Source organism: Roseateles sp. So40a (genome assembly GCF_048081605.1).
Classification (GTDB): Bacteria; Pseudomonadota; Gammaproteobacteria; order Burkholderiales; family Burkholderiaceae_C; genus Roseateles.
In genome coordinates, this window is record NZ_CP182288.1 from 5,585,405 (window position 1) to 5,639,216 (window position 53,812).

Consider the following 53,812-nt stretch of genomic DNA (forward strand, 5'->3'; position numbering starts at 1 on the left):
GACGCACTGCCTGCCGGCGTCCGATGAGGACATCGGCTGGATCGCCCGCAGCCTGTGCCTGACGTGCAACAGCCACGCCTGTCCGCTGATGGACAAGTTGATGGAGGTGCGCGAGCTGGTCGCCACCGAGTTCGACGCGTTGCTGCACGACGGCGTCGCGCCGGGCAAGGGCAGTTGCAAGAACGGCATGTGCGGCGGTCCGCCGCTGCCCATCGACAGCGAGGAGTTCCTGGACAAGCTCCAGCCCGAGCTGGCCGCCAACGTGCGCCGCTGGGCGCAGCAGGCGCGGGTGCATAACCTGCGCGAGGAGTCGCGGCTGCGGCTGGCCAAGCTGGTCGGCCGCGCGGGACTGGCGGTGCGCCAGGGCGAATGCACGTTGGACGCCGCCTTGCGTTTCGTGGACTGGATCGAGCCGCTGCTGCGCCGGGAGAGCTATCTCGCGCTGCTGGTCGAGCGACCGGCGGTGCAGGGCCGGCTGCTGCGGCTGCTGGGCCTGGCGCGCTGGCCGATGCGCTACCTGATGCAGCATCCGGGCGTGATCGACGAGCTGGCCGACGCGCGGCTGCTGCACGAGCGCTTCGATGGCGCGGCCTTCATCCAGGACCTGCAGGCGCGGCACGATGCCTGGGCCGAGCACGGCGAGGCGAGCGAGGACGCGCTGCTGGACAGCGTGCGTCGCGCCCATCACGCCGAGGTCTTCCGCACGCTGGTGCGCGACGTCGAGGGTCAGATCAGCGTGGAGCAGGTCGCCGACGAGCTGTCGCTGCTCGCGGACGCGACGCTGCAATGCGTGCTGGCCTGGGCCTGGGACCGGCTCAAGCAGAAGCACCGGGACACGCCGCGGCTGGCGGTGATCGCCTACGGCAAGCTCGGCGGCAAGGAGCTGGGCTACGGCAGCGACCTGGACCTGGTGTTCCTCTTCGACGACGAGGACGAGAACGCCGCGGAGATCTACGGCGCCTTCGTGCGCAAGCTGATCACCTGGCTGACGATCCGCACGGCCGCGGGCGAGCTCTTCGACATCGACACCGCGCTGCGGCCCAACGGCAACTCGGGGCTGCTGGTGACGTCGATCAGCTCCTTCGAGAACTACCAGGGCGGCCGGGGCAGCAACACGGCGTGGACCTGGGAACACCAGGCGATCACGCGGGCGCGCTTCTGCGCCGGCGATGCGTCGCTGGCGGAGCGCTTCGAGGCCACGCGCCGCGCGGTGCTGACCGCGCCGCGCGATCCGGCGGCGCTGCGCGAGGAAGTCGTCGCGATGCGCGAGAAGCTGCGCACGGCGCGGGCCGTGCGCGCCGGTTTCTTCGACGTGAAGCACAGCCCGGGCGGCATGGTCGACGCGGAATTCGCGCTGCAGTACCTGATCCTGGCGCACTCGGCGCAGTTGCCCGATCTGCTGGCCAACGCCGGCAACATCGCGCTGCTGCAGCGCGCCGAGGCCGCGGGGCTGCTGCCGGCGGACGTCGGTCGCGCGGCGGCCGATGCCTATCGCGAGCTTCGCCGGGTGCAGCACCGGGCGCGGCTCAACGAGCAGGCCACCGCGCTGGAGGGCGAAGCCGCCGAGGCGCTCGCGCCGCAGCGTGACGCGGTGCTGGCGCTGTGGCGGGCCGTTTTCGGCTGAACGCCGCATCCGCAGCCACCGCCGCTACATCCGCCGCATCAGCCGCATTCGTTGTATTCGCCGTAGTTGCTTCAAGGAGATCCTCGATGCCAGGACGCGCATGGTTGCTGGTGGCGATGGCGCTGGCGATCGGCGCGATGGTCGCGTGGATCCAGCCCGCGTCCGTGCAGGCGGCGCTCGAATGGCGGCCCGAGCGGGCCGCCGCCGAGCCCTGGCGCGCGCTGAGCGCCGCATGGCTGCATTGGAGCCCGCAGCACCTGATCGCCAACCTGGCGGGCTGCGCCGTCGTGGGCTTGCTGGGCGTCGCGGCCCGGCTGAGCGCGCGCGACGCGCTGGCGTGGCTGCTCGCGTGGCCGCTGACGCAACTGGGCCTGCTGATCGAGCCCTCGCTGACGCGATTCGGCGGCGCGTCCGGCGTGCTGCATGCGGGCGTGGCGGTGGCGGCGATCGGGATGATGCGGATGCGGGCCTCGCATGGCCGCGAGCGGGTCATCGGTCTGCTGATCGGATTGGGCCTGATCGCGAAGGTAGCGGCGGAGCGGCCCTTGTCCGGACCGCCGCTGCGGCACTGGGACGGCTGGAGCATCGCGATCGCGCCATTGGCGCATCTGACGGGGCTCGTGGCCGGCGTGGCGACGGCGCTGCTGTGTGCGTTGGCCGCGCGGGCCTGGACACGCCGCCGGGCATGATCCGGCGCCATGGAACGCAAGCAGCATCTCGACGGCGCGGCGGTGGTCATCCTGCTGGGATGCTGCGTGCTGTGGGGCTTGAATCAGGTCGCGGCCAAGGCCGCGCTGACGGAGATCGGCCCGCTGTGGCAGGCCGCGCTGCGCTCGGGCCTGGCCGGACTGCTGGTCTGGGCCTTCGCCGCGGTGCGCGGCATCGCGCTGTTCCGTCCTGACGGCAGCCTGCCGGGCGGGCTGCTCGCGGGTCTGCTGTTCGCCGCGGAGTTCGCCTGCATCTTCGTCGGGCTGCAGTACACGACGGCGTCGCGGATGGTGGTGTTCCTCTACCTTTCGCCGTTCGTGGTCGCGCTGGGCATGCCCTTGATCTCGCCGGCGGAGCGCCTGTCGCGGCGTCAGGCGATCGGGCTGCTGATCGCGTTCGCGGCGGTGGCTTTCGCTTTCGGCGAGGGGCTGCAGGGCAGTGGTCAGCGCCTGCAATGGCTGGGCGATGCGCTGGGTCTGCTGGCCGCGCTGCTCTGGGGCGGGACGACGCTGGCGATCCGGGCGACGAAGTTGTCTTTGGCGAGTGCGGAGAAGACGCTGCTGTATCAGCTGGCGGTGTCAGCGGTGGCGCTGGCGGCGGGCGCGGTGGCGACCGGCGAGGTGCTGCCGCTGGACTGGTCCTGGCGGCTGGCGGGGCTGTTCGGCTTCCAGGCGGTGATCGTGTCGTTCGCGAGTTACCTGCTGTGGTTCTGGCTGATCCGTCATTACCCCGCGACGAAGCTGTCGAGCTTCACGCTGAGCACGCCCCTGTTCGGTCTGCTGGCTGGAGCGCTGCTGCTCGGCGAGCCGATCGCGCCGCGGTTGATGCTCGCCCTCGCCGGGCTGGCGGCGGGGATCGTGATGGTCAATCGGTGAATCCCGACGCTTCGATGATCAGGGGATGAACGCGCCGAGGCCCGGTCGAGGCGCATCGACAGTGCTCTCTTGAAAGTGGCGCTTCGCCCAGAGCACCATCGGTGCTCGGTCGGGCCGGGCTTCCTCCTCACGCTGCGCCGCGGCAAAGCGCTGGTGGACCTCGACCCTGCTCATCTGTTCACAAGACAGGCTGCGAAGAGCTTCTTCGATTCGACTGAGCGGCGCCTCAACTGGCAAGGATTGCTTGATCGTGTTCATGTCTTCTCCATCAATTGAAGGACCGGTTCAAACGCTCGGCATAGCGCATGTTGAGCGCAGGGTCGAAGTAGTGTTTGCGACGGATCCAGACCAGACCTTCGCCCTTGGTGATCGCCGCAACATCTATCGGACCGCTGACTGATTCCGAGGAAGCCGTGACGCGCTCCTTCAAGGACTCGAGTCCCAGCAGGGACTCCGCAAGATGAGCCATTTCCTGCACGCTTAGGCTTTGGAGCACATCCACGAGCGGCGAGAAGTTGTTCTGCCAGTTCAGGCGTTTCCACGCGACCATGAAGTCCTCATGGCAGGCCTTGGACACCCCGTTCCGGATATCGTCTGGCACCGGCATGCCCGCGTCGCTCAAGCGCTCGAAGACCTGAGAGAACGCGATCCGGCTTTGCGTCTCGATGATGTCTTCCAACGATCGGCCAAACCCATCGGTGAAGGCGTCAATCATGGATGTTTGAGCCAGCGGTTGAATCATCGCGATACCGGAATGGGTCACCTCGAACTTGTTCTTTGAACGGTAGAAGAGTTCGTCGCCGACGTGGCCGAACACCTCGAGCTGCTCATAGGCCGGGAAGATCTGATCCTCTCCATAGCCCGCAACGACGAGGCCCGTTCGCGGCAACAAGATGTGCGGCACCGCGTATCGAAGCCTGTGGCCCAGCTCGGCAAGCTCCGCACCTTCAAATGCCGCAAACTCTGGCGTCTCCCGGATCTGGTCGTTCGCTCGCATCGTCCAGACCTCCAGATCTTCAAGAAGCGCCCCGAGCGCCGACTCCGAGAGGGGCGGCGAGACGCCGGTCGAGATGAGCTGTTCACGCAGACGGCCTGCTTGCGTGGACCATGCCGCCCGTCGCTCTTCGAAGTCCCGTTCGGGATCAAGGATGCTGGCGTCGACGCTGCGGATGTGCCGCGTGATCTCCTTGATGGCTGCGTCGAAGTGCGCGTCTTCGCGTTGATCGCGTAGTGCCTTCGGAAACAGTCGCTCATTGGTGTTGAGGAAAGAGACCAGCGCTTCCGCGTAGTCACTGGCCCGACTGAAGCTCCCGGCAGCCAGGTGCGAACGAAAGAGCTTGATGGCCAATTCCCAGGGAACACCGTCGATGCTCGCCGTGCCGTAGATCGCCGCGGCCATTGAGCCTTGCTGCGTGAGTTCGAAGATCTTGTTGGCGGACTTCGAGTAGCGCGGGTGATCCGCGCCGTGAGAAGTGGTCACGGCGCTGTCCGCGCCGATCACGACCGCCTTCTTGTTGAGGATGAGCACTTCGCTGGTCATGGTGAGGGTCCTGCTGGGAAGGGGCGATGAACGGCCTGGATGAGCAAGGCGCCGATTCTTCGGATCGCGCCCGACATTGCCAATTGCTCAATTGACTGGCTGCCTGCCTTGTTCAAGTCAGGCACTTGGCGCCCATCGTCCCTCCGGGGGAGCCGAAACCCGCGATCACCCGCCGTCCGATCGCCTCCACGCACGGACACCCCCTCCCAAACCCTCGAACTAACTCTTTAGAGGGAGGCCGCTACCGCATGTCGTCTTGCGGGTGTCGAGGTCGGCTCATATCATGGAAGTTCATGTAGTGTTCCCTACATTGAAACTCCCGATGAATGATCATGCCCGCCTCCCTTTCCTCGAGCTGACCCCGCGCGGGACCCGGCTGCACCGGGCTCATCCGCAGCGCGGTCCGTCCGTGCTGGTGGCGGGCCGCGGCAGCCAGGCGCCCGCCGCGCTCGCGCTGCTCCAGCGCGAATACGCCCTGCGCGCCACCCTCCACCCCGACTGGGCCGCCGTGCCCGAGGCCCTCCAGCCCAGCGGCGAGGGCGTCGTCCTCCTGCTGCGCGACCCCGGCGGCCGCCTGCTCGGCGAGGCCTGCCGCCAGCCGCTCGCGCCCGCGGCCTTCCTGCGCGTGGCGCGCGGGCTCGCGGCCGCCGTCGCCGGCATGCACGCCGCGCAGATCGTGCACCGCGCGCTGGCGCCCGACTGCTTCCTCGTCGACGAGGCCACCGGCGCCGCCGCGATCACCGGCTTCGGCTTCGCGCAGCGCCGGGGCGAGGTCCCGCCGCGCGGCGAGGAATCGCTCGCCTGGGACGACGCGCGCTTCGACTACATGGCGCCGGAGCTCGGCGCCCGCATGAATGTCGACGTCGACGCCCGCGCCGACCTCTACGCGCTGGGCTGCATCTTCCATGAGCTGCTCACCGGCGCGCCGCCATTCGACGGCCCCAATGCCGCCGCGCGCATCCATGCGCACGCGACGCGCCTGCCGATGCCGGTGCACGCGCTGCGGCCCGAGGTCCCCGCGCAGCTGTCGCGCATCGTGCTGCGGCTGCTGCAGAAATCCCCCGACCGCCGTTACGCCGAGGCCAGCGGGCTGCTCGCGGACCTGCGCAGCTGCGACGAACTGCTGCGCCGCCACGGCACCATCCCCGACTTCGCGCTCGACGCCGGCGCGGCGCTCGCCGCGGCGCGGGACGCCGGCCCCGTCGTCGGACGCGAGGACGAACTCGAGCGCATCGCCACGCTGTATCGCGCGGTGGCCGACGGCCAGGGCGCCCGCACCGCGTGGGTGTGGGGCGGCGCGGGGCTGGGCAAGTCCGCCCTGCTGCGCGAGGCCGTCGCCCGCATGCGTTTGCCGGTCGCGCCGCGCGTGGCCAGCGGCAAGTGCGACGCCGCGCGCAGCGGCGTGCCGTTCGACGCGCTGGCCCGGGCCCTGGAGCCCCTGCTGCAAGGCGTGCTCGGCAGTTCCGATCTCGAGTTCGAGGCCTGGCGCGATCGCCTGGGCCAGGCCACCGCGCCAGTGGGCGCGACACTCGCCGGCTGGGTGCCCGGCCTCGGCGCGGTGCTGGGGCTCGATGAAGCGCCCGCGGTGCCCGCGCCCGGCGACACCGCGTTGATCTTCGAACGCGAGATCGTGCTGCGCGCGATGGCGCGACTCTTCGCCGCCTTCGCCCGCCCTGAACAACCGCTGGTGCTGCTGCTGGACGACCTGCAGTGGGCCGACGTCGACACCTTGCGCGTGCTGGAGCGTCTGCTGATCGACTTCGAGGACGCGCCGCTGCTGCTGGCCGGCTCGATGCGGTCGAGCGACGCCCAATCACCGCATCCGCTGCGGGCCTCGGCGCTGTGCACGCGCCCGGGCGCGCTGCACGTGGACCTGCAGCCGCTGGACGGCGACGCCGTCCGCGCGCTCATCCGCCAGGTGCTGGGTCAGGAAGCCGATGAACTCGGTCCGCTGTTGACGATGGTCCGGGACCTCACCGGCCACAACCCGTTCTTCATCCGCCGGCTGCTCGCGCGGCTGGTCGGCAAGGGCCTGCTCGGTTACGACGCCGCCAGCTCGCGCTGGGCGTGGTTTGCCGAACGCATCGCCGCGTGTCCGGTGATCCACGATGTCGGGGAGCTGCTCGTGCGTGAACTCGATGAACTGCCCGCGGCGACCCTCGCGTTGCTGCGCACCCTGGCGAGCCTGGGCGACCGCGCCGCGCCCGCGCTGCTGGCGCTGGCCGCCGACCAGGACGAGCGCGCGCTCGCCGCGACGCTCGCCGAGGCGATCGCCGCCGGCTTCGTCGCGCTCGATCGCGGCGACTGGACCTTCACGCACGACCACGTCCGTGAAGCCGTGCACGCTGGCGTGCCCGCCGCGCAGCGCGCGGCGCGACACCTGGGCATCGCGCGGCGGCTGCGCGTCGCCGCGGCGTCCGAGGACGGACGCGTCGCGCCGTTCCTGGTCGCGACCCAGGCCAACCAGGCGCTGTCGGCGGTCGACACCGCGTCCGAGCGCCGCGCCTTCGCGCTGATCAACCTGGAAGCCGGCAAGCGCGCCAAGGCCGCCACCGCGCACCACGCCGCGCTGGACTTCTTCGGCTGGGCCCTGAGCTGGTTCGGCGACGAGCAGACCAGCCCGGAGGCGCTCGAGGCCAGCCTGCTGTGCGGCGAGGCGGAGTTCATGACCGGCGCGCTCGAAGCGGCCGAGATGCGTCTGTCCGCGTTGCAGGGACTGGGCGGCGACGCCAGCTTCGGCGCCGACGTCGCGCGGCTGCGCGTGGCGCTGTACACGACGCTGGGGCGCTTCGACCTGGCGCTGGACATCGGACTGGCCTTCCTCGCCAGCGCCGCGGCCATCGACATCCCGCGCCATCCGACCCCCGCGCAGGTCGACGCGGAATACGCGCTGCTGCGGGCGTGGCTCGATGAACACGGGGTGGCGGCGTTGCGCAACTGGCCCATCGATGCGGATCCGCGCCGCCGCGCCTGCGTGGACATCTTTGCCGACCTGCTGCCCCCGGCGATGTACTCGGACCAGCAGCTCGTGGACTTCATGCTGCTGCGCATGGTGCGGCTGGCCATCGCGCACGGCCACTGCGATGCGTCGGCCAACGGCTATGTCTGCCTGATCCAGGTGCTGGGCGCGCGCTACTTCGATTTCGCCGGCTCGCGCGCGTTCGGCGAGCTCGCTCTGCACTTGGTGGAGACGCGCGGCCTGCGCCGCTACCGGGCGCGCGTGCTGCACACCTACGCGACCTTCGTCGTGCCCTGGACCCAGCCCGCGCGCGCGGCCCGCGAGTATTTCGTGCGCGCCTTCGACATCGCCACCCGCGAGGGCGACCACACCTTCGCGCTGTACTGCGGACGCAACCAGGCCACCGGCATGCTGTTCGCCGGGGAGTTCCTCGAGGACGTGCGCCAGACCGTGGACGGCGCGCTCGCACGGGCCCGCGACGCCAACTTCCAGCTGGTGGTCAACGCCGTGCTGGCGCAGCGCTCGCTGCTGGCGGCGCTGCAGGACGGCGAGCCGCGCGGGGATCAGCGGATCGAGCAGATGGCCGAGCCCATCGAGGGCGCGCCGGTCACGCTCGTGGACCTCGCCTATTGGGTCCACCGGCTGCAGGTGGGGCTGCTCTTCGGCGATCTGCCCGAGGCGATCGAGGCGCGGCGCCGCGCCGAGGCCTGCGTGGCCGTCGCGCGCAAGTTCGCCGAATGTGGCGACCTCGCCTTCTACGGCGCGCTGGCGCTGCTGCAACTGCGCGAGCGCGACGTGGCGCAGGACGCCGCCCTGGAGCGGCATCTCTTCGCGCTCGGCGCCTGGGCCGCGGAGTGTCCGGAGAACTTCGGCGCGCGGCGCGACCTCGCCAATGCCGAGCTCGCCCGCGTGCGCGGCAAGCCAGCCGATGCCGCCGAGCTTTACGCCGCGGCGGTGGCGCAGGCGCGCCGCCACGGCTTCACGCAGGTGGAGGCGCTCGCGGCGGAACTCGCAGCGTCCTTCCACGCGGGACTGGGTCGCGAGATCGAACGCCGCGCCTACCTGCGCCATGCGCTCGCGGCGTGGCAGCGCTGGGGCGCGGCGGCCAAGGCGCGCCAGCTCCAGCAACGGCATCCCGAACTGCAGGACGTCGAGATCAGCGGACCGGCGAGCCGCCTGCATGAACTCGACGTGCAGGCCGTGCTGCGCATCACCCACGCGCTGGCCAGCGACATCGTGCCCGAGCGCATCGTCGAGACGACCATGCGCACCGCGCTCGAATCGGCGGGCGCGGACTACGGCGCGCTGGCGCTGTGGCGCGACGGCGAATGGACCGTGCGGGCGCGAGCGCGCATGGTCGGCGGCCAGATCGCGGTGACGCAGGATCCGGCGGCCTTCAGCGGCGAGGTGTTGCCCGTGTCCATCGCGCACGCGGTGGCGCGCACGCAGCACGCGGCGCAGTACGACGACGCGCGCGAGGCCGCGGCGCTGGGGCAGGACGAGTACGTCAAGCGCGCCCGTCCGCGCTCGCTGCTGTGCGTGCCGATGATGCGTTACGCGCGCCTGATCGGCGTGCTGTACCTGGAGAACAGCCTGGCGCCGCGCGTGTTCACGCCGGCCAAGGCCGAGCTGCTGGAGGTGATCGCGTCGCAGGCGGCGTTCTCGCTCGAGAACACGCGGCTGTACGAGGCGCTCGTCGATCAGAACCGCCAGCGCGCCGAGGCCGAGGAACGGCTGCGCGCCGCGCTGGCCGAGCTCGGACGCGCCAGCCGGCTCAAGGCGATGGGCGAGCTGGTGGCCTCGATCGTCCACGAGATCGGCCAGCCGCTGAGTTCCATCGACACGTCGGCCAGCGCCGCGTCGCGCTGGCTGGAGCGCGAGGAGCCCGACATCGTCGAGGCGCTGGCGATGGTCTCGCACGTGCGGCTCAGCGCCAAGCGGGCCAAGAGCATCATCCAGGGCCTGCGGGCGATGGCCCGCAAGGCCGAGCCGCAGTTCGCCGACATCGACCTGTGCGACGCGCTGCGCGAATGCGTGTCGCTGGTGGGCGGCTCGATGGTGGAGCTCGGCGTCACGCTGCGCGTCATCGGCCCGGCGCGCCCGTGCCGCGTGCGCGGCGATCGCGTGCAGCTGCAGCAGGTCGCGATCAACCTGCTCATGAACGGCGCCGAGGCGATGGTCGACACGTCGGTGGGCCAGCGTCTCCTCACGATGCGTTGGGGCGTCGCGCGGCCCGACCTGATCCGCGTCGAGATCGAGGACCACGGCACCGGCATCGCGCCCGACGCGGCCGGGCAGCTCACCGAGCCCTTCTTCACGACCAAGTCCGAGGGCATGGGCATGGGCCTGGCGATCTGCAAGTCCATCGTCGATGCGCATGGCGGCACGCTCGAATTCGCCCCCGGCAGCGAGGGCGGCACGCGGGTCACGCTGCATCTGCCGAGCTTCGGCGCCTGCGGCGACGGCCCGGAGCCGCCCTCGGCGGGTGAACCGTCGGATGAGCAGGCCCTGGCGGACGCATGAGGACGGCGGCCTGCGCGCGTCGGACGCGCCGCCACGAGGATGAGGCGGGGGAAACCGAGGTATGGCCGGCACCACCGGCGGGGAGGATGGGCCCCACGGGCGCGCTCTGGTCCGATCGATCCCATCGCGGAAGACGGCGCCCCCGGGCCCGCATCGCGATCCGCCGTCCCGACGGCGGGCCGCCGCACAGGGTGGCGGGCCCGTGCCGCCGGGCGTCACGATCCAAGGAGTTGAAGATGAACCCGTCCCCATTGATCACCCGTTCGCGCCCCACATCGCAACAGACCTCGCGCCTCACCGCGCGCCTGCCCTCGCAACGCTTCGTCCTGGCCGTGACGCTGGGCGGCGCGTTGCTGGCCGGGCTGATGTCGGTGACCTTCGCCGGCGACGCCGCGGCCGCCACCGAGGACAGCGCCCCGGCGCATGCCCCGGCGCAGCTCACGCGCGCCCAGGTCGAGCAGGACCTCGCCGCGTACAACGCGTCGGGCCTGGCCGCGCTGGAGCGCGACGACTCGCAGTCCCAGGTCGGCACGCCCGCCTGGCGCGAGGCGCGTCGGCGCTACCTCGCGCTGCGCGGCCTGCCCGTGGCGCAGATGCAGGCGCTGAGCCGCTCCGACGTGCTCAAGGACCTGAAGGCGTATCGTGACTCCGGCCTGGCCGACGCGGAACGCCGCGACGGCGAGGAATCCAACCAGTCCGCCGCGTTGCTCGCCGCGCAGGCGCGTTACGACCACCTGACCATGATGGACATGATGGACAAGCCCCTGACCCGCGCCCAGGTGCTGGCCGACCTGCAGATCTATCGCGAGTCGGGCCTGGCCGCGTTCGACCGCAGCGAGGGTGAGCCCTCCGCCAACACCGAAGCGCACCAGGCCGCGCGCGCCCGGTATGAGGAGCTCAAGCGCGACGGCCGTTACCAGACGCTGGTGATGGCGCTGGGCGGACAGGGCTGAACGCGATGCAGACGCTGGCCCTGCTCGCCCTCGGTGCCTGCGCGCTGGCGCTCGGACTCGCGGCCGGCGCCTGCGCCGCCGCCAGTCCGCGGCGCTCGTTCGCGGCGGTCGCGATGCTGATCGGTCTTGGGGCCGGCGTGCCCGCCGCGGCGCAGAACGCGCCGGGCGTGCCAGGCGCATCAGTCGCGCCAGTCGCGTCAGGGGCCCCGCCCGTCGAGGGCGTGGCGCCCGGCTTCACCGGCGCCACCGGCTGGCTCAACACCCCGCCGCTGAGCCTGCCCGGGCTGCGCGGCAAGGTGGTGGTGGTCAGCTTCTGGACCTACTCCTGCATCAACTGCCTGCGCACGCTGCCGCATGTGCGCGCCTGGGCCCGGCGTTACGCGGGGCAGGGGCTGGTGGTCGTGGGCGTGCACACGCCGGAATTCGCCTTTGAGAAAGACCCGGCCAATGTCACCCGCGCGATCAAGGACCTGAAGCTCAGCTACCCCATCGCGCTGGACGACGGTTATCAGGTCTGGCGGGCCTGGCGCAATCGCTTCTGGCCGGCGATCTACATCGTCGACGCGCAGGGGCGCGTACGTCACCACCAGTTCGGCGAGGACGGCGCGGCACAGACCGAGCAGGTCATCCAGGCGCTGCTGCGCGAGGCCAAGGCACCGATGCCCGCGGGCACCGTGGCCACGGACCTCGGCGGCATCGGCATGCCGGCGGACCTGGACAACCTGCGCTCGCCCGAGAGCTACCTCGGTTACGCGCAGGCGAGCGCGATGGCGTCGCCCGAGGCGCTGGCGCGCGATCAGCCGCGGCGCTACTCGGTGGGCCGCCTGGGCATGAACGAATGGGCGCTGTCGGGCGTGTGGACGGTGGGGCCGGAGTTCGCGCAGGCACGGGATGCCGACGGGGCGATCGCGTTGAAGTTCCACGCGCGGGACGCGCACCTGGTCATGGCCGGTCCGCCGGACGGCGCGCGTTTCGTGCTGACCCTCGATGGCCAGCCGCCGGGCGACGAGCACGGGCTGGACGTGGACGCGCAGGGCAACGGGCGCGTCGACGCGAGCCGGCTCTACCAGCTGGTGCGGCAGCGCGGCACGGTGCGCGACCGCCGCATCGAGATCCGTTTCCTCGACCCGGGCGTGCGGGCCTATGCCTTCACCTTCGGCTGAGATCGCTGCCATCGCCGTCATTGCGGCAGGAGGCGGTGCGACGCGCGCGCACCGCCTCATCCATGCGTATAGGGACGCCCTTCGGGGCGTCCCTGTCGCCGTTTGTTCTGCTACCTTGCGCGCCAGCGCATCGAGGTGTCCGTCATGCAGTCCCTGATTTCCCCACCGGCCCGGACCGGTCATGCCGTCGTGCCGACGCCGGACGTCGCCGCGCGTCGCACCGTCTACATCGTCGATGACGAGGACCTGATCCGCACCTCGCTGGCCAGCCTGCTGCGCTCGATGGGGCTGGAGACGCGCGACTTCGCGACGACCTCGGCCTTCCTCGCCGCGCCCAAGAACCCGGGTGCGGCCTGCCTGGTGCTGGACGTGCGCCTGCGCGGCGAGAGCGGCCTGGCGTTCCAGCAGACGCTGGCCAGCCGCGGGCTGGGCGCGATGCCGGTGATCTTCATGAGCGGCCATGGCGACGTGCCGATGACGGTGCGCGCGATGAAGGCCGGCGCGCGGGATTTCCTCGAGAAGCCGTTCCGCGACCAGGACATGATCGACGCCGTCGTCGCCGCGCTGGAGGCGGATGCGCGGCGTCTGGCCGTGGACCGCGCGCTGGACGATGTGCGCGGCTGCTGGGCCTCGCTCACGCCGCGCGAGCGCGAGGTGCTGGGCCATGTCGCCACGGGCCGCATGAACAAGCAGATCGCCGGCGAGATGGGCATCGCGGAGATCACCGCCAAGATCCATCGCGGGCAGGCGATGCGCAAGATGCGCTCGCGCTCGGTGGCGGAGCTGGTCCGCAAGATGCAGGCCATCGGCGTCATCCGCGAGGCCGCCTGATGGCCACGCCGGGCCACCACGCGGCGCCGTCGCGCGAGCTCGTGGCCATCGTCGACGACGACCCCTTCGTCCGCGCGGCCACCTGCAGTCTGCTGCGCGCGGTGGGCTGGGAGGCGCGCGCGTTCGCCTCGGGCATCGAGTTCCTGGAGGCGCAGTCCGGCCGTGAGGCGCCGCCCCCGATCGCCTGCCTGGTCTGCGACATCCACATGCCGCGCCTGAACGGCATCGAGCTGCTCGCGCGGCTGCAGCAGGACGGGATCGCGGTGCCCACGGTGTTCATCACCGCGCTGACCTCCGAGGCGGTGCGCCGCCGCGCGCTGGATCAGGGCGCGTTGTGCGTCATCGAGAAGCCGGTCGACGCGGGAGAACTCGAAGCCTGGGTGCGGCGCGCATTGACAGCGTGACCGCGGCCATCACCACCAGGTTCAAGGCCAGGCCGACCAGGCCGACGTTGAGGTCATGCACCCAGCCCGGCGCGCCCGGCAGCAGCGAGCGCGTGGTCGCGCCGGTCAGCACGGTCCACGCGACGAAGCCCACGCCGGTGGCGATGCCCAGCATCGCGCCCGCGCGATGGGCGCGGCCCGGCACGATCAGCGCCACGAACAGCGCCGGCGCCAGCTGCGTGACGATGCCGAAGCCCATCAGCAGCAGCGCGACGATGCTGGCGCCGCCGCCCAGCGTGAGCAGCACCGCCACGAGCGTCAGCACCGGCGCGGCCAGGCGCGAGACCTGCGTGAGCCGCGCGTCGCTGCTGCCCGGGAACAGCGGCCGATAGAGATTGCGCGCCAGCAGCGTCGAGGCCGAGATCAGCATGATCGAGCCCGGCACCAGCGCGGTGAGCATGCCCGCCGCGCCGATGACGCCGACGAACCAGGGATCGAAGGTCTGCAGCGACAGCTTCAGCAGCGCCAGGTCGATCTGCCCGCCGCTGAGTCCCGGCACCTGCATCACCGCGGCGTAGCCGGCGAACATCGAGAACAGCATCACCAGCGCGTAGAGCGGCATGACCACGGCGTTCTTGCGGAAGGTGCGCTCGGACCGGGCGGTGAAGACCGCGCTGAACGCATGCGGCCACAGGTACATGCCGAGCGCCGACAGCGCGACCGTCGACGCGAACCAGACGGCGTTGCGGCCCTCGCCGGGCAGCGCGAGGAAGCCCGGCTTGAGCGCCTCGATGCGCTCGAACATCGGCCCCAGTCCGCCGTGGTGGTGCCAGGGCAGGTACAGGCCGAGGAACACGCACACCGCGAGCACCAGCACGTCCTTGACGACGGCCGTCAGCGCGGAGCCGTGCATGCCCGAGAGCATCACGTAGACCGTCATCACGCTCGCGCCGATCCAGACCGCCGCCGCGGGCGACAGCGCGCCGTAGGAGGTCAGCTCCACGATCAGCCCCAGCCCCTTCATCTGCACGATCAGATACGGCACCAGCGCCAGCAGCGCCACCGCGGCGACGAGCAGGCCCAGCGCGGGGCTGTCATAGAGCCGGGCGAAGACCTCGGGCTGGGTCATCGCGCCGTGCTGCCGCGCGAAGCGCCAGATCGGCGGCAGCAGCCAGTACGACATCACGAAGGCCAGCGTCGTGTAGACGAGGATATAGAGCGCGGCGCCGCCGTGACCGTAGGCGTAGCCGCTGGCGCCGAGGAAGGTGAAGGTCGTGTAGAGCTCGCCGGCCATCAGCACGAACACGAGCAGCGCCGAGAAACCGCGCCCGCCCACGCTCCATTGCGCGAGGTCCATCTTCACGCCGCGGCGCGCGCGCAGGCCGGTCCACAGCGCGATCGCCAGCACCAGCAGGATGACGAGCGGGGCCGCGTTCATCGGTGCGCCTTGCCGGTATCGGCATCGGCCTTGGCCGCGGCATCAACGTCGGCATCAGCGTCGGCACGATTGGCCGAGTCCAGCCGATAGACCAGCGCCATCACCATCGCGGTGAGGATGACGCCCGAGATGATCCAGGCCATGAAGAAGGGCAGTCCCGCCACGAAGGGATGGACGCGGTTGGCCGCGATCACGCCGATCAGCGCGTGGATCACAGGCAGCAGGGCCAGCCAGCGGTGCAGGCGCATCGGAGTTCCTCGGGGGCGGGCGCCGTGATCGGACGGCATCAGCGGGCGTCCTGGCGTGGGAAGCTGCGCCCGGCCGCGGCCAGCGCGCGCAGCACGACCTCGGGCGTGGCCGGCGCCTCGCGCACGCGCGCGCCGGTGGCGTGGTGGATGGCGTTCAGGATCGCTGCCGCGGTCGGTACGAGCGCGGGTTCGCCGATGCCCTTGGCGCCGTAGGGACCGATGGGCGTCGGCGCCTCGACGAACAGCGTCTCGACCTCGGGCACGTCGTGCACGGTCGGGATCAGGTAGTCGTGCAGGTTGTTGTTGCGTCCGGGCAGGTACTGCTCCATCAGCGCCAGGCCCACGCCCTGCGCGACCGCGCCCTCGATCTGCCCCTCGAGCAGCGTCGGATTGACGCGCCGGCCCACGTCGTGCGCGGCCACCACGCGGCGCACGCGCACGCGGCCGGTCTCCAGGTCGACCTCCACCTCGGCCATCTGCGCGCCGAAGGCGTAGGTGGCATAGGGGCGGCCCTGGCCGGTGATGTCCAGCGAGCGCGTCGGCGGATCGAAGCGTTCCTCGGCGCACAGCGCGTAGCCATGCGCGTCCAGTGGGAGCTCGCGCAGCGACAGCCGGGCGATGACCTCGTGGTCCTCGTCGATCGTGGTGCCCGTCGTGGCGTTCATCGCGATGCTCGCGTCGAGGACGGCGCCGGGCCGGCCCACGCCGACCCAGCCGGGGCCGAAGACGACCGGGGCGTCCTCGGGCGCGTCCAGCAGGCCGCGGATGCGGCGTCGCAGCGCGGTGCCTGCCAGGAAGGCCGCGCGGCCGGTGACGAAGGTCTGACGCGAGGCCGAGGTGCGGCCGCAGTCAGGTGTGAGGTGCGTGTCGGGGCCAACGATGTGCAGCCGGCCGATCGGCACGCCCAGCGCGTCGGCGGCGATCTGCGGGATCACCGTGTTGGAACCCTGGCCGGCATCGACCGCGCCCTGATGCAGCACCAGCGTGCCGTCGGGCCGCAGCCCGATGCGCACCGTCGACGGATTGGGTGTGCCGGTGTTGCCGCAGCCGTAGAAGAAGGCGGCCATGCCGACGCCATGGCGCAGGTGAAGCAGGTGCGCTGGCGCGGCGGCGTTGCGCTCCGCGGCGCGGGAACGTGCCTCGGCCCAGCGCGGGCGCAGCGCGTCCAGGCACTCGATCAGGCCGACGCTGTCGTCGAGCAGCTGGCCGGTGGGCAGCGTGTCGCCGGGACGCAGCGCGTTGACCGCGCGGAACTCCAGCGGGTCCCAGCCCGCCTTGAGCGCCAGCTCGTCGATGAGCTGCTCCTGCGACATCGTCGTCTGCGGCACGCCGAAACCGCGGAACGCGCCGGCCGGTGTGATGTGCGTGTGGATCGCGCGGGCGCGCGCCGCGTAATGCGCCAGCCGGTACGGCCCGCCCGCGTGCACCGGCACGCGATTGGCGACCGCGGTGCCCCAGGAGGCGAACGCACCGGTGTTGTAGTCGCCGTCGAATTCCACGGCGCGCAGCCGGCCATCGCTGTCCGCGGCCATCGTCGAGACGATGCGCGCCGGATGGCGCTTGGTCGACGAGGCCATCGACTCCTCGCGCGTGAACACGATCGCCACCGGCCGATCCAGGTGCCAGGCGGCGATCGCCAGCAGTGGCTGCACGGTCATGTCGAGCTTGCCGCCGAAGCCGCCGCCCACCGCCGTCGGCACGACGCGCACGCGCTCCTCGGCCACGCCGAGCACGCGGGCGAGGTCCTCGCGATGCGGATGCGGCGCCTGGGTCGGCGAATGCACCTCGATCGTGTCGCCCACGCGGCGGGCCCAGCCGGCCTCGGGCTCGAGATAGGCGTGCTCGACGAAGCTCGAGCTGAAGCGCCCGGTGACGACATGCGCCGCGTCGCGGATCGCGGCGGCCGCGTCGCCGCGCAGCACGCGGCCCTCGACCAGCAGGTTGCCCGCGCGCTGCGGATGCAGCAGCGGCGCACCGGCGCGGGCGGCGTCCTCGATCGAGAAGACGGCCGGCAGCGGTTCCCACTCGACCGGGAAGGCCGAGAGATCCAGCGCGGCGACGGCCTCGCGCTCACCCGCGATCAGCGCGATCGCCTCCAGGTGATGCCGGACCTCGCCCGCGGGCAACACCGGCTGATCGGCGTAGGCGGGCGCGATGCCATGCACGTTGCGGCCCGGAACGTCGGCATGCGTGAGCACGCGATGGAGACCCGGATGCGCGCGCACGTACGCGTCGAGATCGCCCAGCACGAAGCGGGCATGCGGATGCGGACTGCGGACCGCGCGCAGGTACAGGCTGTCCGGGGGAATGCCGTCAGCGCCGAACTGCTGGCTGCCATCGACCTTCTCCACGCCGTCGAGCCGCGTCAACGGGCGGCCCACGGCGATGCCCTCGCCGGCGCGCGGCGGAGGCGTCAGCGCGCGAGCGGGCGCGCCCGTGCCGACTTCCAGCACGGCGTCGACGATCTTGCGATAGCCGGTGCAGCGGCACAGCACGCCGTCGATCGCGGCGCAGGCGCTGGCCCGATCGCGGACCTCGCCCGCGTCGATCGCCGCGGAGGCCGCCATCAGCATGCCTGGGGTGCAGAACCCGCATTGCACGGCCTGATGCGCGAGCAAGGCCTGCTGCAAGCGCGCGCCGCAGGGGCTCGCGGCGGGCAGGCCCTCGACCGTCGTCACGCGGCGTCCGTCGAGCTGCGCGACCGGCGTGACGCAGGCGTAACGCGGCTCGCCGTCGACGACGATCGTGCAGCTGCCGCAATCGCCCTGGCCGCAGCCGACCTTGGTGCCGGTGAGGCGCAGGTCCTCGCGCAGGAAGTCGATCGCCGTGCGGGCGGGGTCCGCCGGCAGCGCATGGCGCCGGCCATTGACCTCGATCCAGCGCTCATCCATGGACGGCCTCCGGCAGGCAACGCGCGCAGGCACGCTCGACGGCGACGCGGGCCAGATGCCGGCGCAGGCCGGCGGAGCCGCGCACGTCGTCGATCGGCGTCAGCTCGGACCAGCGCGCCTCGTCGATCAGACGCGAGAGGAACTCCGGCCGCGCGCCTTCCAGGCGCTGCTCCAGCGCGCGCAGGCGCACCGGGACCTCGGAGGCCGCGCCGATCGCGATCGCGGCCTGCGCGATCACGCCGCGATCGCTCCAGCGCAGGCGCACGGCCGCGGACACCACGGCCAGCGCGGTGCCGTCGCGATTGGCGCATTTCTCGAAGGCCGAGCGCCCGGCGGTGTCGGCGGCGGGCAGCACGACGGCGGTGAGCAGTTCATCGGCGGCGCGCGCGGTGCGGCGTCGGGCGAGCAGGAATTCATCGAGCCGAAGCCGCCGCACGCCGCGTCGGCTGCTGAGCTCCACCCGGGCGTCCATCGTCAGCAGCGGCGGCACGCCGTCGGCCGCGGGCGAGGCCTGGCACAGGTTGCCGCCCACGCTGCCCGCGACGCGGATCTGCCGCGATCCCACCTGACGCGCGGCCTCGCGCAGCGCCTCGGGGATCAGCGTCGAGCGCGCGATCACGTCCCATCGCGTGGCCGCGCCGATGCGCAGGTCGCCATCGCGCGGCGCGATGCCTTGCAGTTCGGTCAGATGGCCGATGTCGATCCAACCCGCGGCCGGCGAGCGGTCGGCGGGATCGGCGTAGGCATCGGTGCCGCCGCAGATCACGCGCGGCGGCGGCGAGCCCCTGTCAGCGGGCGAGGCGAGCGCGGCAAGCGCGTCCGCCAGGGACGTGGGTCGGAAGTAGTTCATCGGGGCGCTGAGGCCGGACCAGATGAATTCATCCTACAAGTCGAGGACCGGACTGCCTCTCCCATGCGGGCGCATCACCGATGGCGACGGTGATCTGCTACCTCGAACGGGGTAGCGCGCAAGGGAAAACGCGAGGCCGTGGGCGAGCGATGAAGCGTTGCGCTAAACAGAGACCTTCCCGGGCTTGTCGGACTTCTCGGCCCGCACCACGCGCAGCACGCTGTCGGTGACGAATCGCTCCCAGTCGTCCACGGCACCGTCGGACTCCAGCGACTCGCCGAGGAAGGCTGACAGCGTGTGCCGGTTGGACGTGAAGAAATAGGCCGCCGAGACGATGAGCAGGTAAACGTCGCGCGGACGCAGGTCGTCGCGGAACAGGCCCTGCGCGGCACCGGCCTCGAGGATGTCGCGGATGAGGTCGACGGCGTGGGAGGAGTACTCGGTCGCCTTCTCCGACTTCGCGACGTGTTTGCCCTTGTGGAGGTTCTCCGTGTTGAGCAGCGTCACGAACTCGGGGTGACGGCGGTAGTAGGCGATCTTGAAGCGGATCACGGTCCGCAGCGCCTCCTCGGGCCGCTGGGGATCGGGCGCGCAAGTGGCTTCGGCCTCGTCCATGCGGTGATAGATGCCCTCCAGCACCGCGATGAACAGCCCCTCCTTGGAGCCGAAGTAGTAATAGATCATCCGGTCGTGCGTCTTGGCCGTGCTGGAGATCTTCTCGATGCTGCCGCCGTCGTAGCCGTAGCGCGCGAACACCTTGGTCGCCGCCTTGAGGATGCTGTCGCGGGTGGCCTGGGCGGCGGCCTCGCGCACGCCGGTGCCGCGCACGGCCGGAGTCTTCTTCTGAACCATGTCTGTCCTGATGCTTTTCATGTAGTGATCGCTACATGAATGGCCACATCATACGCACCGTCCCGCGCAGCGGCAACCGTGTTGTCCGCAGTCCCGCGGCACCGGCGCGGGCCCCCTACCAAGGTATGCCGCCGGGACCCCCCGGGTTCAATTTGCCGGGCGAGGGCGCTTTGCTCTGATGGCGGACAGGCGGCGGGAGAGCGTTCCCGCCGGCATCCACCCCGCATCCCGCAGAGGCGACCCATGACTTCATCTTCTTCCCGTCCCACGCGTGCCCCGCGCGCGTTTCCCTTGGCGGCGCTCGGCGCGTTCTCCGCGCTGACGCTTGCCGCCGCGCTGTCCGCGGCCGGTCCCGCGTTCGCGAAGGACGCCCAGCCCGCCGCGTCCAAGGCGGACGCCGCCAAGCCCACGATCGTGCTGGTGCACGGCGCCTTCGCCGACGCCTCGAGCTGGAACGGCGTGGCCGGCGAGCTCCGCGGCAAGGGCTATCCGGTCGTCGCGGTGGCCAACCCGCTGCGCAGCGTCTCCGGTGACGCGCGCTACACGGCCAGCTTGCTGGACAAGATCGCCGGTCCGGTGGTGCTGGTCGGGCACTCGTACGGTGGCTCGGTCATCAGCGCCGCCGCCGTGGGCAACACGCGCGTGAAGGCGCTGGTGTACGTGTCGGCCTTCGCGCCGGAGCAGGGCGAGTCCGTCGTCGAACTGGCCGGCAAGTTCCCCGGCGGCACGCTGGGCGAGGCGCTGGCCGCGCCGGTGCCGCTGCCCGAGGGCGGCGTGGACCTGTACATCGACCAGGACAAGTTCCGCAAGCAGTTCGCCGCCGATGTGAAGCCGGACGCCGCGCGCCTGATGGCCGTGGGCCAGCGCCCGGTGGCCGAGGCCGCGCTGAAGGAGCCCAGCCAGGGCACCGCGTGGAAGGACCACCCGGTGTACTTCGTCTACGGCAGCGCGGACAAGAACATCCCGCCCGCCGCGATGGCGTGGATGGCCGAACGCGCCCATGCGCGCCGCACCGTCGTGATTCCCAACGCGTCGCACGTCGCGATGGTGAGCCACGCGCACGAGGTCGCGGCGCTGATCGAGACCGCGGCCAAGTCCGCTGAATGAGGAGCCCGTCATGACCACCGATACCCACCGTCGCGACTTCCTGTCGCTGGCCGCCGCGTCCGGCGCCGGCCTGGCCCTGTCGGGCCTGAGCGCCCAGGCGTTTGCTGCCTCGCCGGCGACCTCTTCGGCGACCTCTTCGGCCGCTTCGCCCCTGCCCTCGTCGGCAGGACGCAGCGCCTTCGGCCCGCTGCGTCAGATCGACGCGGGCCCGCTCAACATCGGCTACATCGACATCGGCCCGCGCGACGGCACGCCGGTGCTGCTGTTCCACGGCTGGCCCTACGACATCCACGGCTACGAGGACGTCGCCCCGATCCTGGCGGCGCGAGGCTTCCGCGTGATCGTGCCGCACCTGCGCGGCTACGGCACGACGCGTTTCCTGTCGGCGGCCACGCCGCGCTCGGCGCAACAGACCGCGCTGGCGGCCGACGGCCTGGCGCTGATGGATGCGCTGGGCATCCGCAAGGCCATCTTCGCGGGCTGCGACTGGGGCGCGCGCAACGCCTGCGTGATGGCCGCGCTGTGGCCCGAGCGCTGCCAGGCGCTGGTGTCGGTGAGCGGCTTCCTGGTGCTGGATCCGAGCAGCGCGCTCAAGCCGCTGTCGCCGGCCGATGAGTTCTCGTGGTGGTACCAGTACTACTTCGCCACCGAGCGGGGCCGCATCGGCTACGAGAAGAACCTCAAGGCCTTCGCGAAATTCATCTGGCGTCAGGCCTCGCCGAAGTGGAACTTCGACGACGCCACCTTCGACCGCTGCGCCGAGAGCCTGGTGAACCCGGACCACGTCGCGCTGGTGGTGCACAACTATCGCCTGCGCATCGGCGCGGCCGAGCCCGATCCGCAGTACGCGGCGCTGGAGGCGCGACTGGCGAAGGTGCAGACGGTGGGCATGCCCACCATCACGCTGGAAGGCGACGCCAATGGTGCGCCGCATCCGCCCGCGGCGGCCTACAAGTCGCGCTTCACCGGCAAGTACGAGCACCGCGAGCTGACCGGCGGCATCGGCCACAACCTGCCGCAGGAAGCCCCGGTCGACTTCGCCAAGGCGGTCATCGACGTCGCCCAGTGGTGATCGGCACGCGCGCGGCCCAGGCCGCGCGCGGCTTGTTGCCCCTCCCGCATCTCACGCATTTCATTGAATCAGGAAGTTCTCCATGACCCGCACGATCGACAAGGTTCTCTACACCGGCTCCACGCTGACCACCGGCGGCCGCGACGGCACCGGCAAGTCCAGCGATGGCGCGCTGGACGTCAGGCTCAGCCTGCCGGGCTCCGGCGGCGCCGGCACCAATCCCGAGCAGCTGCTCGCCGTGGGCTGGTCTGCCTGCTTCATGGGCGCGATGCGCCGCGTGAAGACCGCCGAGCCGATTCGCGTGCCCGACGACGCCTCGATCCAGGCCGACATCTCACTGGGCACGACGGCCGACGGCGGCTTCGCGCTCGCGGCCAAGCTGCATGTGACGCTGCCCGGCCTGACCGAGGCGCAGAAGTGGGCGCTGGTCGACGGCGCGCATCAGATCTGCCCGTACTCGCTGGCCACGCGCGGCAACATCGAGGTCGCCTTCACGGTGGCGTGATCCGCAGCGCAGCGCGGTGATCGATGCGGGCCTCGTTCGCGAGGCCCGTGTCGCTCAGGGCTCGATGTCAGAGCTCGATGATTCCGCGCTTCAGCGCGATGGTCACCGCGTGCGTGCGGTCCTTGGCGGAGAGCTTGCCCAGGATCGTGCGCATGTGGACCTTCACCGTTTCCTCGGTGAGCGACAGGTTCTCGGCCACTTCCTTGTTGGCGTGACCCAGCGCGACGAGGCGCAGCACCTGCGTCTCGCGCAGCGACAGCGTCCGGCTGCCGGCGTGCTCGGCGATGGCGGCCTCGATGACGGGCGGCATCATGAGCAGTCCGGCGTGGACGTTGCGCACGGTCTCGACGAGCTCGGTGCGCAGCAGGCCCTTGAGCAGGTAGCCCGCCGCGCCGGCCTTCATCGCGCGCACGGCCTGGAAGTCTCCCGGGAAGGTCGTCAGGATGACGATGCGGGCCTGAGGGAACTCGCGCCGGATGGCAGTCATCGCCTCGATGCCGTCCATGTCGCGCATGCGCAGGTCCATCAAGGTGACGTCGGGCTGGTGCTGGCGGAAGCGCGACACGGCCTCCAGCCCGGTGGACGCCTCGGCGACCAGGCGCATGTCGGGCTCGGCGTCGATGACCGTGGCGATGCCGCTGCGCATCAGCGCATGGTCGTCGACGGCCATCACGGTGATGGGCGAAAGGGGCAGGGCGGGGTCGGTCACACAGGCTCGGGCAAGGAATGCCAGGGGCGAAGCGTAGCCCGACCCGCCAGTCCGGGTCGAGTGACCGGCCATCGGCTCCCTCGAAAGAGTTAGCTCCGCTCGTCGCGCGGTCGCCGCGTGCGCCTTCCAAAGTTCTGCTAGCGTCTCGCCCGGTCGGGTGGGGCGATGCCTCCCCGGCTCCCTCTTTCGAATGCCGACTCCCCGTGTGACTTCCGCCCTTCCTCCCGGACTCGATGCGGCCCGACCGCGTCCGCGACGTGCCTGGCGATCGCGGCTCGGGACGTCGCTGGCGGCTGCCATGGCGGCTGTGGCGACTGCGGCGGGCATGGCGCTGGCGCTGGTCGCGATGCCCGCGCGGGCGCTGGATCGGGACCTGCGCCTGGACCAGTTCCATCACCGCTCCTGGAATGCCGCCGACGGCGTGCCGATGGAGACCTGGGCGATGGCGCAGACGCCCGACGGCCTGCTCTGGATGGGCGGACCGAACGGTCTGACGTCCTTCGACGGCGTGCGCTTCGAGCGCTTCCGGCCGGTGTCGCCGGAGCTGTTCCCCTCGACCGCGGTCGGGCGCCTGGTGTCGATGTCCAACGGCGATCTCTGGGCAGCGTTCTTCCCGCGCGGACTGGTGCGCATCCGTGACGGCCAGGCGTGGCGCGTGCCCGCATCCGAACCGGCCGGCGCCGCGCGCATCCGCTACATCACCGAGGGCGCCGGCGGCACGGTGTGGGCCGGCGGGACGTCGGAGCTGTTCCGCTTCGACGGCCAGCGCTGGGACCGCATGGGTGCCGCGCAGGGACTGGCGTCGACGTCGATCTCGGGCATCCAGGCCGATGGCCGCGGCACGGTCTGGGTCTGCGACGACAACCGGCTCAAGGCGTTGCCGCAGGGCGAGACGCACTTCCGCGACGGCGGCGATTGCAGCGGCGCGCAAAGCCTGCAGGTCCTGCGCGGCGAGTTGTGGCTGGTCTATCCGAAAGAGATGCGCAAGGCGCCGGCGCTGTCGCAGGTGCCCGTCACGCGCAATCCGCTGCTGGCGACGCGGCGTGGGTCGTCGACGGTGGCGGACCGTGAAGGCAATCTGTGGACGGTGTTCTGCCCGGCCGGTCTGTGCCGGCGCAAGCTGCCGTGGCCGCCCGAGGGCGATCGGTTGCCGCTGGAGGCCGAGTCCGAGCGCATGGCGGCGCCCGAGGGGCTCTCGGGCGACTTCGGAATGATGATCCTGGAGGATGCCGAGGGCAGCCTGTGGGTGGCGACCAAGTCGGGGCTGGACCGCTTCCGGCGCGCGCCGCTGGTGCCGGCGCCGATGCCGCGCGCGACGAGCAACTACGCGCTGTCGGCCGAGCCCGACGGCGCGGTGACGGTGGCGGCGTTTTCGCCGGTGGGCTCGACAGTGTGGCGCGTGGCGGGAACGGCGTCGGTGCGCGAGCCGGTGGCCGGGCCGGGGGCGCAGATCAACGCGATGGGCCGCGATCGCGCGGGTCGCTTGTGGATGGGGGGTCCGGCCGGTCTGTGGCGGCGCGAGGGCGCGCGATGGGAGGAGATCCCCCGTCCGTCGGCCGTCGGTGAACGCTGGGTCAACGGCATCGCCCCGAAGGGTGACGGCGTGGTGGTGGCCTTCCAGCGCGCGGGAGTGCAGCGCTGGGATGGCGCGCGCTGGCAGCCGGTGGTGCTTCCGGGCGTGGAGGCCTCGGCGGAGGCGGCGGTGGCCGCGGGCGCCGACGACACGGTGTGGCTCGGCCTGAAGGACAACGTGCTGTGGCGCTGGCGCGGTGAGGAGACACGGCGCTTCGGACCCGCTGACGGCATCGACGTGGGTGACGTGCGGCTGGTCTTCGCGGGCCGATCACGGGTGCTGATCGCGGGCGATGGCGGTGTCAGCCTGCTGCGGGGCGATCGGTTCCTGCCGCTGAAGGCCGAGGGGCAGGAGACGCTGGCCGGGGTGTCGGGCATCGCCGAGACGGCCAATGGCGACCTGTGGTTCAACGCGCGCAAGGGCGCGGTGCATGTGCGCCGGGATGATCTCGAGCTCTACCTGGCGGACACGCGGCATCCGCTGCGGGCGGAGGTGCTGGATGCGCTGGACGGTTATCCGGGCAGCGCGACCTCGTTCTGGCCGCAGCCCAGCGTGGTGGAGGCGGCGGATGGGCGCTTGTGGTTCGCCGGCACGACGGGCGTGGCCTGGCTGGATCCGCAGCAGCCGCGTCGCAACGCGGTGGCGCCGGTGGTGCGGATCACTGGGCTGCGGGCCAACGGCGTCGATCACGCGCCGGGCGGCACGATCGAGTTGCCGCGGCATGCGGACATGATGGAGCTGCGTTTCTCCGCGGCGAGCCTGGCGATTCCGGAGCGGGTGCGTTTCCGGTATCGACTGGATGGGGTGGACACACGGTGGCGCGATGCGGGCACGCGGCGCGAGACCGTTTACAACAGCCTGGCGCCGGGGCGTTACCGCTTCCGGGTGCTGGCGATCAACAACGACGGGATCGCGGCGCGCGAGGAGGCGGTGCAGGACATCGTCATCCCGGCAGCCTGGTATCAGACGGCGGCATTCCGCGCCTTGTGCGTGGTCGCGGCGGCGGCGCTGATCTGGGCGCTGCATCGCTTGCGGCTGCGACAGGCGGCGCGGCGTGCGCGGGAGCAGGTCCGCACGCGCATGGCCGAGCGCGAGCGCATCGCGCGGGAGCTGCACGACACGTTGCTGCAGGGCGTGCAGGGATTGATCCTGCGGATCGAGGCGCACTCGGCGCAGCTGCCGCCGGACCATCCGGTGCGCGCGGCAATGCATGTGGACCTGGCGATGGCCGACGAGGTGCTGGACGAGAGCCGGCGCCGCGTGATGGCGCTGCGCGGGACAGGCGATGGCGGCGGCAGCCTGACGAGGGCGCTGGAGGACATCGCGTCGCAGCTGGCGCGCGATTACGACGGCGAGTTCCGGATGGAGGTCCGGGGGCGAGAGCGTCGGCTGGCGCCAGCGGTGCAGGACGAGCTGCGGTTGATCTTCAGTGAGGCCCTGCTGAACGCGTTCAGGCACGCGCATGCGCAGCGGATCACGATGCGCTGGCGGTTTGGCTGGTGGTGGCTGCGCGCGGAGCTGCGCGACGACGGCACGGGCATGAGCGCGGAGCTGGCCGCGCATGGAAGGCCGGGGCACCTGGGATTGGCGTCGATGCGCGAGCGCGCGCAGGCGCTGGGCGCGCGGCTGGTGATCGAGAGCGCGCCGGGGAAGGGGACGGTGGTGAGGGTGAGGATGAGGAGGCGGTGAGCCGCTGCGCGATGGACCGATCAGGGCATCGCTTGGATTCCATGGAGGCCTTGCACGAGCAATCCCGCCACGCCCGCGACGATCACCACAGCCATCACATTGACCTTGAACCTGAACAGCGCCACCGCGGCGAGCAGACCGATCGCGGCGGCGATCCATTCGAAGCGGCCCTGCAGGCCTTGCGGCCACAGCACGTGGATCGCGAAGAACACCGCCAGGTTCACGATCACGCCGACGACGGCGGCCGAGATCGCGACCAGCGGTGCGGTGAACTGGAGCTTGCCGTGCGTCGATTCGATGAAGGGGCCGCCCAGCAGGATGAAGAGGAACGACGGCAGGAAGGTGAAGAACGTGACCACGCAGGCCGCCACGGCGGCGGCCAGGAGCAACGCGTCGGCGCCGAAGAGGGCGTGATTCCATCCACCGGCGAATCCCACGAAGGCCACCACCATGATGAGCGGGCCGGGCGTGGTCTCGCCCAAGGCCAGGCCATCGATCATCTGCGGCGCGGTCAGCCAATGGAACTGCTCGACAGCGCCCTGGTAGACGTAGGGCAGCACCGCATAGGCGCCACCGAAGGTCAGGAACGCGGCCTTGGTGAAGAACCAGCCCATCTGCGCCAATGCGCCTGACCAGCCGAAGAGCGCGATCAAGGCGCCCATCGCCACTGCCCACAGTGTCAGGCAGGTGGCCAGCACGCGGAATGCGCGGGCCCAGCTGAAGCGCGCATGGGGTGGGGTCGGCGTGTCGTCGTCGATCAGCGCCGGTCCGTGCGCGGAAGCGTTGGCGCTGTGCGCGGTGCTTCCCCGGAAATGCGCCGGCGCGTAGCGGCCGCCCAGCCATCCGGTCAGGCCGGCCGCCAGCACGATCAGCGGGAAGGGGAGGTTCAACGCGAAGATCGCCAGGAAGGCCGCGGCTGCGATGCCCCACAGCCACGGGCTCCTGAGCGTGCGGGTGCCGATGCGCCATGCGGCATGGACCACGATGGCCGTGACCGCGGGCTTGATGCCGAAGAACACGCCGGCGATGGCGGGGACGTTGCCGTAGGCCATGTAGACCCAGGACAGGGCGATCAGGATGACCAGCGAGGGCAGCACGAAGAGCGCTCCCGCGACGATGCCGCCCCAGGTGCGATGCAGCAGCCAGCCGATGTAGGTGGCGAGCTGCTGCGCCTCGGGGCCGGGCAGGACCATGCAGTAGTTGAGCGCGTGCAGGAAGCGCTGCTCGGAGATCCAGCGGCGGCGCTCGACCAGCTCCTCATGCATGAGGGCGATCTGGCCGGCGGGGCCGCCGAAGCTGAGGAAGCCGAGCTTGAGCCAGAACCGGAAGGCTTCGGCGCGCGTGACCGGGCCGGGTGTCACGCCAATGCCCCCAGACGGTGATGGCGCAGCTTGAGTTCACTCATCCGTTCTCCTCCCTCGCCGAGCGCCTCGCGGCTCGCGATTGGGGCGGAGTAGACCACGGAGGGCAGTCAGCCTGCGTCGATCAATAGCCCTGGATCCACGGCTCGGATTCCAGCTGGGCGATGTCGCCCGCGGCGAGGCTGCGCCACAGCGCGATCACCTGGCTCGCGGGCACATCGCGCATGTGCCGCTCGCCGCCGTCTTCCAGATGCTCGAAGACGACGTAGCCGCCGCGCGAGACCGAGAGGCACCATTCCGATTCATGGGTGACGGCGACCGAGTTGTGTTCCTCATCCTCGGGGCGATCGTCGAGTTCCCGCAGCAAGGCGGAGAAGTCCGTGCGCTCGTTGCCCGGGGACATGTCGCCGTGGCGATGGGTCAGGTTGAAGGCCATCTCAAGCCGCGCCCTGAATCGCCGTCAGGTCAGATGCTCCGTCCGGACGCGCCCATCGGCGGTGCTGCAGGATGGCCAGCGCGGCGAACACGAGCTCGATGGCCGAGGCGAGGATGCCCGTGGCGCCGCTGTAATAGCCGCGTCGCATGTCCGCTTGGGCTGCATTGACCGTCATGTCCATGGGCGGGTTCCTGAAAGGCTGACTGTGGAAGTGGTCGGCATGCTCATCAGGCGACCGGGCCGCGCCGAGGCGGAGGAACCCCAATGGCCGCCTCGATGCATGTCCCCCGTTTGCAGGCGGGCTGCAATCGGTGATCCTCTGAGGGCTGGTCGAGCTGAGCGCGATGCGAAGATGCGCGGCATGAAAATCCTTGCCGCCTTCCTCCTCGGACTCGCGTCAGCCGCCGCTGTCGCCGCGCCACCCGCCACTGAATTCGCCGGCCTGGTGCCTGGTCAGAAAGCGAAGCTCGACGGCGTCCGAAAGGCCTGGCGGCTGGAGTGCAACGACAGTGGGCTGCGATGTACCGGGACCACGTCCGTGGAGGGCACGCCGGCCAAGGTGCTCGTGCTCGTCGGCGAGGACGGCACCCTGGACCTGCTCAAGCTGGAGTTCGCGCCCGGCGAGTACCAACGGATCGCGGCCGCGCTGGAGAGCAAGTACGGCGCTTCGAAGCGGATTCGCTCGATGCCGCAGAAGGATCTCGACGGCAAGCAGTACGTCACCGAATCGAGAGACTGGGCACGCCCGGATGGCGTGAACGTCTCCCTGTTCCAAGGCACCCCACGCGGAGTCAACGCCCTGAGGTTCTCATCGGCGCGGTATGACGCCGAGGGCAAGAAGTGGTTTCAGGACACGATGAAGAAGCGCTGAGCGCCGCTCCCCTTCACTCCACCACCGCAGGCTCGCCCTCACCCTCGACCTGCCGATCAGGCTCCGTCGTGCGGAGGATCTCGTTCAGCACGGACGTCGCGTAATTCCCGGCGGGCAGCGAGAACGAGAGCACCAACTGATCCGCCTGCGGCCATTCCCAAGTCAGGTCCGCGGGGCTCGCCACCAGCGCGCGGCGCTCCTGGTCCAGGCCGGCGTGTTCCATGCCGTCGCACAAGGTCGCGTGACGTCCCGCCACGCCGTTCTCCAGCGCCTGCGCCTCATCGGTGGTGCTCACGCGACCTCGGCCCCACATCGGTCCGGTCGGCCGGCCCGCTTCGTCCATCACGTCGCCCGTGAGGGCCTTGCCCCACAGCCCCTGCTGAATGCGCAGCGCCAGCACCTCATTGAAGATGAACGAGCGCACCGCCGACAGGTAGATGCCTTTCTTCTTCGGGTTGCGCACGCGGATCTCGCGCGCCAGCATCGCCCGTCCCTGCTCGACGTTCCCGCCGTCGTGGCCGAAACGCTGGGCGCCGAAGTAGTTGGGCACGCCCTGCGCCGCGATGGCCTTCAGGTTGGACTCGATGGCATCGCGGTCGCCGGTCACCTCGCGCAGCACGATGCGGAAGCGGTTGCCCAGCAGATCGCCCGGGCGCAGCTTCTTCACGTGACGGCTCTGGCTCAGCACCTTGAACTCGGGATGTTGAAGCTGGGTCAGGTCGGGCGTCTCGCCCTTGGGGAGGTAGATGCTGAACCACTGGCGCGTGATGGCGTAGCGGTCCTTGAGACCGGCATAGCCCACGTCCCGCTCCTGCACGCCGGTGGCGTCGGCCAGCTGCAGCGCGATGAAGGCGGTGTTGGCGCCGTTCTTCTCGATGTCCAGCCAGATGTGTTCGCCCTCACCGGAGGGCAACTGCAGCGGCAGTTCGGTCACGAGGAAGTCCTCGTTGAGCAGCTTCAGCGTGGCGCTGGCGCCGCTCACGGGATAGGCGTTGGGCCACTGCGGCAGGGTCGTGTATTGAGCGTCGGTCATGAAGGATCAGGCAGCACCCGCCGGTGAGCGGGACAGGCTGTCCAGCCGATCACGAGCGGGGCCGCACATCGTACGTCCGCTTCAACGCGGGCCGTTGGCGGCCCATTCGTCCAGCGCCTTGATCGCGGCGCGGACCTTCTCGATGCGACTGGCGCTCCAGAGCGGGAAGTCAGGATGCGGGAAGGAACGGCAGATCGTCGTCGCCTCCTCCGGCGTCCTGCCCAGGAAGATGATCTTCAGCAACTCGACCTTCACGCCGGCTCGCACCACGTCCGGCGGATAGGACGCCGGCAGCGTCAACGGCACCAGGCGACTGAATCGATCCTCGGCATCGGCGCGCAGGGCGGCCTGCTCGGATTGCCAGACAGCGATCCTGGCCTCGCGGTCAGCAACACCCTCCGGGTCCCGGCTTCGGCAATGGCGCGCCACGGTCTCCGGGGCCACACGCCAGGTCTCGATGGCGCCCAGGTGCGACTGCATCGCACGCAGGGTCTGCGGGTCGTTGGTGCTGGCGGCCGATGCGTGACTGGCGCCCATGACGAGGGCTGCAAGCGCAGGCAGGAAAGCGAAGAGCAGGGCGTGACGTCGCATGGGGGCCTCGGAGGTTTTCGTTCAAGCGTGAATCAGACCGAACGCCGGAACACGCGGTTCCCGAAGCGCTGGCCTTCGATGACGTGGAAGGTCTCGCCGACATCGGCATAGCCGCGAGCCGCGTAGAAATCGCGTGCGCGCTGATTGCCCTCCCAGGCAGTCAGCCACAGTGCGGGCGCCTTCGACGCCCTGGCCACGTCCTCCGCCGCCGCGAGCAGCATCGAGCCCACGCGCGCGCGTTGGAACGCCGGCTGTACATACAGACGGACCAGCTCGGCACCGTCAGTCCCGGTGTCGGGGCCGGGCTCGGCCGTCAGGTCCACTTCCGCGAAACCGACCAGCCCGGTGCCGATCTCCGCGAGGACAAAGCGGCTGCCGGCGCGTTGAAGCCGCGCCAGGTAGGCCTGGGGCGAATGGTCGCGAAGCGCCTCACGCGCGATGTCAGGCCGAATGCCCTCGATGGCGTAGGTGTCGAGATAGACCTGGATGGCCAGCGCGGCGATGGTCGTGTCGTCCTGTGGTGTTCCGGGGCGCAATTGAGGCGATGCGTGCATGCGCGGGAATATAGGTCCCCGGCGACGCTGTCGATTCCCCCGCCTCCCGATCGTCGTCATGATGTCCACGTCCTGCACACGCGGGATGCTCGTTTCCATCGACCACGGAGCCCACCATGGCCAAGAGCCTCTTCATCAGCCTGCCGGTCAGCGACCTCGCCGCCTCCACCGCCTTCTACAAGGCCCTGGGCTTCACGCCCAATCCTCAGCTCAGCGGCGAGGACGGCGCCGCGATGGTCTGGAGCGAGTCCATCCAGGTGATGCTCGTCACGCACGCCAAGTGGCGGACCTTCACCCAGCGCCCGTTCCCGCCGGCCGGCTCGTGCGCGCTGATGCTGTCCCTGTCGCTGGACAGCCGCGCCGAGGTCGACGCGATGAACGAGGCCGCCGCCGCGCACGGCGGGCAGGCGGACGTGAACCCGATGGAGGATCACGGCTTCATGTACACCCGCGACCTCGCCGATCCCGACGGGCACATGTGGGCGGCGCTGTGGATGGATCCTGCGGGCATGCCCGCCAGCGCCTGCTGACAGAAGAGGCGCTTCGAGCGCCCGCCCGGCCTCCCATCCCGGGAGGCCCGGACAGCGCGTTCAGGCGTCGACGATCTTCTCGAAGCCGCCGAAGATCATGCGCTGACCGTCGAATGGCATGTCCTTCGGATCGTGCTTCATGCGCGGGTCTTCCATCGACTTCTTCATCCCTTCGTCGCGCACCTGGCGCGACGGCCAGACGATCCACGAGAACACCACGGTCTCGTCTTCCTTGCGCTGCACCGACATCGGGAACGAGGTCACCTTGCCCTCGGGCACGTCGTCGCCCCAGCACTCCACGACGCTCAGCGCGCCGTGGTCCTTGAACACCGCCGACGCCTCTTGCGCGAGCTTGCGATATTCCTCGCGCTTGGCGTTCGGCACGGCGAGCACGAATCCATCCACGTAGTCCATTGCGGTTCTCCGGTTAATGGCGCGGCAAACCGCCGCACCTGTCACGACGAACGACCACCCGCGGGATCGACACGGACCCGTGCCGCGCTATCGCTGCTCAATCGCCGCTCATTCCCCGTTCTTCGCCAGCCGCGCCGCGAGCTTCATCAGCGTGGGCACGCGCTTGCGCCCGTGCATCGAGCGCAGGCGCACCTTGGCCGCGCCGATGTCGATGCCCGCGCTGGTCACCACCAGCGGCGGGGTCTCTTCCTCGCGCTCGATCTCGTATTGCGCCGACAGTCCCGGCAGTCGCTTCTTCGACACCCCGACGACGGCAACCTGCTCGCCCAGCGCCTGGAACAGGTGACGGCCCAGACCCGGCGTGTCATCGCCATCCAGATGGACGAAGCCCTCGATGACGATCAGCTCCGGCGTCAGCTGGTGCTCGCGCAGCAGCTGCATCACGCAGGGCAGCTCGCGCAGGTCCAGCGCGCCGCGTTCGGGTTTCTCGACCTGGGCGATGCGGGAGACGTAGGTCTTGGTCGCCTCCGCGGCGTCCCACGCCTCGAAAGCCACGGCGGCGGCCACAGCCTGCGCACCCTCGACATGAACAGCCACGACAATTTTCATGCGGGGATTATCTGCAGCAGGAGCTGCCGCGGTGCAATCAGCGATCCTTCATGGATCGCCGCGCCCGCCCGAGGCGCCGTACACCTGCCCGGTGGCGTAGCTGGATTCAGACGACGCGAGCAGCACGTAGACGGCCGCGAGTTCCGCCGGCTGACCCGCCCGGCCCATCGGCGTGTCGACGCCGAATTTCTGGAGCTTCTCCTGCGTCTGCCCGCCGCAGACCTGCAGCGGGGTCCAGAACGGCCCTGGCGCGACGGCGTTGACGCGGATGCCCTGCTTGGCGACCTGCTTGGCCAGGCCCTTGGTGAAGATCAGGATCGCGCCCTTGGTCGTCGCGTAATCGAGCAGGTTCTCGCCCGGGTCGTACGAGTTCACCGAGGCCGTGTTGATGATCGAGCTGCCCTCGCCGAGATGCGGCAGCGCCGCCTTGCACAACCAGAACGGGGCGTAGATGTTGGTCTTGAAGGTCCAGTCGAACTGCTCGGTGCTGATGTCCAGGATGGACGCGTGGCTCTGCTGCCGCGCGGCGTTGTTGACGAGGATGTCCAGCCCGCCCAGCTCGCGCACCGCGTCCGCGACGAGCTTCTCGCAGAACGCCTCCTCGCGCAGGTCGCCCGGCAGCGCGATGCCTTTCCGTCCGGTCTCGCGGATGAGCTCGATCACCTCGCGCGCATCGGGTTCCTCGTCGGGCAGGTAGTTGATCGCGACGTCCGCGCCCTCGCGCGCGAAGGCGATCGCGGCGGCGCGGCCGATGCCGCTGTCCCCGCCCGTGATCAGCGCGCGCCGCCCGGTGAGCCGGCCATGGCCCACGTACGTCTTCTCGCCGTGATCGGGCGGCGGGATCATGTCGCGGGCCAGGCCCGGCCATGGCTGGGACTGCTTGGGGAAGGCGATGGGATCGGATGAGGTCATGGATCGCTCCTAGGCGCACTTCAAGCGCGCCATGTGGGACGCGAAGCCCTCCGGCGCCCGACCGTCCTGCCGGGAACTTGTGACGACGCGCACAGTGTTTGTCCAGGCAATGCGCATGCCGAGCGCATGGAGCCGCTGTACGAGTTCCACGTCCTCGCGGCTGCGCAACCGAGCGAAGCCACCGGCCTCCTGATACGCGCGCACGCTCATGCCGAGGTTGGCGCCGTGAATATGCCGATGCCCTTCGGCATCCACATAGCCGCGTTCGTAGGCGGTGCGTTCTTCCGCGGAGAACCCGGTCCAGTCATCGACCTCGACCACACCGCAGACCGCTTCGGTCCGGCAGGCCAGTTGACGCGCGAACCAGCACGGCGCCACCACCGAGTCGGCATCCGTGAACGCGAGCCAGCGCGCGCCTTGCTCGATGAGCGCCTGCGCGCCCGCCGCTCGGGCGATGCCCACGTTGCGAGCGTCGACGCTCAGGCACTGCGCGCCGCCTCGGCTCGCGATCTCACCGGTGCGATCGCGACAGGCGTCGAGCACGACCAGGATGCGGACTTCCTCCCCAAGCAATTCGGGATGCGCGGCAGCGACGCGCAGCGCGCGCAACGCGCGGCCGATCAAGGCCTCTTCGTCATGGGCAGGAACGACGGCGCCGATCATGGCCGCAGGCCCTCGCGCCGCGCCACCGACCGGCCATCCGGACTCCACACCTCGACGAGGAAGTCCGCCTCCTCGTGACGCACCAGTCGCGTCCAGCCGCGTTGGGTCTGCAGCGCGTTGGCGAGGCGGAGATGGACCTCGTCACCGCTTCGCGTGTAGTCGCCTTCGGGATGGCGCCAGTGACTGGCGATCAGGGTGCCCCCCTCGTCCAGGCTGGCCGCTGCGCGATCAATCGTGTCGCCCAGCGCGTCGTCATCGAGGTAGTAGCCGATCTCGCTCAGGACGATGAGATCGAAGCCTCCCGCCGGCCAGTCCGTCGGCAGGCGCGCCTGCGTCACGTCGACGTGCGGCAGATCTGCCAGGCGCTGCCGGGCATGGGCCACCGCGGCCGCGCTGCCATCGCTGCAGGACAGTCGATCGCAGCGCTCCGCCAGCGCAGCGCTCAATTCGCCGTTGGCGCAGGCGGGCTCGAAGGCGCGTTCGTAGCGCTCCGAGGGCAGGCTCGCGAGGAGCTGCGCGCGCTTGCGCCGCTCGTACCAGCGTGTGCGATAGCGCCAGGGGTCGGGGTCCTGAATGAACAGGGACTCGAAGTGCGCGGCCCTCAAAGCGTCCATGGCATGTCCTTCTGCTGGAGGAGAGCGTGGCCCAGCGCGACGAGGTCCCGGTCGCCGTGGCACTGGCGGATGAACACGGGCAAGTCCGCGGCTTTGCGCGCGAAGCCCTCGTCATGGCACAGGGGACCGGCCCCCATCGCCCGCATCGTCGCGCGCAGCACCTGCTGGGCGCATTCATCGCTGGCGGCCCGGGTGCGCAGCGCCCAGGCCCGCGCATCGTCCTCGGGATGTCGGTCCACCCAGGCCGCGGCTTCGCGCAGCAACGCGGCATTGGCGCTGAGCAGCCGGTCGGCCTCGCCGAGCGCCAGCGCCCGATGCCAGGCCGCTTCCGAACCTGCGGCGCGAAGCTGCGTGCGCAGCGATTGCGCGATGGCGCAAGCCGCGCCATGCCAACACGCGGCCACGCCGATGCCGCCGTGCCAGAACCCCGGCCGCGACAGATAGAACCCTGCAGGGCCAATGAGGCGAGCGGACGCCGACTCGAACGTCACGGTCGCGCTGACGGTCTCCGCCATGCCCACCGCGCGCCATCGCGAATCGTCGATGACGACGCCCGGCTGCCGCAGGTCGACATCGGCGAGCCATGGACCCTCGCTGGCCTCGCCAGCGGCTGGCGCCTGCTCCGGCCAGACCGTCAGCAGCGCGTGATCCAGGGTGGCGGCGCCGGAACACCAGGCCTTGCTGCCGACCAGGGCGACGGTGTCCTGCGCCGTGGATCGGAAAAGCACGCGCGCGCCGGGGGCCTCCGCCGCCCACATGCCGTAGGCGGCGCCGTCGTCAATCTCATCGATCACGTCGGGCTGTCGCGCCTCCGCCAGGATGGCGATCGCGTCGGTGTGGCCCTCGAAGAGCTTCACGAGCGACAGGTCCTCCGCCGCGACGGCCGCGAGCGCCGACCAGCGCTCAAGCGTTCGTCCGCGGCCCGGCAGCGGCAAGTTCGAGTGGCCGTGCTGGATCAGCTCGCGCAGGCGTTGGCCGGGATCGTGGGACGACGTGGAGCCCGCGAGGATCGCGGAGGCGCGAGGCGTCGAGAGGGCCATTCGCTGATCACCTTGAAGGAAGGGCCTCGCAGGAATGCGCCGCCACCGCCCTCACAGCAAGCGCGGTGCCCGCAGCCCGCGCTCGCCCGACGTCATCAACAATCAGTCCGCGGTGCCCAGCATCTCGCGCGCGCCACGCTGCAGCTTCGACAGCACGGGTCGGTCCACCGCGCTTGGGTAGGCGAGCGCCGCCGGCACGCTGACGATGATCTCCGCGCCCTGGCCCGGCGCGCTGCGCAGCTCGAAGCTGCCCCCCAGGCGCAGGACGCGCTCGCGCATGCCGCTCAGCCCCCAATGTCCCGGGCGCTGACCTTCTTCCTGCACTTGCAGCGGCACGCCGACCCCGTCATCGACGATCCTCAGCGAGAACCCCGTCTCCGCGTAGTTCAGGTGCAGCGCGATGCAGCTCGCCTGCGCGTGCTGGAAGGCGTTGAACAGGCCCTCGCGCCCCACCAGCGCCAGCTCCGAGCGCACGCAGGTCTCCAGCGGACGGGAGGTCCCCTCGACCTCGATCGTGAAGCGCGCGTCGTGATACTCCGCCAGGTCTTTGCCCAGCGACTCCAGCGCGCTCTCCAGCGGGCCGGCGTCCGACGGCGCCTGGCGCAGGTCGGTGATGCGATGCCGGCCCTCGATGACGATCTCGTCGGCGCGATCCAGCACGCGTTCCATCTCGGCGCGCGCGGGCAGCTCGTTCGGGATGCCCCAGGCCACGCGCTGGAAGCGCAGCAGCAGACCCTGGAAGCCCTGCAGCAGCGTGTCGTGCAGGTCCTGCGCGATCCGGGTGCGTTCCTCCAGGCGGGCGCGATAGCGCTCCAGCGCGCGGCCCTCGAGCTGCCGCAGCCGCAGCCATGCCAGCAGCGCGATCAGCGCGAGCGCCGCCAGCACGCACAGCACGCGGAAGGTCTTCGACTGCGTGAAGGTCGGCGGGATGTCGATGGCCATCGCCGCGGGCGTCGCGCTCCAGGCGATGTCGTCGTGGGTCGCCTGGACCTCGAAGTCATATCGGCCGGGGCCGAGGTTGGTATAGAAGGCCTGGCGGCGCGCGCCGGCGTCATGCCATTCGGTCTCCAGTCCGCGCAGCCGGTATCGGAAGCGCGCGCGCTCGGGGACGGCCAGCGACATCGAGGCGTAGTCGATCTGGAGATCCCGCGTCCCCGCGTCAGCTTCCACGAAGTGCGCCTTCGTCGGCTGCAGCGCGATGCCGTTGACCATCACGCGCTGGACGTCGACGGCCGGGGGCGCGGTGTCGTTCTTCAGCGTTGCAGGGTCGATGGTGACGAGGGCGTTGGTCAGTGAGAACCACAGCCGGCCATCCGGCGTGCGCAGCGCGGTGTTCAGCGGGAACGAGGTTTCCGCGCGGCCCGGCAGGCCGTCCTGCGTGCCGAGTTGCAGCACCGGCACGCGGTAGGTGGGGTCGGACATCGCGCGGCGCACGTCGGCGGCCAGGACGCGGGTGATGCCGGCCTGGCCGTTGAGCCAGAGGTCGCCCTCGGGGGTCTCCACGATGCCGCTGACGTCGTTGAAGGCCTCGTCGGATTGCGCCTTCAGCGTGTGGAAGCTGCCGTTGTCATCGCGACGCTGCACGCCGTTGGAGCCGCCGATCCACAGGTGGCCCTTGCCCGGCGTGATGGCCATCAGGTCGCCGACGTTGACGCCTTCCTTCTCGGTGATGCGCGTCAGCTGATCGCCGGGCTCGACCCGGAACAGGCGGTTGGCGCCCGAGCCCAGCCAGATGCGTCCCTGGAGGTCGAGCGCCATGCAGTGGAAGGTGGCGTTGGGGAAGCCGCGCTGGCCGGCGAGCTTCTCCCATTTGCCGTCGGGCGAGCGGCGCATGGGGCCGAACATCTGCGCCATCAGCCAGATCGTGCCCGTCGAGTCCTCCATGAGGTCGGTGACGCCGCCGTTCCAGTCGGGGACGGCCGCCTTGAGCTCGTTGACATAGCGCCCGTCCGGGGTGAGGCGCGACAGGCCCGCCTGGTCACCGACCCACACCGTGCCCGCGTGGTCGACCAGTACCTTGCTCATCGAGATGCTCTCGCTGGGGAAGAGCTCGAGGTCGGAGCCCTGCCCAGCGGCGTTCAGGTGCAGCACGCCGAGGCGCGAGGTGAACCAGACGTCGCCCTTGGGGCCGGCGGCCATGGCCAGGGTCGAGGTCCTGACCGGGAACTGGAAGGTCGAGACGCGCGTGGAACGCAGCCGGTCGAGGCCGGCGTTGGTGCCGATCCAGATCGAGCCCTCGCGGTCCTGGAAGACCTTGAGCACGCGGTCGCCGGTCAGGCCCTGGCTGGGCGTGAGGCGCTGCAGCGCTGGCGCTTCGAAGTTGTAGGCCTGGGCGGCGCTGCCCGGCGTGACGCTGGACGCGGCGGTGAGCGGCACGAGCGGCATGGGGGGCGGAGCGCCGACGTTGGCGGGCAGTTCGTCGTCCGTGTCGATGGGCCGATCGGAGACGCGCTCGCGCACGATCCCGTCGAATGCGCCGTACCAGAGGTAGCCGTCGCGGTCGAAGATCGGCATGAACATGCTGGTGTGCACGGGGCGTCCGCTGCCCATGACGTCACTGGGCACGTTGGGTCGCGGCAGCCGGACGTAGTGGGGGCCGTTCATCCGGGCCCAGATGCGCCCTTGCGGGTCGACCGCGGCGTAGGAGGGGCGGCGGTTGGGGGTGGGCACGTCGACGAAGCGCGTCTGACCGGCGGGGCGGACCAGCATGCCCTTGGTGGTGAAGGCCCAGATGTTGCCGTCGCCATCGATCTGCAGGTCCATCGTGTACTGGCCGGGGCCGACGGCGGGGTAGTTCTCGGCCTTGCCCATTTCCTTCCAGCGCTCGCCCTCGCGGCGGAAGACACCGCGGCTGTTGGCGGCCCAGATCGTGCCGTCCTTCTCCCGGACGAAGGCACGGGTGGAGGCGCCGAAGCCTTCCTTCGCGGGCTCGCTCGAGAGGATGTGGCCATCGCGGACGAAGGCGGCACCGCCGGACATGAAGCCGACCCACAAGCCGTTGTCAGGCGTGGCGAAGAGGCTGAGCACGGCCTTGCTCTGCAGGGTCTCGCCGGCGAGGGTCTCGAAGCGCTCGAAGCGAACGCCGTCAAAGCGGAAGAGGCCTTGCGAGGTGCCGACCCAGAGGTAGCCGTCGGTGGTCTGGGCCAGGCCCATCACGGGGCCGTGGAAGCCTTCGCGGGCGCCCCAGCCGGTGTGGAAGAGCTGATCGAGCGGTTGCTCCTTGAGCAGCTGGGGGAGGGTGATCCGGCCGGTGGGAGCAGGGGGAGCGGGGGGCTCGGCGGCGAAGCTGGCGACTGCGAGCAGCAGTGCCAGACCGGCCATGACCATCGATCGGAATCGTCGAGCGCAGGGTGCTTGCATGGCACGGGCCGGAATTTTGGACGGCGGAACATATCACGGGGGTCCATGCGTCAGAGAGGGGTGTTTCTCTCGGGGCGCCGCGGGCGAAGGGGAAGACCCCCGACGCCCCATCGGCTGACGCCAATGGTGGCACCCCCAAACAGAACGCCCGGCTTGTGCCGGGCGTCTTGCGTTCGGGTCGGATTCAGCAGTACGCCGTCAGCGCACCGCCCGGCGATTGCCGTTGTCGTCGACCCAGTAGCGCCCGCCATTGCCGTCGGAGTAGACCTCGCGGTCCTTGCCGTCGACCATCAGCCGTCCGATGACGGCGCCCGCGACTGCACCGGCGACGGCGCCCGTCAGCGCACTGCCGCCGGCCACGGCGCCAACGACCGCGCCGCCCACCGCCCCCACGCCCGCGTGCTTCACGTCGCTGCTCGCGCAGCCAACCGACATCGCAGCGCAGACGCCCACAAGCGTCAAGTTCCTGATCAAGGTGTTGCTCATGATGGTCTCCAGGTATTGCTGATATCGAAGCTGGGCAAGCCCCGTGCCACGGGTCTGGCATCCCAACTGCCATGCAGGTTCATGGCCGCGATCAGCGCGGAAATGATCAAGACGGCCGATGGCCTTCACCTCTTCAATAGGAGCACGCCCATGGAATCGAATCAGCACGAGTTCCACGAACTGTTCGAGCAGCTCGGACTTCCCTCTTCAGAGGCGGACATCCGCGCATTCATCTCGGACCATCGACCGCTTCCAGGCGACGTCAAGGTCACCGAGGCGCCGTTCTGGACCGATGCTCAGGCGAGCCTCCTGAAGGAACTCCTGCTGCAGGACGCGGATTGGGCCGTGGTCGTCGACCACCTGAACGTGGCCCTTCATTGAGCGCAGCCCGCGCGCCTAGCGCGTGGCAGCGCGGGCCAGTTCCGCCAGCTTCCTGCTGCTGACCGGCTTGGTGATGAAGCGGTCGAAGCCCATGCAGGTGGCGAGCACCGGATCGAGGTCCGCCTCGCTGCCGGTCAGCGCCACCAGATAGGACCGTTCGCCGACTTCGGTCCCGCGGATGCAGGCCGCGGTCTCGAACCCATCCATGCCTGGCATCTGGATGTCCAGGATGACGAGGTTCGGCTGAATGAACTCAGCCAGGAGTACGGCTTCGCTCCCGTCATACGTCGCCCATGCCTGGAAGCCCAGCGACTTGAGCAGCAGGACCAGGGTGTCCGCCGCATCGACGTTGTCGTCGACGACCAGGATGCGGCAGGCTCGATTGACGTGCGCGTTCGACATGCCCGCTTTGGGCAATGCGCATGCCGGACAGGCGAGACCAGGAGTGGGCGGGCCGCTTGCCGCATCGCGGAGAGACATCGCGAAAGGCCGGTCATGTTCATCGTCATGGGTGCCCACGGGCACGTTGGCTCGGAGGTTGTGAAGGAGCTGCTCGAACTCGGTCAGCCCGTCACGGCTGTGACCCACAGCGAGGAGCGGGCCAAGCAGTGGAGGACCGCAGGTTGGAGCGTGGCCCTGGCCGATGTCACCTCGCCGCAATCGCTGCGCAGCGCCTTCAAGTCGGGCACGCGTGCGTTCATCCTGAACCCGCCGGCGCCCGTGGATGGCGACACCGATCGGGTCGAGCGCCACACGGTGGCCTGCATCCTGGAGGCCCTCGACGGCAGCGGCCTCGAGAAGGTGGTGGTCCAGTCCACGGGCGGCGCGCGTCCAGGAGAACGGCTGGGCGACCTGAATGTGTTGTGGGAGCTTGAGCAAGGGCTGTCCCGCCTGCCGATACCGGCAGCGATCAACCGAGCGGGCTTCTACATGAGCAACTGGGATGCGCAGCTGGAGCACGTGCGCCAGGCCGGCGAGCTGGTGTCCATGTTCCCAGCCGATCTGCGTCTGCCGATGGCCGCGCCCCGCGATCTCGGACGAGCCGCCGTGCAGCGGCTTCTGTCGTCAACGCAGGACGCGAGCATCCAGTACGTCGAGGGTCCCGCGCGTTACAGCGCCAACGACGTGGCACGAGCCTTCGGACAGGCGTTGCAACGGGAAGTCCACGTCGTCGTCATCCCTCGGACCGAGTGGGTCGCGACGTATCGCCAGCAAGGGTTCTCCGAGGCTGCAGCACAGTCCTACGCGCGCATGACCGCCGTGGCGATGGACGAGCTGGACATTCCGGATGACTCGCTACGCGGTGAGGTGACGCTGGAAGCGTATATCTCTGAGCTGGTTCAGAAGGCCGAGCGGCAATCGGGATCCTGACGCGCCAGGGCCTGGGCATCGACGATCGTGAATGGCGGAAATGCTCAGGGGGTTTTGGCAGCCGCACCCTCAACACGCCGCCCCGGCCGCGGCCGGCCATCGATGAAGGTCAGCGTGCGCACGGATCCCTCGTCGGACGGATCCAGCTGCAGTTGCGCGTCCTTCTCGCGGATGAAGAAGCGATGCTCGCCGCTGGGCAGCAGCTGCACCGGCCGGTCGCCCAGCGGCGGACCGGCGAGCATGAGTTTGTCTCCGTCCCGCGAGATCTCCAGGATCAGACCCGACACGCTGTAGCGCCCCACGTACCGGTCGTACCACGCCAGCGATGGCGCGGTGACCGCGCGCTCGAGCGGCTGCCGATCCGGCCAGCGGTACTCGGCGGCGATGGCGCGCACCAGCGCCTCGATCAAGGGCCAGCCGCCATCGCCATTCGTCAGCACCACCGCGCCTTGCCCGGTGCGCGGATGGATCAGCATCAGCGCCTTGTAGCCGACGTTGGAGCCGCTATGACCCACCGTCTCCGCTAGCCCCGACCCGTCGAGCTCGAAGCCCAGCCCGTAGCCTTCGCCGACCGGCATCAGCAGCGCGCGGGCGGACTCGGCGCGGAGGAATCCAGGCGACTCGCCGCGGGACGCGCGGTCCACGGCGATCAGCAGACGCGCCATGTCCTCGGACGTGCTCCACAGCCCGGCTGCTGCCAGTTCAGGATGCCGCTTGAAGCCACCTGGCAGCGGCGCGCCGGCCAGGTCGTGCCCACGGGCTACCGTGGCCGCCTGCCCGCCGACGGGTGCAGCTGCGAAGAACGATCGCGTCATCGACAAGGGCCGCAGCACCAGCCGTTGCGCCAACGTCGCGAAGTCGTCCGCCCCCGATGGCGCCAGGACCTGCTGGAGCGCCACGTAGCCGAGGCTGGAATAGCGGTAGACCGGCGAGCCAGTCACCGAGGCGGGCGGGTTCTGCGCGGGAGGTTCGCCGCGCAGGATCTGCGATGGCGTGGGCAGCGGTCCCTGCGCGTCATAGCCGGTGAAGCCGCCGCCGGGCAGCCCGGCGGTGTGGCTCAGCAGCGCGCGTGTCGTGATCGGGTGGTCGCTCTTGAGCGGCAGCACGCTCGCCACGTCCGCATCCAGGTCCAGTCGGCCGGTTTCCCGCAGCCGCATCGCCAGCACCGCGGCCACGGGTTTGGACAGCGACCCGGTCTGGAGCGCGGTCTCCGTCGTCAAAGGGCGACCCGTTTGGGCGTCAGCCAGGCCATAGCTGCGGGTCCAGGCGATCCGGCCTCCGTCGATCACGGTCACGCTGAGACCGGGCACATGCAGTTGCCGCATCCGGTCCGCCAAGGTCGCCGTCGGCCATGGCTGGCCGGCGACGACCACCGGATCCAGCAGACCGCGCTCCACGCGGGCAATGCGGGTCTGTGTCGTGGCGTCGGCGGAGGCGTCTTGGGCGGCGATTACCGGGGCAGCGGTCAGGGTGCCCAACAGGGCCAGGGTGGTCAGCAAACTCATGGCGGGCGGATTGTCTGTGGCTGCGCAAGGGGAACCAGAGGTGTTTCCCTCGGCGTTTCAGCCATCGCCAGCGATCTGGAGACAAGCGCCAAGCGGGCTCGATGGGGGTTCCGCTCATCCTGCGTGGATGCAGCTCACGCCATGCCGTCGCGACTTCATCGCTTGTCGCTGGAGGTAGATGCGGTCGATGACGACACTGCATTCATCGACGCAACCAACCCCTTCAGGAGAACGACATGACCCACCGCTTCAACCTCGAATCCGCCACCAGCCGCACCATCAAGGCGGTCGCGTTTGGCGCAGTCGCTGCGGTGGTGATGGGCCTGGGTATCGCTCACGCTGAGGGCCAGCGCGAGGCTCGCGCTCAGATCGTCACGCTGGATCCGGTGGTGGTCACCGTGAAGCGCCAGCAACTGCCGACCGTCTACATCACCGGCAAGCGCGATACGTCTGCCGACGGCGTCCAAGTCGCCTCGGCGCTGTGATCCCTGACGGTTGCGCTGCTTTGATGGGGATGTCCATCGGCTGACGCCCAAGGATCCTTCCCCAAACAGAACGCCTGGCTCGCCAGGCGTTTTGCTTTTCCGAGCGCCTCTCACTTGATGCCGCGGGCTGTTCCCCCTCGCCCGCTTGCGGGAGAGGGCGGGGTGAGGGCCGGGGCCCTGGGCAGTACGGGATTGTTGCTGCGATCTCAACGACGCGTTCCGAAGAGAGCCATTTATGCGAAGCAACTCGGCTTCTAACCTTCAGTCATCGGCAAACGCAGACGCCGGAACCGAAGCAAGACCCCTCCGAAACGCTCTCTCTAAAGGAAACCATCATGAACGCCAAGACCCTGATCGCCGCCGCCCTGATGGCCCTGTCGACCGCCGCCGTGCCGGCCTTCGCTCAGAGCTACAGCCACCTCGACCCGATCACACAATCTCAGAAGTCCCGCGCTGAAGTGCTGGCGGATCTCCAGATCTATCGTGAATCGGGCCTGGCTGCGGTTGACCGCACCGAGGACTTCGCGCTCATTGCCGGCCAACGCACCAAGGCCGAAGCCCGCTACGCCGAGCTGAAGGCCTCGCCCAAGTACGCGCAACTGGTCCAGCAATTCGCGGCCAAGGAAGCTGCGAAGGGCGCAGCGACTGAAGGTGTCGCGGCGCGCTGATCGGCTGTACTGCCACCGCCTCTGGCCCTCACCCCGACCCTCTCCCGCAAGCGGGCGAGGGGGCAACACCCAACGCCGACTGGCCAGTGCCCGGTCGGCGTTTTCGCTTCAGCAACGGGCGTGCAACGGCTTCCGCTCATCCGGCATGGATGCAGTTCACGCCCTGCCGGTGCAGCTTCATCGCTTGCCGCTAGAAGGCCTGCCGGTCGATGAAGAAACTACATCCATCGACGCAACCAACCCCTTCAGGAGACCGAAATGACCCACCGCTTCAACATCGAATCCGCCACGAGCCGCACCATCAAGGCGGTCGCTTTCGGCGCAGTCGCTGCGGTGGTGATGGGCCTGGGTATCGCTCATGCGGAAGGTCAGCGCGAAGCACGCGCGCAGGTCGTCACGCTGGATCCGGTGGTGATCACCGTGAAGCGTCAGCAACTGCCGACCGTCTACATCACCGGCAAGCGCGACACGTCGGCTGACGGCGTCCAAGTCGCTTCGGCGCTGTGATCCCCGACGGTTGCGCTGATTCGATGGGGGTGTCCATCGGCTGACGCCAAAGGACCACTCCCCAAACAGAACGCCTGGCTCGCGCCAGGCGTTTTGCATTCTGACGTCGGCTTCACGCTGGGAGCGGTCACTGCGGATGAGGTTGAAAGCTCCAACGTTCTGCTTCTATCCGAAGCAAATCGCCGGACTGGAGTTCGACCTCATAAACCTGTGCTTCGACCTGCCTTCCTGCATTGACGGATCGGGAACGGCCCCAGGGCTCCCGCCTCGGAAGTACCAAGCCTCGAAATCCTTCGAAGACCAGTTGACAAAGGGCTCCGCCCACAACGTTCAGCACGAATTCGCATCGCGCAGCTTCGTAGCTGACATGGATGGCGGACAACGTGGAGTCGTGAAGAGGAAGCGCGTCGAATTGCATAGGTGAAGTATGTCCGCTCCCGCTGCAAAGCCGTCCTTGCAACTCCCATTCATCCGTCTCGGATGCATTCCACGCCGCTGCGCCGCAGCTTCGTCTCCTGCCGCTGGAGGTCCAGGTCGTCGATGACGAAACTACATCAATCGACGCAACCAACCGACCCAGGAGAACACCATGACCCACCGCTTCAACCTCGAATCCGCCACCAGCCGCACCATCAAGGCGGTCGCTTTTGGCGCAGTCGCCGCGGTGGTGATGGGCTTGGGAATCGCGCACGCTGAAGGCCAGCGTGAAGCACGCGCTCAGATCGTCACGCTGGATCCGGTGGTGATCACCGTGAAGCGCCAGCAACTGCCGACGGTCTACATCACCGGCAAGCGCGATACGTCGGCCGACGGCGTCCAAGTCGCTTCGGCGCTGTGATCCCAGACGGTTGCGCTGCATCGATGGGGATATCCATCGGCTGACGTCAAAGGATCACTCCCCCAACAGAACGCCTGGCTAATGCCAGGCGTTTTGCTTTTCAGCCGAGGTCTGCTTCAGGTTGGAAACGGACGTCGTCCGTCCAAGGCAACTTCACCAGTCAATCACTCAGTGCACGTGCTGCAATGTGGGGAAGAGATCGTTCGCGATTCGCATAGTTCACCTTGGGCCGTACACCATGCAAGTTCACTCTCCTTCCTGGGCACTTCGCGGGGTTCGTTGCGAGTGCTGCTCTGGGCAAGGCGCTTTGTGCTTCTCAGCATGTCCAGATTGCCATGCGGTCGTACTGGTTTGCGACGAAGTTGGTACGGTCTTCCGGGACCCCAAGAATCTTGAATCCGCCATCTACGGCGGACTGGATGATCCGAGTTGCCGGTGCCCGCGCTGCGCCGGAAAGGCAGTCTCGAAGTTCCGAAATGCCTCTTCCGAAGAAATACAGGATGCGGGGTTCTCGGTCGGCTCGTATGAGTGAGCTCCTGCTGCCCAAACCCTTCGCTCCAGCGGACGCCTTCGCCGCCCGCTGAGCTTGCACGCTGAACGTCCGTTTTTCCTCCATGGAATTGGCGCAGCTACTGGCTGCGTCAGGCTGGAAGCGGTCATTCTGAAAAGTCAGCCGCGTCCTCAAGCCAAACCGTTTGTGGGCGTGAATCGCTTGATCCGGTCACGATCACGGAGGTCCACCCGAAGGCCGGTTTCGCGCTGGCCATCCAGGCGAGGCCCGAGCTTATGAATCGCATCGCAGATTTCGAGGCCGACCGACGTCAGCCGCTCATCAAGGGGGACACCGTAGGAGTGAATGGTCGCGGTACGACGATCAACCTCGGAGAATTCTGTCAGTCCGTCGGGTCCAAAGTGGTAGTACGAGGAACGAGTTTCCTTTGGGTGTGTGCCCAGGAAGAAGAGCAGTGAATGGCTCCGATAGTTGTGCGCGACCTGCACCGCCAAGCCATCGCTCATATCCCCGTCGATGAACCAGGTCCCATAACTGTTTCCCGCAGCCTCCATTGCCGCTTGAAATTCTTGCCATTCGGGCGCGAAGAGCTGACGAAGGATCCACATGATGGGAGGCTACCCCAACTGGCTGCTGGTTCCGCGAAAGATGTCCGCTTTCGCTGCAAAGGCGCCATCGAGCGCCCTCATTCATCCGCAGAAACTGCATTCCACGCCGCTGCGCCGCAGCTTCATCGCTTGTCGCTGGAGGACCAAAGGCTCGATGACGAAACTACATCCATCGACGCAACCAACCCCTTCAGGAGATCGAAATGACCCACCGCTTCAACCTCGAATCCGCCACGAGCCGCACCATCAAGGCGGTCGCATTTGGCGCAGTCGCTGCGGTGGTGATGGGCCTGGGAATCGCGCACGCTGAAGGTCAGCGCGAAGCACGCGCTCAGATCGTGACCCTGGATCCGGTGGTGATCACCGTCAAGCGTCAGCAACTGCCGACCGTCTACATCACCGGCAAGCGCGATACGTCGGCCGACGGCGTCCAAGTCGCCTCGGCGCTGTAATCCCTGACGGTTGCGCTGCTTCGATGGGGATGTCCATCGGCTGACGCCCAAGGATCACTCCCCCAACAGAACGCCTGGCTAATGCCAGGCGTCTTGCATTGGAAATCATCGACTGGCCACAGGATGCGGCGTTTTCCGGGCCGGTACCATGGGCGCGCTCATGAAACCAAAACCACCGGTCTTGCCCGTGTTCTTTCTATGGATGGCCGGCATTGCTTTCGCAAAGGCATACGAGATCGATCTGCGGCCAAAGGTCCTGCAAGTCGTCAGCGGCCCCATTGGCGAACGAACGCCGATCTACAGCAAAGGCACGATCTGGGGCGTCGAGTTTGAAATCGGCGAGCCGGCCGTCCAGTTCAAGTTCAGAGACAAGGGCCTCGACGCGAAACTCGTGTGGTCGGCGATCCAAACGGCGCGTACGTCGCGGATCACCTACGAGTCCAAGGACGACGGATACCCGGTGGTTTGGGAACTGGAGGCCGACGGCCAACCCGTTCTGACAAGGACCGCGATCGAGACCGCACGACGCAGGGCGTTCCAGTTCAACGCCGTGCTCTGCTCGATCTTCACTGCACTTGCCTCGGTCGCGATGGGCTGGTGGATGGTGTCCCGAGCCCGATGGCGACGTCATTCCGCCATGGAATCGATCTGAGAGACGGACCCGCTTTCAAGCAAGCCTCAACGCATCCTTGCGAGCGCGCTTCACCTTGTACATGTCCTCGTCCGCCCGCCTGACCAGGACCTCAGGCTGATCGCCATCTTCAGGAAAGCTGCTCGCTCCGATACTCACTTCCGGCACCAGAATCTCGCCCCCCACCAGACAGGGGCACCCCACGGCGCGAGCAATCTTGTCCACGAAGCGCGTCAGGCGCGGGCGTTGAACATCCTCGGCAACGATGACGAATTCGTCTCCGCCCATGCGGCACACGGTGTCGCTCGCCCGTAGCGTGGTCCTCAGCAGGCTGGCCACCTGGCGCAGCAGCTGATCACCGGCCTCGTGGCCCAATCGATCGTTGACGGACTTGAATCCGTCGATGTCCAGATACAGCACGGCGAGCGCGGTGCCGTGGCGCCTGGCCAGGTCCAGGTCGTGTGCCAGTCGATCCCAGAGCACGACGCGATTCGGCAGTTGGGTCAACGGATCCGTTTCGGAAACACGGATGGCGTCCTGCAATGCAGCGTGCGCTGAGTCCGCCTCTTCAGCCGCGCGGCAGTGCTGAGCCTCCAGTGCTGCGTACAGCCGCTCGTTCTCCAGGACCAGCCAATACATCGCCCCCAGACGCTCCTCGCTGCGCGCAGAAGCAAGCTCCGCCAGAAGCGCTTTCAGTGCCTGCTCGGCATGGCTGATCTCCCCGCGCAGCCGCGCAAGTTGTTCAGCGTTCTCGGCGTCAATGCTCATCTTTCGCGCTGCCATTCGGCGTGAAGGTTTGAGACTTGTCGTCCGCCTTGGACTGGGCTTCATGGCCGCTTTGCCAGGCGTCCTTGCGCTTCTGCCAGATGCCGCGGCTCTCCCCGGTGCTCGTGGGGAGGTTGGACGCCTGGGTCATCGGGTTCTCCGACGTCTCATCGCCTCGCGCTGCCGCCTTGGCGCCCTGGCGCTGGAGCTCTGCGCGCTCCGCGCAAGGCAACGCCTCACGTTCGACGGGAGGGCCAGACCTGGGCTGAGATCCTGGATCAGACTTCATCGCGATCTCCAACGCCGTTTCGAAGCACCATTAGGCGCTCTAACCCGCATGGCAAGCAATGATCCTTGGCCTGGGCCAGGAAATAAACACCCGCACCGGCGAGCTCGACGTGCTTCAATGCGCGTACTGACATTCGCGCCTCTCGGTCGTCCGATTTCCGCGTCAGCCAGCACGCCTGGCCGCCACAGCTGACGGACCAAGTCGCTCCCCCCTGCGGAGCACTACGGAAGGAAGCGACATGTTCGTCAAGACGAAGCTTTCTCGCCTCCGCGGATTGAAGCTCGCGTCGTTCGACGTGGTCTATGTCTGCCCCTACCGGTCCGAACTCGGCGTCCTGATCTTCAGGCGGCGCGACGCCCTTCCCCGAAGGGCGCTCTTCATCGATCTTCCCGTGAACCCTCAACAAGGGACCGTCGCGGGGATCCGAGATCAACTCGATCCAGAACGACTCGAGGACGACTGGCTGTCTTGACCCGCCAGCGCACCCTCGCTCCCCTTGGTCCGGATGCAGGAGCCCGTCATGTCCACCTCGAAGGCTGTTGATTTCCTTTATCGAGGCCGCAACGCGGGTGCGCTGCTCAAGGTCTGCGTTGACCTGACACCGCTGGGCGGCGTGTTGATCTGGTTCGCCACGATCAACTGCAGCCCGGAGTTCCTGGAGCTCGATGGCGACATTGATCGCGTCGACGACGAGTCAGAGCGCGCAGCGGTCGTTCGCACGGTCTCTTGCGCCATCGACGCTGCCCTTGGAGCAAGGTGACCGCCCGACTTGTGTCGAGGGTCTTGCGTTGGACGGCGCCCGGGGCTGATTGCTGCAGCTCAGGCCACGCAATGTGCAGCCTATCGGCGAATGGTGGGTTCCGGCCGGCGCATCGGGCACAGTGCGCGCACCTTTGATTCGCCACGCAGCCCCTGCGTCGCACCATGGACTTCCCCGCATGAGACAGACCGTCGCTGTGTCGCCAACGAGCCGTGCCCCGTGGATTCAGCGTGTCGGCGCATCGACCGCAGGGACCTGGCTCGCCGCCTTGCTGTTCATCGCGCTTCCCTTCATCGCCGCCAACATCGGCACGAAGCTCTTCATGCCCGATGCGGGCCTGCGGGAGTGGCGCAATCTGATCAAGGCGCTGGTCCTCATTGCCGGGTACTGGGCCTACGTCCGCTTCTGGGAACGACGTCCCGCACGGGAACTCTCCGTTTCAGGCGCTGGCGCTGAGCTGCTCGCCGGCTTGCTGCTCGGTGGCCTGCTCTTCTCGGGCGTCGTGGCCATCCTCACCCTCCTGGGCGCGTATTCGCTCAACTCCGTGGGAACGCTCGGCGATCTCGGCGCGGTGCTGGCGAGCATGGCGCCACGCATCGCGGCCGGGGCGCTGATCGAGGAACTGATCTTCCGGCTCGTGCTCCTGCGCTTGCTGGAGCGCTCCTTCGGCACCGCCTGGGCACTGGCGATCTCGAGCCTCCTCTTCGGCCTCGCCCACCTGGGCAACGCTGGAGCGACGCCGCTGATCGGCGTCCTGCTCGGCCTGGAGCTCGGTCTGCTGTTCGGCGCGGCCTACCTGCTGACCCGGCGGATCTGGCTGTGCGCCGCGCTGCACTTCGCCTGGAACTTCGTGCAGGGCGCCGTCTTCTCCATCGCGGTCTCAGGTCAGTCGGGAGAGTCCTGGCTCCACGGCACGCTGACCGGGCCCGCGTGGCTGTCGGGCGGGGCCTTCGGCGCCGAAGGCTCGCTCGTGTCCGTCGTGCTCTGCCTGGCCGCGGCGGGCGTCTTGCTCAGGCTCGCGTCGCGACGTGGTCGCTACATGGCAAGATCCGGCACCCTCGAAGCCTGACCTTCCCCATGATGACCGCATCGCTCCGCTCCGTCCTTGGAATCGCAGTCGTCGCAGCCCTGTCGATGGCCTGCGCCGGGCCCGCACACGACACCTTTGGATTCAAGGGCGTCGTCTACTCGACCGAGGCGCTGGCAGGCTCCCGGGGCACGATGGTGGCCGCCAAGGGCATGCTCATGGAGGTCGGCGGCAGCGGCCCGGCATCTCTCTACCGCCTCAAGCTCGACGACGACAGCATCTACGCGGTCCGCACCGCCACGATCTTCAAGATCGGCGATTGCGTCGCCGTCTACATGAGCGCCAAGCGCGCCGAGCAGAACGGCGGGTTCCTCTCCGCCAATGAAACAACCATCGTCCCTTCGACCGGCTGCAAGGCCAAGGTCGAGTAACGACACGGCTCCCTCAGATCGGTGACGCCGCCACCAGGTGTTCCGACAGGAACCACACCTGCAGCTCATTGGTCCGCACGACATCGCTGATCAGCAGGTCGTCCGTCCCGGCGTCGCCGGCGTCACTGGCCTTCTCGGCGTGCTCGCGCGCGTAGGTGAGGATCAAGGTGTGCGCCTCGATGAGCCGGCTGAGCTGCACCGTCGCCGGTTCACGTCCACGCGGCGGGCGGGCAATCCGCGTTTCCTCCGCGATGTCCGGCGCCATCGCCAGCGCGACGCCGCCCAGCACCTGGATCCGCTCGGCCAGCAGGTCGACGAGCTCCACCTGCGCCTCGAAGTGCTTGTCGAACAGCAGATGCAGCTGGTTGAAGGTCGGGCCGACGACCTGCCAGTGATGCTTCTTGTACATGTCGCGCAGGGTGATCGTATCGGCCAGCACCTGATTCAGCGAGGCCACGCTCTTCTTCACGACCGCCTCGGACAGGCCGTGCGGCATCTTGATCACCTCACCGTAGCGCTGCGTCTCCTGCGAGCCGGTCGCCCCGGCGCGGCTGATGGTGGGAGTGGTCGCGGCATGAGCGGCATCGACACGGCCCGGCTTCGCCTTGGCCGGAGACTTCTTCTTGGTAGCCATCTGAACTCCGTGAATCATTGAACGTCAGGTGGCCACACGGGCAATCCTCGATCCCGCCTTCACCCGCTCGATGCCCGCACGGCGAGGTGCGGCTCAGAGCTTGGTGATCTTCACCCAGTTCAGATTCCACCCGCCGGCTGGCGCGTAGATGCCCAGCGCGTAGGTGCCGGCGTTCACGGTCACCGTGTGCGAGACCGTCGTCCAGTTCTGCCAGCCCCCGGTGGCCGGAATCGTCACCTGACCGAGCTGGATGCTGCCCGCGTTCAGGTCCAGCGACAGGCGCGAGCCGCTCGGGCTGGCGACGCGGTACTCGACCCGATAGCTGCCGCTGCTCGGGAAGTTGATGTTGGCGTAGGCCATCCAGTCGCCGGTGTCGATCCAGCCGACGTTGCTGCCGCCTTCGCTGCAGGCCTCCGTCTGCACGCCGCCCTGGCTGGTGAAGCTCTCGGCCTCGATCAGGCGGCTGGTCGTGGGCGGCGGCGTGGTGCCGATCTCCGACCGGACCGCCGTGAGCAGGCTGTTGGCGCCGCTCGCGTCCTGCCCCAGCTCCCAGATCATCACGCCCGCGCCCTGCTGCACGGCCAGGCGCGTCTTGGCCTTGATCGTCGGGATGCCGTTGTAGGTGATGTAGCCGCAGCTGGCGCACAGCGTCCCGATCAGGTCCTTCTGCGCCGCCGCCGCGCCGAACTGGTTGACGATGTCGTTGAAGCCGTAGTCCGACGCATACCCGTTGAAGCCGTAGCCGTAGAAGGGCACGCCCAGCACCAGCTTGTCCTTGGGCAGGCCGCGCGACTGCCACGTCGCCACGTCGCGCTGCGCCATCGCGTAGGTCGAGTGCTCCTGCCCGACCTGACCCCAGCCCGGTCCGACGTTGTCGTAGGACATGATCGTCACGAAGTCGAAATGCGGGATCGACGACACCGGGATCATCCCGCCCTCATACGAGGCCGTGGCGGCGGTGACCAGCTTGCCGGGCAGCGCGGCGCGCAGCGCCTGGATGAAGGGCGTGTAGTTGCCGGCGCGGTCGATCGCGGTCAGCACGGCGCCTTCGATGTCGATGTCGGCGCCGTCCAGGCCGAAGGTGTTCACGAACTGCGCCAGGCCGTTGACCGTCGCCTGGCGGCTGCCGGGCTGCAGCAGCGTCTGCCAGTTGCCGGAGCATCCGGGGATCGCGCCGCCGGCCACCGAGATCAGCACCTTCACGCCGACCGCGTGAGCCTTCTGCACGACGTACCGGATGTCGTCGGCGGACGCGTCCATGCAGCTCGGATTGCCGTTGCTCAGGAACGATCCATTACCCGACGGATTCGCGAAGGCGAGGTTCACATGGGTCAGCTTGGTGAGGTCGGTGCGGTCGGCGACGGCGCGCAGGTTCTTCCACGCCGGGATGTAGCCGACCACCTTGGTCTGCGCGAAGGCGCTCGAGGCGAGACCGCCCAATGCCAAAGCGGCCAGCAGGCCGGACAGGACAGGACGGCGGATTGAGGACAGTGACATCGCGGCTCCCTTGGGTGTGAGGTTCGGGAGGCGATTCTGTGGTCTTTCTTGAAATCGCTTTCAAGAACTCCCCTGAATCAGCGACGCGCTGCCCGTATCGAATGCAACCGGGCGTTGCGGCGTTCCGGGCGCGTGGGGCGTGTGTCCGCCTTGTAAAGCGGGAAATGCTGGAAAGCGGCTTGCGCTCGCTTACGAATCGGCGCGTCCCGTTGCAGGCGGTGCGAGGAGCGCTCGAATAATCCGCCGCCCTTGCAGCAACAACACTCCCTCAAAGGACGGCTTCCATGACGATCACCACCCGGCGCCCGGACGGCGCACTCCGCCTGCACCCGCTGGCCCTGTCGCTGGCCGTGGCTGGCGTGCTCGCCGGATGCGGCGGCGGCAGCGACGGCAGCGGGGCGCTGGTCTCCGCGGCGCAGCAGAACGGCACCGGCACCGCCTCGACGGGCGCGGTCACCGCGGCGGCCGATCCCCAGGTCTGCTTC

General features: G+C 69.2%; 56 protein-coding genes (2 of these 56 cut by a window edge). 27 read left to right on the plus strand and 29 right to left on the minus strand.

The window, feature by feature from the left end; genetic code table 11:
• The 3 genes from glnE to ACNI65_RS25435 form a co-directional block, all read left to right on the plus strand.
• A protein-coding gene (glnE, locus tag ACNI65_RS25425) for a bifunctional [glutamate--ammonia ligase]-adenylyl-L-tyrosine phosphorylase/[glutamate--ammonia-ligase] adenylyltransferase (RefSeq protein ID WP_416760319.1) crosses the window boundary here: on the plus strand, window positions 1-1,624 show its 3' portion. It extends 1,148 nt beyond the left edge of the window; 1,624 of the gene's 2,772 nt are visible here — the last part of the coding sequence; its start codon lies off the left edge, out of view; its stop codon occupies window positions 1,622-1,624.
• Between the two features lie 86 nt (window positions 1,625-1,710).
• The gene (gene rrtA / locus ACNI65_RS25430) at window positions 1,711-2,313 is read left to right on the plus strand and encodes a rhombosortase (protein ID WP_416760320.1); all 603 of its coding nucleotides are present in this window, start codon (window positions 1,711-1,713) and stop codon (window positions 2,311-2,313) included.
• Between the two features lie 9 nt (window positions 2,314-2,322).
• Window positions 2,323-3,207, plus strand: coding sequence for a DMT family transporter (locus ACNI65_RS25435; RefSeq protein ID WP_416760321.1), 885 nt, complete (start codon window positions 2,323-2,325; stop codon window positions 3,205-3,207).
• Between the two features lie 18 nt (window positions 3,208-3,225).
• Here ACNI65_RS25435 and ACNI65_RS25440 read toward each other — a convergent pair whose 3' ends face one another.
• On the minus strand, window positions 3,226-3,465 hold the full coding sequence (locus tag ACNI65_RS25440) for a hypothetical protein (protein WP_416760322.1): 240 nt from the start codon (window positions 3,463-3,465) through the stop codon (window positions 3,226-3,228).
• Between the two features lie 10 nt (window positions 3,466-3,475).
• Window positions 3,476-4,747 carry a hypothetical protein gene (locus ACNI65_RS25445; RefSeq protein WP_416760323.1) on the minus strand — a complete coding sequence of 424 codons (1,272 nt, stop codon included), beginning with the start codon at window positions 4,745-4,747 and terminating at the stop codon, window positions 3,476-3,478.
• Window positions 4,748-5,069: 322 nt separating this feature from the next.
• Here ACNI65_RS25445 and ACNI65_RS25450 point away from each other — a divergent pair, with 322 nt between their 5' ends.
• From ACNI65_RS25450 to ACNI65_RS25470, 5 genes are all read left to right on the plus strand, one after another.
• A complete protein-coding gene (locus tag ACNI65_RS25450; RefSeq protein ID WP_416760325.1) occupies window positions 5,070-10,229 on the plus strand; it encodes an AAA family ATPase in 5,160 nt (1,719 codons plus the stop codon).
• 236 nt (window positions 10,230-10,465) lie between these two features.
• Window positions 10,466-11,182, plus strand: a complete 717-nt coding sequence (locus ACNI65_RS25455) for a hypothetical protein (protein WP_416760327.1) — start codon at window positions 10,466-10,468, stop codon at window positions 11,180-11,182.
• Between the two features lie 5 nt (window positions 11,183-11,187).
• Complete coding sequence (locus ACNI65_RS25460; protein WP_416760328.1) at window positions 11,188-12,345, plus strand: thioredoxin family protein; 1,158 nt, start codon at window positions 11,188-11,190, stop codon at window positions 12,343-12,345.
• A gap of 144 nt (window positions 12,346-12,489) precedes the next feature.
• Window positions 12,490-13,176, plus strand: a complete 687-nt coding sequence (locus tag ACNI65_RS25465; protein ID WP_416760330.1) for a response regulator transcription factor — start codon at window positions 12,490-12,492, stop codon at window positions 13,174-13,176.
• On the plus strand, window positions 13,176-13,580 hold the full coding sequence (locus ACNI65_RS25470) for a response regulator transcription factor (protein ID WP_416760331.1): 405 nt from the start codon (window positions 13,176-13,178) through the stop codon (window positions 13,578-13,580). The genes ACNI65_RS25465 and ACNI65_RS25470 overlap by 1 nt, the downstream gene beginning before the upstream one ends.
• On the opposite strand, the gene ACNI65_RS25475 is transcribed toward ACNI65_RS25470, so the two are convergent.
• The 5 genes from ACNI65_RS25475 to ACNI65_RS25495 form a co-directional block, all read right to left on the minus strand.
• The gene (locus tag ACNI65_RS25475) at window positions 13,516-14,997 is read right to left on the minus strand and encodes a sodium:solute symporter family protein (protein ID WP_416760332.1); all 1,482 of its coding nucleotides are present in this window, start codon (window positions 14,995-14,997) and stop codon (window positions 13,516-13,518) included. The two genes, ACNI65_RS25470 and ACNI65_RS25475, sit on opposite strands and share 65 nt — an antisense overlap.
• On the minus strand, window positions 14,994-15,245 hold the full coding sequence (locus tag ACNI65_RS25480) for a DUF3311 domain-containing protein (RefSeq protein WP_416760334.1): 252 nt from the start codon (window positions 15,243-15,245) through the stop codon (window positions 14,994-14,996). Before ACNI65_RS25480 ends, ACNI65_RS25475 begins: the two co-directional genes overlap by 4 nt.
• Window positions 15,246-15,283: 38 nt before the next feature.
• Complete coding sequence (locus ACNI65_RS25485) at window positions 15,284-18,136, minus strand: molybdopterin-dependent oxidoreductase (RefSeq protein WP_416760336.1); 2,853 nt, start codon at window positions 18,134-18,136, stop codon at window positions 15,284-15,286.
• Complete coding sequence (locus ACNI65_RS25490) at window positions 18,129-18,986, minus strand: FAD binding domain-containing protein (RefSeq protein WP_416760338.1); 858 nt, start codon at window positions 18,984-18,986, stop codon at window positions 18,129-18,131. The genes ACNI65_RS25485 and ACNI65_RS25490 overlap by 8 nt, the downstream gene beginning before the upstream one ends.
• A 162-nt stretch (window positions 18,987-19,148) precedes the next feature.
• The gene (locus tag ACNI65_RS25495) at window positions 19,149-19,838 is read right to left on the minus strand and encodes a TetR family transcriptional regulator (protein ID WP_416760340.1); all 690 of its coding nucleotides are present in this window, start codon (window positions 19,836-19,838) and stop codon (window positions 19,149-19,151) included.
• A gap of 243 nt (window positions 19,839-20,081) precedes the next feature.
• Between ACNI65_RS25495 and ACNI65_RS25500 the strand changes: the two genes are divergently transcribed.
• The 3 genes from ACNI65_RS25500 (at window position 20,082) to ACNI65_RS25510 (ending at window position 22,522) form a co-directional block, all read left to right on the plus strand.
• Window positions 20,082-20,945 carry an alpha/beta fold hydrolase gene (locus ACNI65_RS25500; protein WP_416760342.1) on the plus strand — a complete coding sequence of 288 codons (864 nt, stop codon included), beginning with the start codon at window positions 20,082-20,084 and terminating at the stop codon, window positions 20,943-20,945.
• A gap of 10 nt (window positions 20,946-20,955) precedes the next feature.
• A complete protein-coding gene (locus ACNI65_RS25505; protein WP_416760344.1) occupies window positions 20,956-22,017 on the plus strand; it encodes an alpha/beta fold hydrolase in 1,062 nt (353 codons plus the stop codon).
• A gap of 82 nt (window positions 22,018-22,099) precedes the next feature.
• Entirely contained in the window at window positions 22,100-22,522 is a 423-nt protein-coding gene (locus ACNI65_RS25510) for an organic hydroperoxide resistance protein (RefSeq protein WP_416760346.1), read from the plus strand.
• Between the two features lie 67 nt (window positions 22,523-22,589).
• Here the strand turns inward: ACNI65_RS25510 and ACNI65_RS25515 are convergent, their stop codons facing one another.
• Complete coding sequence (locus ACNI65_RS25515; protein WP_416763704.1) at window positions 22,590-23,192, minus strand: response regulator; 603 nt, start codon at window positions 23,190-23,192, stop codon at window positions 22,590-22,592.
• A gap of 337 nt (window positions 23,193-23,529) precedes the next feature.
• On the opposite strand from ACNI65_RS25515, the gene ACNI65_RS25520 reads away from it, so the two are divergent.
• Window positions 23,530-26,493, plus strand: coding sequence for a triple tyrosine motif-containing protein (locus tag ACNI65_RS25520; RefSeq protein ID WP_416760347.1), 2,964 nt, complete (start codon window positions 23,530-23,532; stop codon window positions 26,491-26,493).
• Between the two features lie 20 nt (window positions 26,494-26,513).
• Here the strand turns inward: ACNI65_RS25520 and chrA are convergent, their stop codons facing one another.
• The 3 genes from chrA to ACNI65_RS25535 all read right to left on the minus strand — a co-directional run bounded on the left by chrA (window position 26,514) and on the right by ACNI65_RS25535 (window position 28,471).
• Window positions 26,514-27,854: a chromate efflux transporter gene (chrA, locus tag ACNI65_RS25525; RefSeq protein WP_416760348.1), complete on the minus strand. Its 1,341-nt coding sequence runs from the start codon at window positions 27,852-27,854 to the stop codon at window positions 26,514-26,516.
• A 124-nt stretch (window positions 27,855-27,978) separates the two neighbouring features.
• Window positions 27,979-28,290: a hypothetical protein gene (locus ACNI65_RS25530; protein WP_416760349.1), complete on the minus strand. Its 312-nt coding sequence runs from the start codon at window positions 28,288-28,290 to the stop codon at window positions 27,979-27,981.
• 1 nt (window position 28,291) lies between these two features.
• The gene (locus ACNI65_RS25535) at window positions 28,292-28,471 is read right to left on the minus strand and encodes a hypothetical protein (protein ID WP_416760350.1); all 180 of its coding nucleotides are present in this window, start codon (window positions 28,469-28,471) and stop codon (window positions 28,292-28,294) included.
• A 180-nt stretch (window positions 28,472-28,651) separates the two neighbouring features.
• Between ACNI65_RS25535 and ACNI65_RS25540 the strand changes: the two genes are divergently transcribed.
• On the plus strand, window positions 28,652-29,161 hold the full coding sequence (locus ACNI65_RS25540) for a hypothetical protein (RefSeq protein ID WP_416760351.1): 510 nt from the start codon (window positions 28,652-28,654) through the stop codon (window positions 29,159-29,161).
• A gap of 13 nt (window positions 29,162-29,174) precedes the next feature.
• On the opposite strand, the gene truD is transcribed toward ACNI65_RS25540, so the two are convergent.
• The 3 genes from truD to ACNI65_RS25555 all read right to left on the minus strand — a co-directional run bounded on the left by truD (window position 29,175) and on the right by ACNI65_RS25555 (window position 31,438).
• Window positions 29,175-30,194 carry a tRNA pseudouridine(13) synthase TruD gene (gene truD, locus ACNI65_RS25545; protein ID WP_416760352.1) on the minus strand — a complete coding sequence of 340 codons (1,020 nt, stop codon included), beginning with the start codon at window positions 30,192-30,194 and terminating at the stop codon, window positions 29,175-29,177.
• An 81-nt stretch (window positions 30,195-30,275) separates the two neighbouring features.
• Window positions 30,276-30,785, minus strand: a complete 510-nt coding sequence (locus ACNI65_RS25550; protein ID WP_416760354.1) for a hypothetical protein — start codon at window positions 30,783-30,785, stop codon at window positions 30,276-30,278.
• A 32-nt stretch (window positions 30,786-30,817) separates the two neighbouring features.
• Window positions 30,818-31,438, minus strand: a complete 621-nt coding sequence (locus tag ACNI65_RS25555; RefSeq protein WP_416760356.1) for a GNAT family N-acetyltransferase — start codon at window positions 31,436-31,438, stop codon at window positions 30,818-30,820.
• Between the two features lie 17 nt (window positions 31,439-31,455).
• Between ACNI65_RS25555 and ACNI65_RS25560 the strand changes: the two genes are divergently transcribed.
• Window positions 31,456-31,869: a VOC family protein gene (locus ACNI65_RS25560; RefSeq protein ID WP_416760357.1), complete on the plus strand. Its 414-nt coding sequence runs from the start codon at window positions 31,456-31,458 to the stop codon at window positions 31,867-31,869.
• A gap of 60 nt (window positions 31,870-31,929) precedes the next feature.
• Here the strand turns inward: ACNI65_RS25560 and ACNI65_RS25565 are convergent, their stop codons facing one another.
• From ACNI65_RS25565 to ACNI65_RS25600, 8 genes are all read right to left on the minus strand, one after another.
• Window positions 31,930-32,283: a DUF1428 domain-containing protein gene (locus tag ACNI65_RS25565; protein WP_416760359.1), complete on the minus strand. Its 354-nt coding sequence runs from the start codon at window positions 32,281-32,283 to the stop codon at window positions 31,930-31,932.
• Between the two features lie 108 nt (window positions 32,284-32,391).
• On the minus strand, window positions 32,392-32,892 hold the full coding sequence (locus ACNI65_RS25570; protein WP_416760360.1) for an endonuclease V: 501 nt from the start codon (window positions 32,890-32,892) through the stop codon (window positions 32,392-32,394).
• Window positions 32,893-32,940: 48 nt separating this feature from the next.
• Window positions 32,941-33,804, minus strand: a complete 864-nt coding sequence (locus ACNI65_RS25575) for an SDR family oxidoreductase (protein ID WP_416760362.1) — start codon at window positions 33,802-33,804, stop codon at window positions 32,941-32,943.
• 9 nt (window positions 33,805-33,813) lie between these two features.
• Window positions 33,814-34,467, minus strand: coding sequence for a glycosyltransferase (locus tag ACNI65_RS25580; protein WP_416760364.1), 654 nt, complete (start codon window positions 34,465-34,467; stop codon window positions 33,814-33,816).
• Complete coding sequence (locus ACNI65_RS25585; protein ID WP_416760366.1) at window positions 34,464-35,081, minus strand: class I SAM-dependent DNA methyltransferase; 618 nt, start codon at window positions 35,079-35,081, stop codon at window positions 34,464-34,466. The genes ACNI65_RS25580 and ACNI65_RS25585 overlap by 4 nt, the downstream gene beginning before the upstream one ends.
• Complete coding sequence (locus tag ACNI65_RS25590) at window positions 35,069-36,121, minus strand: acyl-CoA dehydrogenase (RefSeq protein ID WP_416760368.1); 1,053 nt, start codon at window positions 36,119-36,121, stop codon at window positions 35,069-35,071. Before ACNI65_RS25590 ends, ACNI65_RS25585 begins: the two co-directional genes overlap by 13 nt.
• A 102-nt stretch (window positions 36,122-36,223) precedes the next feature.
• Window positions 36,224-39,442, minus strand: coding sequence for a two-component regulator propeller domain-containing protein (locus tag ACNI65_RS25595; RefSeq protein ID WP_416760369.1), 3,219 nt, complete (start codon window positions 39,440-39,442; stop codon window positions 36,224-36,226).
• Window positions 39,443-39,679: 237 nt separating this feature from the next.
• A complete protein-coding gene (locus ACNI65_RS25600) occupies window positions 39,680-39,967 on the minus strand; it encodes a hypothetical protein (protein WP_416760370.1) in 288 nt (95 codons plus the stop codon).
• Between the two features lie 81 nt (window positions 39,968-40,048).
• On the opposite strand from ACNI65_RS25600, the gene ACNI65_RS25605 reads away from it, so the two are divergent.
• Window positions 40,049-40,348 carry a DUF2789 domain-containing protein gene (locus ACNI65_RS25605; RefSeq protein WP_416760372.1) on the plus strand — a complete coding sequence of 100 codons (300 nt, stop codon included), beginning with the start codon at window positions 40,049-40,051 and terminating at the stop codon, window positions 40,346-40,348.
• 15 nt (window positions 40,349-40,363) lie between these two features.
• Here the strand turns inward: ACNI65_RS25605 and ACNI65_RS25610 are convergent, their stop codons facing one another.
• Complete coding sequence (locus ACNI65_RS25610; RefSeq protein WP_416760373.1) at window positions 40,364-40,750, minus strand: response regulator; 387 nt, start codon at window positions 40,748-40,750, stop codon at window positions 40,364-40,366.
• 93 nt (window positions 40,751-40,843) lie between these two features.
• Between ACNI65_RS25610 and ACNI65_RS25615 the strand changes: the two genes are divergently transcribed.
• Window positions 40,844-41,719 carry an NAD(P)H-binding protein gene (locus ACNI65_RS25615; RefSeq protein WP_416760375.1) on the plus strand — a complete coding sequence of 292 codons (876 nt, stop codon included), beginning with the start codon at window positions 40,844-40,846 and terminating at the stop codon, window positions 41,717-41,719.
• 44 nt (window positions 41,720-41,763) lie between these two features.
• Here the strand turns inward: ACNI65_RS25615 and ACNI65_RS25620 are convergent, their stop codons facing one another.
• Window positions 41,764-43,224, minus strand: a complete 1,461-nt coding sequence (locus ACNI65_RS25620) for a serine hydrolase (RefSeq protein WP_416760376.1) — start codon at window positions 43,222-43,224, stop codon at window positions 41,764-41,766.
• Window positions 43,225-43,460: 236 nt separating this feature from the next.
• On the opposite strand from ACNI65_RS25620, the gene ACNI65_RS25625 reads away from it, so the two are divergent.
• The 4 genes from ACNI65_RS25625 to ACNI65_RS25640 all read left to right on the plus strand — a co-directional run bounded on the left by ACNI65_RS25625 (window position 43,461) and on the right by ACNI65_RS25640 (window position 45,722).
• Window positions 43,461-43,709 (plus strand): hypothetical protein, encoded by a 249-nt coding sequence (locus ACNI65_RS25625; protein ID WP_416760378.1) that lies wholly within the window; start codon window positions 43,461-43,463, stop codon window positions 43,707-43,709.
• Between the two features lie 335 nt (window positions 43,710-44,044).
• Complete coding sequence (locus tag ACNI65_RS25630) at window positions 44,045-44,377, plus strand: DUF4148 domain-containing protein (protein WP_416760379.1); 333 nt, start codon at window positions 44,045-44,047, stop codon at window positions 44,375-44,377.
• 258 nt (window positions 44,378-44,635) lie between these two features.
• Complete coding sequence (locus tag ACNI65_RS25635) at window positions 44,636-44,884, plus strand: hypothetical protein (RefSeq protein WP_416760380.1); 249 nt, start codon at window positions 44,636-44,638, stop codon at window positions 44,882-44,884.
• Between the two features lie 589 nt (window positions 44,885-45,473).
• Entirely contained in the window at window positions 45,474-45,722 is a 249-nt protein-coding gene (locus ACNI65_RS25640; protein WP_416760381.1) for a hypothetical protein, read from the plus strand.
• A 681-nt stretch (window positions 45,723-46,403) separates the two neighbouring features.
• On the opposite strand, the gene ACNI65_RS25645 is transcribed toward ACNI65_RS25640, so the two are convergent.
• Entirely contained in the window at window positions 46,404-46,841 is a 438-nt protein-coding gene (locus ACNI65_RS25645; protein WP_416760383.1) for a hypothetical protein, read from the minus strand.
• A 203-nt stretch (window positions 46,842-47,044) separates the two neighbouring features.
• Between ACNI65_RS25645 and ACNI65_RS25650 the strand changes: the two genes are divergently transcribed.
• Complete coding sequence (locus ACNI65_RS25650; protein ID WP_416760381.1) at window positions 47,045-47,293, plus strand: hypothetical protein; 249 nt, start codon at window positions 47,045-47,047, stop codon at window positions 47,291-47,293.
• A gap of 148 nt (window positions 47,294-47,441) precedes the next feature.
• Window positions 47,442-47,945 (plus strand): hypothetical protein, encoded by a 504-nt coding sequence (locus ACNI65_RS25655; RefSeq protein WP_416760384.1) that lies wholly within the window; start codon window positions 47,442-47,444, stop codon window positions 47,943-47,945.
• A 15-nt stretch (window positions 47,946-47,960) separates the two neighbouring features.
• On the opposite strand, the gene ACNI65_RS25660 is transcribed toward ACNI65_RS25655, so the two are convergent.
• Together ACNI65_RS25660 and ACNI65_RS25665 are read right to left on the minus strand one after the other, a co-directional pair.
• Window positions 47,961-48,692 carry a GGDEF domain-containing protein gene (locus tag ACNI65_RS25660; RefSeq protein WP_416760385.1) on the minus strand — a complete coding sequence of 244 codons (732 nt, stop codon included), beginning with the start codon at window positions 48,690-48,692 and terminating at the stop codon, window positions 47,961-47,963.
• The gene (locus ACNI65_RS25665; protein ID WP_416763705.1) at window positions 48,682-48,978 is read right to left on the minus strand and encodes a CrpP-related protein; all 297 of its coding nucleotides are present in this window, start codon (window positions 48,976-48,978) and stop codon (window positions 48,682-48,684) included. Before ACNI65_RS25665 ends, ACNI65_RS25660 begins: the two co-directional genes overlap by 11 nt.
• Before the next feature lie 238 nt (window positions 48,979-49,216).
• Between ACNI65_RS25665 and ACNI65_RS25670 the strand changes: the two genes are divergently transcribed.
• The 4 genes from ACNI65_RS25670 to ACNI65_RS25685 all read left to right on the plus strand — a co-directional run bounded on the left by ACNI65_RS25670 (window position 49,217) and on the right by ACNI65_RS25685 (window position 51,196).
• Window positions 49,217-49,450 (plus strand): hypothetical protein, encoded by a 234-nt coding sequence (locus ACNI65_RS25670; protein ID WP_416760387.1) that lies wholly within the window; start codon window positions 49,217-49,219, stop codon window positions 49,448-49,450.
• 48 nt (window positions 49,451-49,498) lie between these two features.
• Entirely contained in the window at window positions 49,499-49,738 is a 240-nt protein-coding gene (locus ACNI65_RS25675) for a hypothetical protein (RefSeq protein ID WP_416760389.1), read from the plus strand.
• 178 nt (window positions 49,739-49,916) lie between these two features.
• Window positions 49,917-50,807 (plus strand): type II CAAX prenyl endopeptidase Rce1 family protein, encoded by an 891-nt coding sequence (locus tag ACNI65_RS25680; protein WP_416760391.1) that lies wholly within the window; start codon window positions 49,917-49,919, stop codon window positions 50,805-50,807.
• A gap of 8 nt (window positions 50,808-50,815) precedes the next feature.
• Entirely contained in the window at window positions 50,816-51,196 is a 381-nt protein-coding gene (locus ACNI65_RS25685; RefSeq protein ID WP_416760393.1) for a hypothetical protein, read from the plus strand.
• Between the two features lie 13 nt (window positions 51,197-51,209).
• Here the strand turns inward: ACNI65_RS25685 and ACNI65_RS25690 are convergent, their stop codons facing one another.
• Window positions 51,210-51,830 (minus strand): Dps family protein, encoded by a 621-nt coding sequence (locus ACNI65_RS25690; protein WP_416760395.1) that lies wholly within the window; start codon window positions 51,828-51,830, stop codon window positions 51,210-51,212.
• A gap of 93 nt (window positions 51,831-51,923) precedes the next feature.
• Window positions 51,924-53,327, minus strand: coding sequence for a carbohydrate-binding protein (locus tag ACNI65_RS25695; protein WP_416760396.1), 1,404 nt, complete (start codon window positions 53,325-53,327; stop codon window positions 51,924-51,926).
• Between the two features lie 284 nt (window positions 53,328-53,611).
• Here ACNI65_RS25695 and ACNI65_RS25700 point away from each other — a divergent pair, with 284 nt between their 5' ends.
• Window positions 53,612-53,812 carry the 5' end (the start) of a peptidase inhibitor family I36 protein gene (locus ACNI65_RS25700; RefSeq protein ID WP_416760398.1) on the plus strand. 1,815 nt of this gene lie beyond the right edge of the window, so the window shows 201 of its 2,016 coding nt (coding positions 1-201); it begins with the start codon at window positions 53,612-53,614; its stop codon lies off the right edge, out of view.

What these genes read in the sequence shown, in the direction of transcription:
- rrtA (WP_416760320.1), top strand. Translation starts at nt 1,711, where the DNA reads ATGCCAGGACGCGCATGGTTGCTGGTGGCGATGGCGCTGGCGATCGGC.
- ACNI65_RS25535 (WP_416760350.1), bottom strand. Translation starts at nt 28,471, where the DNA reads ATGGACATGACGGTCAATGCAGCCCAAGCGGACATGCGACGCGGCTAT.
- ACNI65_RS25450 (WP_416760325.1), top strand. Translation starts at nt 5,070, where the DNA reads ATGAATGATCATGCCCGCCTCCCTTTCCTCGAGCTGACCCCGCGCGGG.
- ACNI65_RS25440 (WP_416760322.1), bottom strand. Translation starts at nt 3,465, where the DNA reads ATGAACACGATCAAGCAATCCTTGCCAGTTGAGGCGCCGCTCAGTCGA.
- ACNI65_RS25655 (WP_416760384.1), top strand. Translation starts at nt 47,442, where the DNA reads ATGGGCGCGCTCATGAAACCAAAACCACCGGTCTTGCCCGTGTTCTTT.
- ACNI65_RS25645 (WP_416760383.1), bottom strand. Translation starts at nt 46,841, where the DNA reads ATGTGGATCCTTCGTCAGCTCTTCGCGCCCGAATGGCAAGAATTTCAA.
- ACNI65_RS25465 (WP_416760330.1), top strand. Translation starts at nt 12,490, where the DNA reads ATGCAGTCCCTGATTTCCCCACCGGCCCGGACCGGTCATGCCGTCGTG.
- ACNI65_RS25605 (WP_416760372.1), top strand. Translation starts at nt 40,049, where the DNA reads ATGGCCGCGATCAGCGCGGAAATGATCAAGACGGCCGATGGCCTTCAC.
- ACNI65_RS25595 (WP_416760369.1), bottom strand. Translation starts at nt 39,442, where the DNA reads ATGGCCGGTCTGGCACTGCTGCTCGCAGTCGCCAGCTTCGCCGCCGAG.
- ACNI65_RS25560 (WP_416760357.1), top strand. Translation starts at nt 31,456, where the DNA reads ATGGCCAAGAGCCTCTTCATCAGCCTGCCGGTCAGCGACCTCGCCGCC.
- ACNI65_RS25635 (WP_416760380.1), top strand. Translation starts at nt 44,636, where the DNA reads ATGACCCACCGCTTCAACATCGAATCCGCCACGAGCCGCACCATCAAG.
- ACNI65_RS25480 (WP_416760334.1), bottom strand. Translation starts at nt 15,245, where the DNA reads ATGCGCCTGCACCGCTGGCTGGCCCTGCTGCCTGTGATCCACGCGCTG.
- ACNI65_RS25600 (WP_416760370.1), bottom strand. Translation starts at nt 39,967, where the DNA reads ATGAGCAACACCTTGATCAGGAACTTGACGCTTGTGGGCGTCTGCGCT.
- ACNI65_RS25485 (WP_416760336.1), bottom strand. Translation starts at nt 18,136, where the DNA reads ATGGATGAGCGCTGGATCGAGGTCAATGGCCGGCGCCATGCGCTGCCG.
- ACNI65_RS25445 (WP_416760323.1), bottom strand. Translation starts at nt 4,747, where the DNA reads ATGACCAGCGAAGTGCTCATCCTCAACAAGAAGGCGGTCGTGATCGGC.
- ACNI65_RS25550 (WP_416760354.1), bottom strand. Translation starts at nt 30,785, where the DNA reads ATGCGACGTCACGCCCTGCTCTTCGCTTTCCTGCCTGCGCTTGCAGCC.
- ACNI65_RS25630 (WP_416760379.1), top strand. Translation starts at nt 44,045, where the DNA reads ATGAACGCCAAGACCCTGATCGCCGCCGCCCTGATGGCCCTGTCGACC.
- ACNI65_RS25565 (WP_416760359.1), bottom strand. Translation starts at nt 32,283, where the DNA reads ATGGACTACGTGGATGGATTCGTGCTCGCCGTGCCGAACGCCAAGCGC.
- ACNI65_RS25675 (WP_416760389.1), top strand. Translation starts at nt 49,499, where the DNA reads ATGTCCACCTCGAAGGCTGTTGATTTCCTTTATCGAGGCCGCAACGCG.
- truD (WP_416760352.1), bottom strand. Translation starts at nt 30,194, where the DNA reads ATGACCGACGCTCAATACACGACCCTGCCGCAGTGGCCCAACGCCTAT.
- ACNI65_RS25585 (WP_416760366.1), bottom strand. Translation starts at nt 35,081, where the DNA reads ATGGACGCTTTGAGGGCCGCGCACTTCGAGTCCCTGTTCATTCAGGAC.
- ACNI65_RS25515 (WP_416763704.1), bottom strand. Translation starts at nt 23,192, where the DNA reads ATGGCCGTCGACGACCATGCGCTGATGCGCAGCGGCATCGCCACGGTC.
- ACNI65_RS25475 (WP_416760332.1), bottom strand. Translation starts at nt 14,997, where the DNA reads ATGAACGCGGCCCCGCTCGTCATCCTGCTGGTGCTGGCGATCGCGCTG.
- ACNI65_RS25435 (WP_416760321.1), top strand. Translation starts at nt 2,323, where the DNA reads ATGGAACGCAAGCAGCATCTCGACGGCGCGGCGGTGGTCATCCTGCTG.
- ACNI65_RS25670 (WP_416760387.1), top strand. Translation starts at nt 49,217, where the DNA reads ATGTTCGTCAAGACGAAGCTTTCTCGCCTCCGCGGATTGAAGCTCGCG.
- ACNI65_RS25650 (WP_416760381.1), top strand. Translation starts at nt 47,045, where the DNA reads ATGACCCACCGCTTCAACCTCGAATCCGCCACGAGCCGCACCATCAAG.
- ACNI65_RS25490 (WP_416760338.1), bottom strand. Translation starts at nt 18,986, where the DNA reads ATGAACTACTTCCGACCCACGTCCCTGGCGGACGCGCTTGCCGCGCTC.
- ACNI65_RS25680 (WP_416760391.1), top strand. Translation starts at nt 49,917, where the DNA reads ATGAGACAGACCGTCGCTGTGTCGCCAACGAGCCGTGCCCCGTGGATT.
- ACNI65_RS25555 (WP_416760356.1), bottom strand. Translation starts at nt 31,438, where the DNA reads ATGGAAACGAGCATCCCGCGTGTGCAGGACGTGGACATCATGACGACG.
- ACNI65_RS25570 (WP_416760360.1), bottom strand. Translation starts at nt 32,892, where the DNA reads ATGAAAATTGTCGTGGCTGTTCATGTCGAGGGTGCGCAGGCTGTGGCC.
- ACNI65_RS25530 (WP_416760349.1), bottom strand. Translation starts at nt 28,290, where the DNA reads ATGGCCTTCAACCTGACCCATCGCCACGGCGACATGTCCCCGGGCAAC.
- ACNI65_RS25520 (WP_416760347.1), top strand. Translation starts at nt 23,530, where the DNA reads ATGGCGGCTGTGGCGACTGCGGCGGGCATGGCGCTGGCGCTGGTCGCG.
- ACNI65_RS25615 (WP_416760375.1), top strand. Translation starts at nt 40,844, where the DNA reads ATGTTCATCGTCATGGGTGCCCACGGGCACGTTGGCTCGGAGGTTGTG.
- ACNI65_RS25690 (WP_416760395.1), bottom strand. Translation starts at nt 51,830, where the DNA reads ATGGCTACCAAGAAGAAGTCTCCGGCCAAGGCGAAGCCGGGCCGTGTC.
- ACNI65_RS25590 (WP_416760368.1), bottom strand. Translation starts at nt 36,121, where the DNA reads ATGGCCCTCTCGACGCCTCGCGCCTCCGCGATCCTCGCGGGCTCCACG.
- ACNI65_RS25505 (WP_416760344.1), top strand. Translation starts at nt 20,956, where the DNA reads ATGACCACCGATACCCACCGTCGCGACTTCCTGTCGCTGGCCGCCGCG.
- ACNI65_RS25610 (WP_416760373.1), bottom strand. Translation starts at nt 40,750, where the DNA reads ATGTCGAACGCGCACGTCAATCGAGCCTGCCGCATCCTGGTCGTCGAC.
- ACNI65_RS25640 (WP_416760381.1), top strand. Translation starts at nt 45,474, where the DNA reads ATGACCCACCGCTTCAACCTCGAATCCGCCACCAGCCGCACCATCAAG.
- ACNI65_RS25510 (WP_416760346.1), top strand. Translation starts at nt 22,100, where the DNA reads ATGACCCGCACGATCGACAAGGTTCTCTACACCGGCTCCACGCTGACC.
- ACNI65_RS25460 (WP_416760328.1), top strand. Translation starts at nt 11,188, where the DNA reads ATGCAGACGCTGGCCCTGCTCGCCCTCGGTGCCTGCGCGCTGGCGCTC.
- ACNI65_RS25665 (WP_416763705.1), bottom strand. Translation starts at nt 48,978, where the DNA reads ATGAAGTCTGATCCAGGATCTCAGCCCAGGTCTGGCCCTCCCGTCGAA.
- ACNI65_RS25470 (WP_416760331.1), top strand. Translation starts at nt 13,176, where the DNA reads ATGGCCACGCCGGGCCACCACGCGGCGCCGTCGCGCGAGCTCGTGGCC.
- ACNI65_RS25575 (WP_416760362.1), bottom strand. Translation starts at nt 33,804, where the DNA reads ATGACCTCATCCGATCCCATCGCCTTCCCCAAGCAGTCCCAGCCATGG.
- ACNI65_RS25620 (WP_416760376.1), bottom strand. Translation starts at nt 43,224, where the DNA reads ATGAGTTTGCTGACCACCCTGGCCCTGTTGGGCACCCTGACCGCTGCC.
- ACNI65_RS25580 (WP_416760364.1), bottom strand. Translation starts at nt 34,467, where the DNA reads ATGATCGGCGCCGTCGTTCCTGCCCATGACGAAGAGGCCTTGATCGGC.
- ACNI65_RS25695 (WP_416760396.1), bottom strand. Translation starts at nt 53,327, where the DNA reads ATGTCACTGTCCTCAATCCGCCGTCCTGTCCTGTCCGGCCTGCTGGCC.
- ACNI65_RS25495 (WP_416760340.1), bottom strand. Translation starts at nt 19,838, where the DNA reads ATGGTTCAGAAGAAGACTCCGGCCGTGCGCGGCACCGGCGTGCGCGAG.
- ACNI65_RS25500 (WP_416760342.1), top strand. Translation starts at nt 20,082, where the DNA reads ATGACTTCATCTTCTTCCCGTCCCACGCGTGCCCCGCGCGCGTTTCCC.
- ACNI65_RS25660 (WP_416760385.1), bottom strand. Translation starts at nt 48,692, where the DNA reads ATGAGCATTGACGCCGAGAACGCTGAACAACTTGCGCGGCTGCGCGGG.
- ACNI65_RS25625 (WP_416760378.1), top strand. Translation starts at nt 43,461, where the DNA reads ATGACCCACCGCTTCAACCTCGAATCCGCCACCAGCCGCACCATCAAG.
- ACNI65_RS25685 (WP_416760393.1), top strand. Translation starts at nt 50,816, where the DNA reads ATGATGACCGCATCGCTCCGCTCCGTCCTTGGAATCGCAGTCGTCGCA.
- ACNI65_RS25455 (WP_416760327.1), top strand. Translation starts at nt 10,466, where the DNA reads ATGAACCCGTCCCCATTGATCACCCGTTCGCGCCCCACATCGCAACAG.
- ACNI65_RS25540 (WP_416760351.1), top strand. Translation starts at nt 28,652, where the DNA reads ATGAAAATCCTTGCCGCCTTCCTCCTCGGACTCGCGTCAGCCGCCGCT.